Source organism: Erwinia plantamica, assembly GCF_043420595.1.
GTDB lineage: Bacteria > Pseudomonadota > Gammaproteobacteria > Enterobacterales > Enterobacteriaceae > Erwinia > Erwinia aeris.
In genome coordinates, this window is sequence record NZ_JBGCUC010000003.1 from 227,694 (window position 1) to 285,364 (window position 57,671).

Annotated in this window: 51 protein-coding genes and 1 tRNA gene (2 of these 52 cut by a window edge); 30 read left to right on the forward strand and 22 right to left on the reverse strand. The window is 53.9% G+C overall.

Features of this window, described 5'->3' with window-relative positions:
• From AB3U87_RS04450 to AB3U87_RS04460, 3 genes are all read left to right on the forward strand, one after another.
• Window positions 1-1,385, forward strand: partial view of an NAD-dependent malic enzyme gene (locus tag AB3U87_RS04450; protein ID WP_253459977.1) — the 3' portion only. It extends 313 nt beyond the left edge of the window; only the last 1,385 of its 1,698 coding nucleotides appear in the window; its start codon lies off the left edge, out of view; the stop codon is at window positions 1,383-1,385.
• Between the two features lie 164 nt (window positions 1,386-1,549).
• A complete protein-coding gene (sanA, locus tag AB3U87_RS04455; protein ID WP_253459974.1) occupies window positions 1,550-2,287 on the forward strand; it encodes an outer membrane permeability protein SanA in 738 nt (245 codons plus the stop codon).
• A gap of 96 nt (window positions 2,288-2,383) precedes the next feature.
• On the forward strand, window positions 2,384-3,136 hold the full coding sequence (locus AB3U87_RS04460; RefSeq protein ID WP_301251134.1) for an SDR family NAD(P)-dependent oxidoreductase: 753 nt from the start codon (window positions 2,384-2,386) through the stop codon (window positions 3,134-3,136).
• Window positions 3,137-3,182: 46 nt separating this feature from the next.
• On the opposite strand, the gene mglC is transcribed toward AB3U87_RS04460, so the two are convergent.
• The 7 genes from mglC to AB3U87_RS04495 all read right to left on the reverse strand — a co-directional run bounded on the left by mglC (window position 3,183) and on the right by AB3U87_RS04495 (window position 11,253).
• The gene (mglC, locus tag AB3U87_RS04465) at window positions 3,183-4,193 is read right to left on the reverse strand and encodes a galactose/methyl galactoside ABC transporter permease MglC (RefSeq protein ID WP_125288171.1); all 1,011 of its coding nucleotides are present in this window, start codon (window positions 4,191-4,193) and stop codon (window positions 3,183-3,185) included.
• A gap of 17 nt (window positions 4,194-4,210) precedes the next feature.
• Window positions 4,211-5,719, reverse strand: a complete 1,509-nt coding sequence (gene mglA / locus AB3U87_RS04470) for a galactose/methyl galactoside ABC transporter ATP-binding protein MglA (protein ID WP_125288172.1) — start codon at window positions 5,717-5,719, stop codon at window positions 4,211-4,213.
• 81 nt (window positions 5,720-5,800) lie between these two features.
• Window positions 5,801-6,793 (reverse strand): galactose/glucose ABC transporter substrate-binding protein MglB, encoded by a 993-nt coding sequence (gene mglB / locus AB3U87_RS04475; RefSeq protein ID WP_253459968.1) that lies wholly within the window; start codon window positions 6,791-6,793, stop codon window positions 5,801-5,803.
• A 135-nt stretch (window positions 6,794-6,928) separates the two neighbouring features.
• Complete coding sequence (gene galS, locus AB3U87_RS04480) at window positions 6,929-7,969, reverse strand: HTH-type transcriptional regulator GalS (protein ID WP_253459965.1); 1,041 nt, start codon at window positions 7,967-7,969, stop codon at window positions 6,929-6,931.
• 152 nt (window positions 7,970-8,121) lie between these two features.
• The gene (gene yeiB, locus AB3U87_RS04485) at window positions 8,122-9,273 is read right to left on the reverse strand and encodes a DUF418 domain-containing protein YeiB (RefSeq protein ID WP_394148517.1); all 1,152 of its coding nucleotides are present in this window, start codon (window positions 9,271-9,273) and stop codon (window positions 8,122-8,124) included.
• 52 nt (window positions 9,274-9,325) lie between these two features.
• The gene (folE, locus tag AB3U87_RS04490; protein WP_125288176.1) at window positions 9,326-9,991 is read right to left on the reverse strand and encodes a GTP cyclohydrolase I FolE; all 666 of its coding nucleotides are present in this window, start codon (window positions 9,989-9,991) and stop codon (window positions 9,326-9,328) included.
• A 125-nt stretch (window positions 9,992-10,116) separates the two neighbouring features.
• On the reverse strand, window positions 10,117-11,253 hold the full coding sequence (locus tag AB3U87_RS04495; protein WP_394148519.1) for a YbfB/YjiJ family MFS transporter: 1,137 nt from the start codon (window positions 11,251-11,253) through the stop codon (window positions 10,117-10,119).
• A gap of 116 nt (window positions 11,254-11,369) precedes the next feature.
• Here AB3U87_RS04495 and ptrR point away from each other — a divergent pair, with 116 nt between their 5' ends.
• The 5 genes from ptrR to AB3U87_RS04520 all read left to right on the forward strand — a co-directional run bounded on the left by ptrR (window position 11,370) and on the right by AB3U87_RS04520 (window position 15,181).
• Window positions 11,370-12,251 (forward strand): putrescine utilization regulator PtrR, encoded by an 882-nt coding sequence (ptrR, locus tag AB3U87_RS04500; protein ID WP_253459956.1) that lies wholly within the window; start codon window positions 11,370-11,372, stop codon window positions 12,249-12,251.
• A 75-nt stretch (window positions 12,252-12,326) separates the two neighbouring features.
• Window positions 12,327-13,451 carry an S-(hydroxymethyl)glutathione dehydrogenase/class III alcohol dehydrogenase gene (locus tag AB3U87_RS04505; protein WP_253459953.1) on the forward strand — a complete coding sequence of 375 codons (1,125 nt, stop codon included), beginning with the start codon at window positions 12,327-12,329 and terminating at the stop codon, window positions 13,449-13,451.
• Between the two features lie 10 nt (window positions 13,452-13,461).
• A complete protein-coding gene (gene fghA / locus AB3U87_RS04510; RefSeq protein ID WP_369895606.1) occupies window positions 13,462-14,304 on the forward strand; it encodes an S-formylglutathione hydrolase in 843 nt (280 codons plus the stop codon).
• 164 nt (window positions 14,305-14,468) lie between these two features.
• Window positions 14,469-14,846: a type II toxin-antitoxin system RelE/ParE family toxin gene (locus tag AB3U87_RS04515; RefSeq protein WP_394148522.1), complete on the forward strand. Its 378-nt coding sequence runs from the start codon at window positions 14,469-14,471 to the stop codon at window positions 14,844-14,846.
• Window positions 14,843-15,181 (forward strand): helix-turn-helix domain-containing protein, encoded by a 339-nt coding sequence (locus AB3U87_RS04520; RefSeq protein WP_253459939.1) that lies wholly within the window; start codon window positions 14,843-14,845, stop codon window positions 15,179-15,181. Before AB3U87_RS04515 ends, AB3U87_RS04520 begins: the two co-directional genes overlap by 4 nt.
• A gap of 106 nt (window positions 15,182-15,287) precedes the next feature.
• Here the strand turns inward: AB3U87_RS04520 and AB3U87_RS04525 are convergent, their stop codons facing one another.
• From AB3U87_RS04525 to AB3U87_RS04545, 5 genes are all read right to left on the reverse strand, one after another.
• Window positions 15,288-16,076, reverse strand: coding sequence for an ABC transporter ATP-binding protein (locus tag AB3U87_RS04525; RefSeq protein ID WP_253461271.1), 789 nt, complete (start codon window positions 16,074-16,076; stop codon window positions 15,288-15,290).
• Complete coding sequence (locus tag AB3U87_RS04530) at window positions 16,073-17,155, reverse strand: FecCD family ABC transporter permease (protein ID WP_253459936.1); 1,083 nt, start codon at window positions 17,153-17,155, stop codon at window positions 16,073-16,075. The genes AB3U87_RS04525 and AB3U87_RS04530 overlap by 4 nt, the downstream gene beginning before the upstream one ends.
• Window positions 17,156-17,319: 164 nt before the next feature.
• Window positions 17,320-18,786: an amino acid permease gene (locus tag AB3U87_RS04535; RefSeq protein ID WP_125288184.1), complete on the reverse strand. Its 1,467-nt coding sequence runs from the start codon at window positions 18,784-18,786 to the stop codon at window positions 17,320-17,322.
• A gap of 150 nt (window positions 18,787-18,936) precedes the next feature.
• Window positions 18,937-19,803, reverse strand: a complete 867-nt coding sequence (yieE, locus tag AB3U87_RS04540) for a DNA-binding transcriptional regulator YeiE (RefSeq protein WP_253459933.1) — start codon at window positions 19,801-19,803, stop codon at window positions 18,937-18,939.
• Between the two features lie 9 nt (window positions 19,804-19,812).
• The gene (locus tag AB3U87_RS04545; protein WP_253459930.1) at window positions 19,813-20,184 is read right to left on the reverse strand and encodes a YkvA family protein; all 372 of its coding nucleotides are present in this window, start codon (window positions 20,182-20,184) and stop codon (window positions 19,813-19,815) included.
• 105 nt (window positions 20,185-20,289) lie between these two features.
• Between AB3U87_RS04545 and AB3U87_RS04550 the strand changes: the two genes are divergently transcribed.
• On the forward strand, window positions 20,290-21,330 hold the full coding sequence (locus AB3U87_RS04550; protein WP_253459927.1) for a YeiH family protein: 1,041 nt from the start codon (window positions 20,290-20,292) through the stop codon (window positions 21,328-21,330).
• 60 nt (window positions 21,331-21,390) lie between these two features.
• A complete protein-coding gene (gene nfo / locus AB3U87_RS04555) occupies window positions 21,391-22,233 on the forward strand; it encodes a deoxyribonuclease IV (RefSeq protein WP_253459924.1) in 843 nt (280 codons plus the stop codon).
• A gap of 56 nt (window positions 22,234-22,289) precedes the next feature.
• On the opposite strand, the gene fruA is transcribed toward nfo, so the two are convergent.
• The 4 genes from fruA to AB3U87_RS04575 form a co-directional block, all read right to left on the reverse strand.
• Window positions 22,290-23,996: a PTS fructose transporter subunit IIBC gene (gene fruA, locus AB3U87_RS04560; RefSeq protein ID WP_253459921.1), complete on the reverse strand. Its 1,707-nt coding sequence runs from the start codon at window positions 23,994-23,996 to the stop codon at window positions 22,290-22,292.
• Between the two features lie 16 nt (window positions 23,997-24,012).
• Window positions 24,013-24,951 carry a 1-phosphofructokinase gene (gene fruK, locus AB3U87_RS04565; protein WP_253459920.1) on the reverse strand — a complete coding sequence of 313 codons (939 nt, stop codon included), beginning with the start codon at window positions 24,949-24,951 and terminating at the stop codon, window positions 24,013-24,015.
• Window positions 24,948-26,081 carry a fused PTS fructose transporter subunit IIA/HPr protein gene (gene fruB / locus AB3U87_RS04570; protein ID WP_394148526.1) on the reverse strand — a complete coding sequence of 378 codons (1,134 nt, stop codon included), beginning with the start codon at window positions 26,079-26,081 and terminating at the stop codon, window positions 24,948-24,950. The genes fruK and fruB overlap by 4 nt, the downstream gene beginning before the upstream one ends.
• Before the next feature lie 251 nt (window positions 26,082-26,332).
• Window positions 26,333-26,590 carry a YkgJ family cysteine cluster protein gene (locus AB3U87_RS04575; RefSeq protein ID WP_125288192.1) on the reverse strand — a complete coding sequence of 86 codons (258 nt, stop codon included), beginning with the start codon at window positions 26,588-26,590 and terminating at the stop codon, window positions 26,333-26,335.
• Between the two features lie 159 nt (window positions 26,591-26,749).
• Between AB3U87_RS04575 and yeiP the strand changes: the two genes are divergently transcribed.
• On the forward strand, window positions 26,750-27,325 hold the full coding sequence (gene yeiP, locus AB3U87_RS04580) for an elongation factor P-like protein YeiP (protein ID WP_370734304.1): 576 nt from the start codon (window positions 26,750-26,752) through the stop codon (window positions 27,323-27,325).
• A gap of 135 nt (window positions 27,326-27,460) precedes the next feature.
• Here yeiP and AB3U87_RS04585 read toward each other — a convergent pair whose 3' ends face one another.
• Complete coding sequence (locus tag AB3U87_RS04585) at window positions 27,461-27,760, reverse strand: type 1 fimbrial protein (RefSeq protein WP_253459911.1); 300 nt, start codon at window positions 27,758-27,760, stop codon at window positions 27,461-27,463.
• A 97-nt stretch (window positions 27,761-27,857) separates the two neighbouring features.
• On the opposite strand from AB3U87_RS04585, the gene AB3U87_RS04590 reads away from it, so the two are divergent.
• From AB3U87_RS04590 to mepS, 3 genes are all read left to right on the forward strand, one after another.
• Window positions 27,858-28,838: a CobW family GTP-binding protein gene (locus AB3U87_RS04590; RefSeq protein ID WP_394148529.1), complete on the forward strand. Its 981-nt coding sequence runs from the start codon at window positions 27,858-27,860 to the stop codon at window positions 28,836-28,838.
• Between the two features lie 38 nt (window positions 28,839-28,876).
• Window positions 28,877-29,584 (forward strand): phosphatase PAP2 family protein, encoded by a 708-nt coding sequence (locus tag AB3U87_RS04595; RefSeq protein WP_253459905.1) that lies wholly within the window; start codon window positions 28,877-28,879, stop codon window positions 29,582-29,584.
• Window positions 29,585-30,102: 518 nt separating this feature from the next.
• Window positions 30,103-30,678, forward strand: a complete 576-nt coding sequence (gene mepS / locus AB3U87_RS04600) for a bifunctional murein DD-endopeptidase/murein LD-carboxypeptidase (protein WP_125288197.1) — start codon at window positions 30,103-30,105, stop codon at window positions 30,676-30,678.
• Between the two features lie 53 nt (window positions 30,679-30,731).
• Here mepS and AB3U87_RS04605 read toward each other — a convergent pair whose 3' ends face one another.
• The gene (locus AB3U87_RS04605; protein WP_253459902.1) at window positions 30,732-31,097 is read right to left on the reverse strand and encodes a hypothetical protein; all 366 of its coding nucleotides are present in this window, start codon (window positions 31,095-31,097) and stop codon (window positions 30,732-30,734) included.
• A 33-nt stretch (window positions 31,098-31,130) separates the two neighbouring features.
• Between AB3U87_RS04605 and AB3U87_RS04610 the strand changes: the two genes are divergently transcribed.
• The 5 genes from AB3U87_RS04610 (at window position 31,131) to yejF (ending at window position 38,323) form a co-directional block, all read left to right on the forward strand.
• Window positions 31,131-32,705, forward strand: a complete 1,575-nt coding sequence (locus AB3U87_RS04610; protein ID WP_253459899.1) for a cyclic di-GMP phosphodiesterase — start codon at window positions 31,131-31,133, stop codon at window positions 32,703-32,705.
• A 102-nt stretch (window positions 32,706-32,807) separates the two neighbouring features.
• Entirely contained in the window at window positions 32,808-34,613 is a 1,806-nt protein-coding gene (locus AB3U87_RS04615) for an extracellular solute-binding protein (RefSeq protein WP_253459896.1), read from the forward strand.
• A 10-nt stretch (window positions 34,614-34,623) separates the two neighbouring features.
• The gene (locus AB3U87_RS04620; RefSeq protein WP_253459893.1) at window positions 34,624-35,715 is read left to right on the forward strand and encodes a microcin C ABC transporter permease YejB; all 1,092 of its coding nucleotides are present in this window, start codon (window positions 34,624-34,626) and stop codon (window positions 35,713-35,715) included.
• Window positions 35,715-36,740 (forward strand): microcin C ABC transporter permease, encoded by a 1,026-nt coding sequence (locus tag AB3U87_RS04625; RefSeq protein WP_253459891.1) that lies wholly within the window; start codon window positions 35,715-35,717, stop codon window positions 36,738-36,740. Before AB3U87_RS04620 ends, AB3U87_RS04625 begins: the two co-directional genes overlap by 1 nt.
• Complete coding sequence (yejF, locus tag AB3U87_RS04630; RefSeq protein WP_394148532.1) at window positions 36,740-38,323, forward strand: microcin C ABC transporter ATP-binding protein YejF; 1,584 nt, start codon at window positions 36,740-36,742, stop codon at window positions 38,321-38,323. The genes AB3U87_RS04625 and yejF overlap by 1 nt, the downstream gene beginning before the upstream one ends.
• An 8-nt stretch (window positions 38,324-38,331) precedes the next feature.
• On the opposite strand, the gene AB3U87_RS04635 is transcribed toward yejF, so the two are convergent.
• The 3 genes from AB3U87_RS04635 to rsuA form a co-directional block, all read right to left on the reverse strand.
• Window positions 38,332-38,664, reverse strand: a complete 333-nt coding sequence (locus AB3U87_RS04635) for a YejG family protein (RefSeq protein ID WP_253459886.1) — start codon at window positions 38,662-38,664, stop codon at window positions 38,332-38,334.
• Window positions 38,665-38,997: 333 nt separating this feature from the next.
• Window positions 38,998-40,206, reverse strand: coding sequence for a Bcr/CflA family multidrug efflux MFS transporter (locus AB3U87_RS04640; protein WP_253459882.1), 1,209 nt, complete (start codon window positions 40,204-40,206; stop codon window positions 38,998-39,000).
• Between the two features lie 10 nt (window positions 40,207-40,216).
• A complete protein-coding gene (rsuA, locus tag AB3U87_RS04645; RefSeq protein WP_253459880.1) occupies window positions 40,217-40,930 on the reverse strand; it encodes a 16S rRNA pseudouridine(516) synthase RsuA in 714 nt (237 codons plus the stop codon).
• Window positions 40,931-41,095: 165 nt separating this feature from the next.
• On the opposite strand from rsuA, the gene radD reads away from it, so the two are divergent.
• Together radD and rplY are read left to right on the forward strand one after the other, a co-directional pair.
• Complete coding sequence (gene radD, locus AB3U87_RS04650) at window positions 41,096-42,850, forward strand: DNA repair helicase RadD (protein WP_394148534.1); 1,755 nt, start codon at window positions 41,096-41,098, stop codon at window positions 42,848-42,850.
• Window positions 42,851-42,991: 141 nt separating this feature from the next.
• Window positions 42,992-43,276, forward strand: coding sequence for a 50S ribosomal protein L25 (gene rplY, locus AB3U87_RS04655; RefSeq protein ID WP_125288207.1), 285 nt, complete (start codon window positions 42,992-42,994; stop codon window positions 43,274-43,276).
• A 91-nt stretch (window positions 43,277-43,367) separates the two neighbouring features.
• Here rplY and yejK read toward each other — a convergent pair whose 3' ends face one another.
• A complete protein-coding gene (gene yejK, locus AB3U87_RS04660; RefSeq protein ID WP_370734307.1) occupies window positions 43,368-44,372 on the reverse strand; it encodes a nucleoid-associated protein YejK in 1,005 nt (334 codons plus the stop codon).
• Window positions 44,373-44,528: 156 nt separating this feature from the next.
• Between yejK and AB3U87_RS04665 the strand changes: the two genes are divergently transcribed.
• From AB3U87_RS04665 to AB3U87_RS04705, 9 genes are all read left to right on the forward strand, one after another.
• Window positions 44,529-44,756, forward strand: coding sequence for a YejL family protein (locus AB3U87_RS04665; RefSeq protein WP_125288209.1), 228 nt, complete (start codon window positions 44,529-44,531; stop codon window positions 44,754-44,756).
• Window positions 44,757-44,768: 12 nt separating this feature from the next.
• Window positions 44,769-46,517 carry an LPS biosynthesis-modulating metalloenzyme YejM gene (yejM, locus tag AB3U87_RS04670; protein ID WP_394148536.1) on the forward strand — a complete coding sequence of 583 codons (1,749 nt, stop codon included), beginning with the start codon at window positions 44,769-44,771 and terminating at the stop codon, window positions 46,515-46,517.
• 133 nt (window positions 46,518-46,650) lie between these two features.
• A tRNA-Pro gene (locus AB3U87_RS04675) sits at window positions 46,651-46,727 on the forward strand.
• A gap of 214 nt (window positions 46,728-46,941) precedes the next feature.
• Complete coding sequence (locus AB3U87_RS04680; RefSeq protein WP_394148538.1) at window positions 46,942-48,171, forward strand: integrase domain-containing protein; 1,230 nt, start codon at window positions 46,942-46,944, stop codon at window positions 48,169-48,171.
• A 1,000-nt stretch (window positions 48,172-49,171) separates the two neighbouring features.
• On the forward strand, window positions 49,172-54,685 hold the full coding sequence (locus tag AB3U87_RS04685) for a DUF3320 domain-containing protein (protein WP_394148539.1): 5,514 nt from the start codon (window positions 49,172-49,174) through the stop codon (window positions 54,683-54,685).
• A gap of 133 nt (window positions 54,686-54,818) precedes the next feature.
• The gene (locus AB3U87_RS04690) at window positions 54,819-55,985 is read left to right on the forward strand and encodes a restriction endonuclease (protein ID WP_394148541.1); all 1,167 of its coding nucleotides are present in this window, start codon (window positions 54,819-54,821) and stop codon (window positions 55,983-55,985) included.
• A gap of 50 nt (window positions 55,986-56,035) precedes the next feature.
• A complete protein-coding gene (locus AB3U87_RS04695) occupies window positions 56,036-56,539 on the forward strand; it encodes a hypothetical protein (RefSeq protein ID WP_394148542.1) in 504 nt (167 codons plus the stop codon).
• A 441-nt stretch (window positions 56,540-56,980) separates the two neighbouring features.
• Complete coding sequence (locus tag AB3U87_RS04700; protein WP_394148543.1) at window positions 56,981-57,367, forward strand: hypothetical protein; 387 nt, start codon at window positions 56,981-56,983, stop codon at window positions 57,365-57,367.
• A protein-coding gene (locus AB3U87_RS04705; RefSeq protein WP_477181474.1) for a relaxase/mobilization nuclease domain-containing protein crosses the window boundary here: on the forward strand, window positions 57,336-57,671 show its 5' end (the start). 900 nt of this gene lie beyond the right edge of the window; the window shows 336 of its 1,236 coding nt (coding positions 1-336); its start codon is at window positions 57,336-57,338; the stop codon falls past the right edge of the window. Before AB3U87_RS04700 ends, AB3U87_RS04705 begins: the two co-directional genes overlap by 32 nt.

The following is a 57,671-nucleotide window of genomic DNA, read 5'->3' on the forward strand; positions in this document are numbered from 1 at the left end:
CCCCGACCGTCGGCGCGGCCTGTGAACACTTTTCTGAAATCTATCGTCGCGCGCGCGGGCTGTTTATCTCCTATCCGAACCGCGCCAGCATTGAAGATATGCTGCAAAACGCCACCAAGCAGAACGTGAAGGTCATCGTAGTCACCGACGGCGAGCGTATTCTTGGCCTGGGCGATCAGGGCATCGGCGGCATGGGCATTCCTATCGGCAAGCTGTCGCTGTATACCGCCTGCGGCGGCATCAGCCCGGCCTATACGCTGCCGGTGGTGCTGGACGTCGGCACCAACAACCAGCAGCTGCTGAACGATCCGCTCTATATGGGCTGGCGTCATCCGCGTATCACCGGCGAAGAGTACGATAACTTCGTTAATGAATTTATCCAGGCGGTAAAAAGCCGCTGGCCAAACGTGCTGCTGCAGTTTGAGGATTTCGCGCAGAAAAACGCCATGCCGCTGCTGGAGCGCTATCGCGATGAAGTCTGCTGCTTTAATGACGATATCCAGGGCACCGCCGCCGTCACGCTGGGCACGCTGATCGCCGCCAGCCGCGCAGCAGGCAGCAAAATGAGCGAGCAGAAAGTCGTGTTCCTGGGCGCTGGGTCTGCCGGCTGCGGCATCGCCGAGCAGATTATCGCGCAGATGAAATCAGAAGGTCTGAGCGACGAAGAAGCCCGCGCGCGCGTCTTTATGGTGGATCGCTTCGGCCTGCTCACCGACAAGCAGCCAAACCTGCTCAGCTTCCAGAGCAAGCTGGTGCAGAAGAGCGAGGATCTGGCCGACTGGGATTCCAGTTCCGATTCCCTGTCGCTGCTGGACGTGGTGCGTAACGCGCGCCCGGATATTCTGATCGGCGTTTCCGGCCAGCCCGGCCTGTTCAGCGAAGAGATTATCCGCGAGATGCACAAGCACTGCGCGCGCCCAATCGTCATGCCGCTCTCCAACCCGACCTCCCGCGTGGAAGCAACGCCGCAGGATATTATGGCGTGGACCGACGGTGCCGCGCTGGTCGCGACCGGCAGCCCGTTCGCGCCGGTCACCTGGAAAGAGCAAACGTTCCCGATCGCGCAGTGCAACAACTCCTATATCTTCCCCGGCATCGGCCTGGGCGTGATCGCTTCGGGCGCCACCCGCGTGACCGACAGTATGCTGATGGCCGCCAGCCGCGCGCTGGCCGACTGTTCGCCGCTGGTCAACGACGGCGCTGGCCCGGTGCTGCCGGAAGTGAAAGATATTCAGGGCGTGTCGAAAATAATTGCGATGGCCGTAGGCAAAGCGGCGCAGCTGGCCGGCGTGGCGGTGGTCACCTCGGAAGATGTGCTGTCCAAAGCGATTGCCGCCAATTTCTGGCTGCCGCAGTACCGTAACTATCGCCGTACTTCTATTTAATACCGCTGACCGGGCGCGCCGTGCGCCCGGTTTTTATCCCCTTTCCACAGCGTTTGACGATTTTGTGCAAAAAGCCGCCAGCCGGTGCGCTACCGCTTGCTTCACCTCGTCGGGTACAGTAGCCTTGAGCCACCTTTTCGGCTTCAGTCTGAGTACCGTACGGCATGATAAAACGCTTGATCTACGGCCTGATTATCATCGTTACCCTGATGGTAATAACCGCGCTCGGCCTGGATCGCTGGATAAGCGTCAAAACCGCGCCTTACGTCTACGATAATCTCAAATCGCTGCCCCATCGTCAGGTCGGCGTCGTATTAGGCACGGCGAAGTATTATCGTACCGGCGTCATCAATCAGTATTACCTTTATCGGATGCAGGGCGCGCTCAACGCTTATAACAGCGGCAAGGTTAACTATCTGCTGCTGAGCGGCGATAATGCGCAGCAAAGCTACAACGAGCCGATGACCATGCGGCGGGATCTGATTGCCGCCGGCGTGGCGCCTGCCGATATCGTGCTGGATTACGCCGGCTTCCGTACGCTGGATTCTATCGTGCGCACGCGCAAGGTCTTCGACACCAACGACTTCATCATCATCACCCAGCGTTTCCACTGCGAGCGCGCGCTGTTTATTGCGCTGCATATGGGCATTCAGGCGCAGTGTTACGCGGTGCCCTCGCCGAAAAACATGCTGAATATCCGCACCAGGGAAGTGGCGGCTCGCCTGGGCGCGCTGGCCGATCTGTATCTGATGAAGCGCGAACCGCGCTTTTTGGGGCCGCTGGTGCCGATCCCGGCGCGGCACGAAGTCCCGGAAGATGCGCAGAGCTATCCGGCGGTCACGCCTGAACAGCTGCTGGAGCTGGAACAAAAAATGAAGGCGGATGCCCGTCCGCCAGCGTGACATGCCGCCGTTAACGCACTGATTGTTATGAACCTGCCCGCTTCTTCTGTCAGTCTGTCTGCCGAATAGATCACTAAACGTTAACAGGAGAGACAAATGGATCTGAACTTGAAGGATCGTCGCGTACTGGTCAGCGGCGGCTCGCGCGGCATTGGACGAGCAATTGTGGAATGCTTTCTTGCCGAAGGCGCACGAGTGGAGTTTTGCGCGCGCAGCCCTGAAGGCGTGCAGGAAGCGCAACAGGCGCTGGGTTCACGCGCAAACGGCACGGCGGTCGATGTCACCTCCCCAGAGCAGATGCAAACATGGATTCAGGAAGCGGCAAACCGCCTTGGCGGGCTGGATATTATCGTGCCTAACGTCAGTGCGCTGGCGGCAGGCAGCGATCCGGACGTGTGGCGTAAAGCGTTCGACACCGACCTGATGGGCACCGTAACGATGGTGCAGGCCGCCCTTCCTTACCTGAAAAAATCCTCTGCGGCATCCATAGTGCTGATCTCCAGCGTGGCGGGACGCGAGGTCGATATGTTTGCCGAGCCGTACGGCATCATGAAAGCGGCGCTGATCCATTACGGCAAAACCTTATCGGAACGCCACGCGGCAGACGGCATTCGCGTGAATACCGTTTCGCCGGGCAACGTTTATTTCAGTGAAGGCGTGTGGGGCGATATTGAACGCAACCAGCCGGAAACCTTTGCCAAATGCCTGGCGGCGAATCCGCTGGGAAGAATGGCGACGCCGCAGGAAGTAGCGAAAGCCACGGTGTTTCTTGCCAGCGAGGCGGCCAGTTTCACCACCGGCACTAATCTCCTGGTGGACGGCGGGCTGACCAAAGGCGTGCAGTTCTGACAGGAAAAAGAGAAAGGCCGGGCTGGCCTTTCTCTATAGAAGCACACTATTTCTTGCGGGCGTATTTCAGGGAGTCGAGCGCCACGGCGAAAATAATGATGCCGCCTTTGATAATGTACTGCCAGTAAGGGTTAACGCCGATATAGGTCAGGCCGTAGTTGATAACGGTGAAAATCAGCACGCCCGTTACCACACCGGCCACGGTGCCCACGCCGCCGGCGAAGGAGACGCCGCCTACTACGCAGGCCGCAATCGCATCCAGCTCGTACATAAAGCCCAGGTTATTGGTTGCCGAGCCGATACGTCCCGCTTCCAGCATCCCGCCGAAGGCGTAGAACACGCCGGAAAGCGCATAAATCAGGATCAGGTTGAAGTTAACGTTCACGCCCGACACTTTTGCCGCTTCCGGGTTGCCGCCGATAGCAAAGATGTTTTTGCCAAAGCGGGTCTTGTTCCACAAAATCCAGACAAAGAAGATAGCAATAGCCGCATAGAACGTAATGTAGGAGAGCTTGAAGTCGCCCAGGCGAATAAAGCCCTGCGCAAAGGTCGAGAATTTCTCATCGAACCCGGCGATCGGCGAAGCGCCTACATAGTCGTAATAAAGCGAGTTAATGCCGTAAACGATAATCATCGTGCCCAGCGTGGTGATAAAAGGCGTCACCTTCAGATAGGCGATGATCACGCCGTTGATCAGGCCAATCAGGCCGCCGACAACGCAGACAATCAGGATAACCAGCGGGATCGGCACGGTATCCATATGTGGAAACACCTTGTTGGCGTTATCCATCGCCTGGAGCAGCGTCGCCGCCACTACCGCGGCCAGACCAACCTGACGACCGGCGGAAAGGTCGGTGCCCTGCGTCACAATCAGCCCGGCCACGCCAAGCGCAATAATAATGCGCACGGAGGACTGGGTCAGAATATTACTCAGGTTCATCAGGCTTAAAAATGTCGGATCCTGGAAAATAATAATCGCCAGCAGAACCAGCAACACAACATAGATGCCACCCTCTTTCAGCCAGGTGAGCGCATTCTTCTTATTCACAGCATTCATGGACAGCCCTTACCTCATTAAAGGTGCTTGGATGCTAAACGTAATATTTCGTTTTGCGTGGTAGTTTTGGTTTCGACAATGCCTGCAACCATGCCGTTGCTCATGACCAGGATCCTGTCGGTAATGCCCAGCAGCTCCGGCATTTCGGAAGAGATAATAATGATGCCCTTCTCTTTTTTCGCCAGATCGGAAATCAGCTGATAAATTTCAAACTTTGCGCCGACGTCAATGCCGCGCGTCGGTTCGTCCAGCATTAATATTTCCGGCTGGGTTAACAGCCAGCGGCCAATAATGACTTTCTGCTGGTTGCCGCCCGAAAGCGAGCCGATAGAGGTCGCGTGTCCCGGTGTTTTTACCCGCATGGCATCGATAACCCATTGGGTATCGCTTTTCATCCGGTTATTATCCAGCAGGCCAATCGAGTTTTTATATTTGCGAATATTTGAAATCAGCGAGTTAAAACCGATATCCAGAAACGCATAAATCCCCGTGGCGCGACGCTCCTCCGTCACCAGCGCAAAGCCGTGATTAATCGCTTCGTTAGCCGAGTTATTGTTGATTTTTTTGCCGTGCAGCTTAATGGTGCCGCCGGACTTTTCGCGGATGCCGAACAGCGTTTCCACGATATCGGTACGTTTAGCCCCCACCAGCCCGGCCACGCCAAGGATTTCGCCCTTGCGCAGATCGAACGAAATATCGCGAATAGACGGCTGACGCAGTGAGGTAAGGTTACGCACCTCCAGGATAGTTTCGCCCGGCACGTTGGACTTATCCGGGAAGCGCTGGTTCAGCGAGCGCCCTACCATCATGGCGATGATCTTATCCATATCCAGCCCTTCCAGCGGCTGGGTAGCGATCCACTGGCCGTCGCGCAAAATAGTAATTTCGTCGCACAGCTGGAAAATCTCTTCCATCTTGTGGGAGATATAAACTATGCCGCAGCCGCGATCTTTTAATTTACGGATAATAGTGAACAGGTGGTTCACTTCTTTTTCCGTTAATGAAGAGGTCGGCTCGTCCATAATGACAATTTTGGCATCATAAGAGAACGCTTTAGCTATCTCTATCATCTGCATCTGCGAAACGGAAAGGTTAATCACTTTGTCGCGCGGATCGATATCAATATCCAGCTCTTCAAAAATGGCTTTGGTATCGCGATACATTTTATCCTGGTCGACGAAAAAGCCTTTTCGCGGATAGCGGCCCAGCCACATGTTATCCATGACCGTGCGCTGTAAAACCAGGTTTAATTCCTGATGCACCATAGATACGCCGTTTTCCAGCGCCTCTTTGGAACTTTTAAAGTCGATCTCTTTGCCCTGAAAAAGAATGCTTCCCGTGTCTTTGCTATAAATACCAAACAGGCATTTTAATAAAGTCGATTTGCCCGCGCCGTTTTCCCCCATCAGCGCGTGAACCGAATGGGGACGAATTTTTAAATTAACGTTATCTAACGCCTTTACGCCCGGAAAGGACTTGCTGACGTTAGTCATTTCCAGCAGATACTGCCCCTGATCGCTGCTCATAATTCTACCTGGCGGATCGTTTTACGATCGGGCCCGTTCTGCGACGGGCCCGGTAACGGACGCGAGTGCGCCCGGAAAGACTTATTTACTGAACTGAGCGAGGTTCTCTTTATCAACCGGCACATAGGCCACGCGCACCACTTTACCTTCCAGCTTGTAGTTGGTGCCTTCGGTCGCCGGTTTGCCCGCCGCCAGGTTTTTCGCCATTTCAAAAGTGGCTCTGGCCTGGTTTTCCGCATCGTTCAGCACGGTGCCTTCCATCGCGCCGGATTTCACCATCGCCATCGCTTCCGGCAACGCATCCACGCCGAAGACCGGTACGGACGTTTTGTTATGCGCCTTCAGCGCTTCTACCGCGCCCATCGCCATCGCATCGTTATTGGCGATCACCACTTCGATTTTGTTGCCGTTCGGGCCGGAGAGCCACGCGTCCATCTTGTCTTTTGCCTGAGCGGTATCCCACATGGCGGTATCCAGATGCAGCTGCTGCGTTTTCAGGCCGTCTTTATTCAGGGTTTCGATCACGTATTTGGTACGCGCTTCGGCATCCGGGTGGCCCGGCTCGCCTTTCAGCAGCACAAACTGCACCACGCCGTCTTTGTTCAGATCCCAGTTGGCATTGGCTTTCCAGTGTTTCTCAATCAGCTCGCCCTGCTTGACGCCGGACTCTTTAGAATCGGTACCGACATAGTAAGCCTTGTCGTAGCTGGCCAGCGCTTTAGCAGAAGGCTCTTTGTTGAAGAAAACAATCGGAATATCGTTGGCTTTGGCTTTACTGATAACCACCGCCGCCGCCGCCGGATCGACAAGGTTAATCGCCAGCGCCTTCACGCCTTTCGCCACCATCACGTCAATCTGATCGTTTTGCGTTGACTGGCTGTTCTGCGAATCGTTCATCAGCAGCTGAATGCCGCTGCTGTTTTTCGCTTCCTTCTCGATATCCTTGCGCACCACGGACATAAAGTTGTCATCATATTTATAAATGGTTACGCCAATGCGGGTATCGGCCGCCTGCGCCGTTGCGCCAAACATCATGCTGGCAACCAGGGCTGTGAGGGTGAATGCCTTCTTCATTGTTCTCTCCGGTTCTTTGTAGGGTCGGTATGCGTGTGCAGCCGGACCGTGTTGTTATTCTGTCCCGGCCAGGCACGGCCATCTTAGTGAAGCAGATGTTAATTAACTGTGAACTTACTCACGGATTGAAAACGGTTACATGGCGGTATCGTTGCGTATAGTGATCGCCGCCACACTTTGGCAGGGCGCGACGGAATGACGGCGCACCAGCGTTGGCATAAAGCAGTGACCGGCCGACTCGTCCAGCAGGCCCGCCGCGCCTTTCAACGCCAGTTCGGTAGCCAGTTTAGCCATGGAAACAATAGGATAGCGGACGGTCGTCAGCTGCGGGTCGGTATAGCGGGAAATGGGGATATCGTCGAAGCCAATCACCGACAGCTGCTGCGGCACCGCAATGCCGTTATCTTTCAGCGCGGTCAGCGCCCCGGCGGCCATGCTGTCGTTATAGGCGAACACGGCGCTGAGGTGGAGATTACGCCCCAGCAGCTCCACCATCGCCGCCTCTCCGCCCTGCATATCCGGCTCGGCGCTGGCGATCCAGCTTTCGGCAGGCTGGGTAGCCTGCTCGGCCAGCGCCTGCCGCCAGCCCGCGCGTCGCTGGTCTGTATCTTCGATAGTATGGCTCGACCCCAGATAACCGATGCGCCGGTGGCCCTGCTGTTGCAACATGCGCATCGCCATCAGCGCGCCGCTGACGTTGTCCAGGCAGACGCAGCGGTGCGCGTAGCCCGGCACTACGCGGTTGATCAGCACCATGCCGGGCACCTGATCCATCAGCGAGGCCAGCTCGTCGTCTGCCAGGGCTTTGGCATGAACGATCAGCGCGCCGCAACGCTGACGGATCAGCACCTCGATAGCGTGCCGCTCTTTGTCCGCCTGATGATAGGAGTTGTTGATAAGTACGTGTTTTTGCATACGCTGCGCGACGGTATCCACCGCTTTGACCAGCGCGCCGAAGAAGGGATCGGAGACGTCCATCACCACCACGCCGATGGTATCGCTGACCTGGGAAGCCAGCGCCTGCGCGTTGGCGTTGGGTCGGTAGCCCAGCTGGCCGACGATGCCCAGCACTTTTTCCCGCGTTTCCTGTGTGACCGCCGCGCTGTGGTTAAGCACGCGTGAAACCGTCGCCACCGACACGCCAGCCTCACGGGCTACATCGCGAATGGTGATCATGGCTGACTGCCTGTGGAAGATAAGGTTTGCATAGCCCTCCCGGATGCGTTGTTTGCGGGGGCTATTCTGACAAAGGGCAAGGCAAGACTGCGTGAATCAGGTCACACTGATGAAAACGGTTACATCCCTTTCCGTCACATTTGTGACGCTTATCATTTTTGTAACATTACGTCGCGGCTGCTCAGACGGGTGAGCTGACGCCAGCACCATTCGACCGGCCCCTGGCGGAAATAGCGCAGCCAGCACAGCGAAAAGAGGAGATTTACCAGCCAGACCAGCAGCACTACCGCCAGCAGCTGCGGCCGATCGAGCCGGTTGAACCAGCCGAAATGGTTAAAAAGCGTGGTGCAAAGCAGCGTTTGCAGTAAATAGTTGCTCAGCGCCATCCGCCCTACGCTGCTGATGGCGCGCGTGAGGGTAAAACGGGCCAGCGTAGGCCAGAAACCAAAGCAAAGCGCGGCATAGCCGATAGCCTGAAGCGGCGCGCTCAGCTCGCGCGGCAGCTGTAAATAGAACGCTGACGGATAAAATGCCCAGCCGCAAGCCCACTGCAGATAAATGCCCGGTATTTCGATGATGGCCGCCAGCAGCAGCAGGATCAGCGCAGTGCGCCGGTAGTGGGCCAGGCTCCAGCGCCCCTGTAGCCAGCCGCTGCGCATCAAGGCGCCGCCAATCAGCATCAGGCCGGCCAGCTGCCAGCCGTACTGCGCCGCCAGCGACAGCAGGCCTGACGAGAGCAGATCGAGACGGTTGCGCACCGCTTCCCAACCGCCGTGGGTTTTCCAGAAGGTTTCATACTGAATATCCGCCGCCCCCGCCAGCCAGGAATTGTTAGGCTGATGGCCCGACAGCAGGCCGAACACCAGCAGCACGCCGCAGCCCACGATATAAAGCATCACGCCGGTATTAAACAGCTGCCGCGTCGAGGAGACGTCGCGGATCATCCGCCAGGCTACCAGCCCAATCAGCCCGTAATCCAGCAGGATATCCCCTTCCCAGAACAGCAGACAGTGCAGAAAACCGAGCAGCACCAGCCAGCTCAGGCGCGCCTGTAGCCAGCGTTTGCCGCGCGAAAGCAGCAGCTGCAAGCCGCCGCCAAACAGCAGCGCAAACAGCGCGAGGAATTTCAGCTGGGCAAAGAAATCGATCAGCGCCCACGTCCAGGCATCGCCCGGCGTAACGCTGCCCTGCCACGCCGGGTTCAGATAGGCGGCGCCCGGCAGACCGAAGGCGTTAATGTTGAGCAGCAGGATCCCCAGAATGGCGATGCCCCGAATAAAATCCAGCGTCTGAATACGAGGCATCGGCAGGCCCTGACTGTGGTGAAGGGTAACGACTACGACGGCGCGCCGTAGCTTAGCTGTGGCGAACGGCGCGCAGAAACTCCTGACGGGTGTTCTGGCTGGATTTGAACAGGCCGCCCAGTGAAGTGGTGGTGGTGGCGCTGGTCGCATCACGAATGCCGCGCGCTTTTACACAGTAGTGCACCGCGTCGATGGAAACCGCGACGTTATTGGTGCCAAGCAGCGTTTGCAGCGCAACCAGGATCTGCTGGGTCAGCCTTTCCTGTACCTGTGGACGGGAAGAGAAAAACTGCACGATGCGGTTAATCTTCGACAGGCCAATCACTTTATCTTTCGGGATATAGGCTACCGTCGCTTTGCCGTCGATGATCACAAAGTGGTGCTCGCAGGTGCTGGTCAGCGTGATATCCCGCACCGTCACCATTTCGTCCACCTTCATTTTGTTTTCAATCAGGGTGATTTTCGGGAAGTTGGCGTAGTCCAGGCCGGAGAACACCTCATTCACATACATCTTAGCGATGCGGTGCGGCGTTTCCATCAGGCTGTCATCTTCTAAATCAAGATTAAGCAGCTGCATGACTTCGGTCATGTGCCCGGCGATCAGCCGCCTGCGGGTTTCGTCATCCATATCACGCGCAGGCGAGCGTAGGGGTGTTTCCAGTCCACGCGCAAGCAGCGCTTCGTGAACAAGTGTGGCTTCCTGACTTAACGTAGCCATGGCGATCTATTCTCCAGCAGGTGTAACGCCGGTCCCGACGGGACCGGTACAATTTCAGAGGGCGTATTTTGGTACACAACGCGTCGTTAATCCAGCGAATCAAGCTAAACCACCCTGAAACTGTTTCATGCAGCACCGGGATCGCGCCGCCAGACCAGCAGCCCGGCCACCAGCAGTCCCGCGCCCGCGACGTAAAGCGCTGGCTCAAGGCGATGGGTAAAAGTGGTGGAAAGTGCGGAAACCAGCGGCCCGGCCAGCTGGCCGATAGCGTAACCGGTGGTCAGCAGGCCTGCCATATACCGGCTATGGCGCGGCGCCATCTCGCGGGCATATTGCAGCGAAAGCGACACCAGGTTAAGAAAGCCAATGCCCATCAGTATTGAACCGACCACCAGCCCGCTCAAACCCGGCACCACGGCGGCGCACAGCACGCCCAGCGCCTGCGCCCACAGGTTAAACGCCAGCCGCGTATTGGATGAACCAATATGCCGCATAACAATGCCCAGCCCGACGCCTAACACCGCCGTGCCGCCAAAAATGGGCCAGACAAACTGCGCAAAAACGCTGGCAGGAAAACGGGCCGCCGCCATCTGCGACAGAAACGTGGCGGGAATGATGTAGCCAAAGCCGGCCAGGCTGTAGCTCCAGACCAGCTTTTTCAGCCCGCTGGTCAGCACCAGCGGTTCCGGCGTGGTTTCGGGCCGGTGCAGCTCGCCTTTACGCGGCAGGAAACGAAAAATAAGAGAAGCCAGCACCAGCGCCAGCACGCCATAGGCGCACCAGGCCTGCGCGGCGCTGACCTGGCGTGCGTGAAGAAACACGGCCAGCAGCCCGCTCAGAAAGATGCCCATGCCCGGCCCGGCGAAGACGGCGGCGCTTAAGCCGGGACGGCCATATTTATGCAGCTGCTCGTTGCTCCATGCCGCTACCAGCACCATCGCCCAGCCGCTGGCCCAGCCGATCGCAAAGCGCACCACGCCGTGCAGCCAGGCGTCGGACACGCAGGCGGAAAGCAGCGTCAGGATCACCGCGCCGCCGATGCCTGCTTTAAGCCTGGCCTCCACGTGAGTGGTCGTCCGCATCGCGTTCCAGGAGCCGCAGAGGTAGCCCAGGTAGTTGAAGGCCGCGACTACCGCCGCGCTGGTCAGCGTCAGCTGATGCTCCGTAATCATCAGCGGCACCTGCGGCGTAAAGGTAAACCGCCCAATGCCCATCGCGACAATCAGCGCAATAAAAGCGCTTAGCGCTACCCGTATTGCCATTTGTTCTCCCTTCCGGCTTTATCCGGCTTGATGAAAGTGTTGCAGTCAGTCTGCATCATGGATAGACTTACAAAAAGTGAATAATACAAACCAACTTGTTTACGAAAAGAGAATAAATGGATCTGACCCAGCTTAAAATGTTCTGCGCGGTAGCGGAGACCGGTTCGCTGGCGCGCGCCGCCGAACAGCTGCATCGCGTGCCGTCCAACCTGACGACCAGGCTGCGCCAGCTGGAGCAGGAAACGGGCATCGATCTTTTTATCCGCGAAAAGCAGCGCCTGCGGCTGTCGCCGATGGGCCATAATTTTTTGTGCTATGCGCAGCGGATCCTGGCGCTCAGCGAGGAAGCGCTGGCAATGACGCACAACGGCGAGCCTGGCGGCATATTTGCGCTGGGATCGATGGAGAGCACCGCCGCTGTCCACCTGCCCTCTTTATTGTCAACCTACCATCAGCGCTATCCTGAGGTCACGCTGTCGCTGGTCACCGGCACCTCGGGTGAAATCATTGAGCAGGTGCGGAAAGGCACGCTGGCCGCCGCGCTGGCCGAAGGCCCGGTCGTGGCCGACGAGCTGAACAGCTGCAAAACCTTTAGCGAGCGCATGGTGCTGATCAGCAACCTGCACCATGCGCCCATTCAGCGCCCTGAAGATGCCGCAGGCGATACGCTGTTCGCCTTCCGTCCCGGCTGCTCTTACCGTCTTCGTTTAGAAAACTGGTTTCGTCAGGCGGGGATTTCACCCGGCCCGTTTATGGAGATCCAGTCCTATCACGCCATGCTGGCCTGCGTAGCCAGCGGCGCCGGGCTGGCGATACTGCCGGAATCGGTGCTGGAAAGGATCGCCGCGCCGGGCCAGGTGCAAAAACATGCGCTGCCTGCGGATATCAGCGAGACCACGACTTACCTGGTGTGGCGTCGGGATGCGTTTACCCCCAACGTCAAGGCGCTGAAGTACCTGATTATAGAGCAATCCCCGGACGATGAAATTCAGCCATAATTAAATGGTTTGAGCGGCGTCAGGCCGCTCGCCAGATCCCTGCCAAATGGCAACCTCTACAAGGAATAAACTGATATGCAGATGATTAAAACTCGCGCCGCTGTTGCCTGGGCCGCCGGCGAGCCGCTGTCGATTGAAGAAGTCGACCTGATGCCGCCGCAGAAAGGCGAAGTGCTGGTACGCATCGTCGCGACCGGCGTCTGCCACACCGATGCCTATACCCTTTCAGGAAAAGATCCTGAGGGCGTGTTCCCGGCTATTCTGGGCCACGAAGGCGGCGGTATTGTCGAAGCGGTTGGCGAAGGCGTTACCAGCGTGGCGGTCGGCGATCACGTCATTCCGCTGTACACGCCGGAATGCGGCAAATGTAAGTTCTGCCTCTCCGGCAAAACCAACCTGTGCCAGGCTATCCGCGCCACCCAGGGCAAAGGGCTAATGCCGGACGGCACCACCCGTTTCTTTAAGGACGGCAAGCCGATTTTCCACTATATGGGCACCTCGACCTTCTCTGAGTACACCGTTATCCCGGAAATTTCACTGGCGAAAATCAGTAAAGAAGCGCCGCTGGAAGAAGTTTGCCTGCTGGGCTGCGGCGTCACCACCGGTATGGGCGCGGTGATGAACACGGCCAAGGTAAAAGAAGGCGATACCGTGGCGATCTTCGGTCTGGGCGGCATCGGCCTTTCGGCGATTATCGGCGCGAAGATGGCGAAAGCGGGCCGGATTATCGGTATCGATCTCAATACCAGCAAGTTCGATCTCGCCAGAAAGCTGGGCGCCACCGACCTGGTTAATCCAAAAGATTACGATAAGCCCATTCAGGATGTAATTGTTGAAATGACCGATGGCGGCGTCGATTTCTCCTTTGAGTGCATCGGCAACGTTAACGTGATGCGTTCCGCGCTGGAGTGCTGCCACAAAGGCTGGGGCGAGTCCGTGATTATCGGCGTGGCTGGTGCAGGCGAAGAGATTTCTACCCGCCCGTTCCAGCTGGTGACCGGACGCGTCTGGCGCGGCTCCGCGTTTGGCGGCGTGAAAGGCCGCTCGGAGCTGCCGGGGATCGTCCAGCGCTACCTGGATGGTGAATTCCAGCTGAATGATTTCATCACCCACAATATGCCGCTGGAAGAGATCAACGACGCGTTCGATCTGATGCACGAAGGGAAATCTATCCGTTCCGTGGTGCATTTTTCTAAATAAGGAGACAAGGATGGTATCCACCCTGGAGTTACTGGAAGAACACCGCATGTTTGGCGGCTGGCAGCAGCGCTATCGCCACCAGTCGGCCACGCTGAACTGCTCTATGACCTTCAGCATTTTTTTGCCGGGTCCGAAAGGCGATACCGCCCCGCCGGTGCTCTGGTTTCTGGCCGGGCTGACCTGTAGCGACGAGAATTTCTCGACCAAAGCGGGCGCGCAGCGCGCGGCGGCAGAGCTGGGTCTGGTGCTGGTGATGCCGGATACCAGCCCGCGCGGCGAAGTGGTGCCCAATGACGAAGCCTACGATCTGGGCCAGGGTGCCGGATTCTATCTGAACGCGACCCAGGCGCCGTGGGATGCGCATTTTCGGATGTACGACTACCTGACGGAAGAGCTGCCCGTGCTGATTGCCGGCAACTTTAACGTCAGCGATAAGCAGGCGATTATGGGTCATTCTATGGGCGGTCACGGCGCGCTGATGCTGGCGCTGCGTAATCCGCAGCGCTATGTTTCGGCCTCCGCCTTTGCGCCGATCGTTAATCCAACGCAGGTGCCGTGGGGCGAAAAAGCCTTTACGGCCTATCTGGGCGAGGATCGCGCGCTGTGGGAAGCCTGGGACAGCTGTCTGCTGATGCAGCAGGCGACGCATCCGCTGCCGATGCTGCTGGATCAGGGCGACAGCGATCAGTTCCTCGCCGATCAGCTGCGCCCGGAACGGCTGGAAGCGGTGGCCAGCGAGAAAAACTATCCGCTGACCGTGCGCATTCAGCCCGGTTACGATCACAGCTACTACTTTATCGCCAGCTTCGTGGAAGATCATCTGCGCTTCCATGCCCGCTATTTGCTGGCGTAACCCTTCAGGGCCGGGATCTTCCCGGCCTTTTTTTTCTTGCGCTCCCCTCAGGATCCGCCCTGCAATAGCAATACATCCTCCTGTCGGCATGGCCATAACCACTTGTAGTGAAGCCGTAATGGTTATTATAATAATGGTTACTATATGGAGCGGAGGCCAGGGAAATGGCGATTTATATCCATAAGCGCCTGGACAAGATGTTTGCAAAAGCTGGCATTGCAGATGCCGACCTTTGTCTGGCCGCAAGGGAGGTTGAGTGCGGCAACTATGAGGCAGATTTGGGCGGGGGCGTTAAAAAAAAGCGGATTGCTTTGAATGCAGGCAAACGCGGCGGCGCCCGCACAGTGGTATTTTTTAAAAAAGATAGCAATCTGTTTTTTTATGATGGCTGGCTGAAAGACGGTTCGAAAAAAGCGGCAAAAGAGATTGGCGAGGATGAGCTGGAGATTTATAAGAAGCTCGCCAGAGCCTATTTTAAAGCGGATAAAAACATGCTGGATCGACTGAAAGCAAGCGGGACGTTCAGAGAGGTAAAACAATGAAAACGAAACCGGCCGAGTTACATGAGATGCTTGACGATGCTAAAGAGCTACAGGCGCTGGGGCTAATGAGCAATAACGATGTGCAGGAAATCGCTGCCCGCGTCAGCCTGCGTGAGTTTCGTCAACGTATTGCCGCAGTCCGCACCATGTCCGCCAGCGAAATCAAAGCCGTTCGCGCCCGCTGGGGACTGACCCAGGCCACGCTGGCCTATACGTTGGGCATGACGGTAGACAGCGTTTCCAAATGGGAGCGTGGCGAGATTACCCCAAGCGGCCCGGTTCTGCGCATACTGAACACGCTGGCGGTAAAAGGCCCCGATGTTTTCGCTATCTGAGCACAAACGCAGGGTAAAAATCTGAGCGTCAGGGAATTAACAATGATGCGCCAGACAGAGAGGGAAGCAATGCACAAGAGAGCCGGCAAGAAACCGACTCGTCCATTCAGGAAACCGGCTCGCTGACCAGGCCATCAATCAGCACCTGCGGCGTCCCCTGCGAGCAGCGCTCAATACGGCCCCGCACGCCGTATACCTTCGCCAGGCTTTCCGGTGTAATCACCTCTTCCGGCAGACCGTCAGCAATCAGGCCGCCGTTTTGCAGCATCAGCACGTGCTGACCGTGACGCAGAGCGATATTGATATCGTGCACCACGACTACGGTAACGATATTCCGCTTGCTGGTTTCCCGGCGCACTAAATCCATGACGTGGAACTGATAGTTAAGATCCAGCGCGCTTAGCGGCTCGTCCAGCAGCAGCAGCTCCGGGCGACGGATCAGCGACTGCGCCAGGCCAACCAGCTGCTTCTGGCCGCCGGAAAGCTGATCGAGGTAGCTCAGCGCCAGATGCGCGATGCCCAGCCTTTCCAGCAGCGCCATCACTTCCGCCTCGCTCGTCGCGCTACCGCGTGCGCCGGAAGCGCGCTGGGCGACAATAATGGATTCAAGCACGTGCAGATGCACGCCAGCGGGCAGCGACTGCGGCAGGTACACCACTTTTTCCGCCCGGCGGGCAAACGGCTGGCTCAGCAGCTCCGTGCCGTTCAGCCACAGCTCGCCCTGCGCCTGATTCAGTCCGGCAATCGAGCGCAGCAGCGTGGATTTTCCGCAGCCGTTCGGCCCCAGCAGCACGGTGATTTTGCCTCGCGGCAGCAGCGGCACGTTCAGGTTGCTGATAATCTTGCGTTTAGGATAACCGGCGTGAAAGCCTTTAATAGCTAAACCGTCCATCAGACGCTCCCCCGATGACGCAGAATAATGCTCAGGAAGAACGGCACGCCGACCAGAGAAGTGACGATGCCGACCGGGATAATCACGCCGGGCACCAGGTTTTTCGACACCACCGACGCCATTGACAGCACCAGCGCGCCGGTCAGCGCGCTGGCTGGCAGGTAAAAACGGTGATCCTCGCCAAAGATCAGGCGAGCGATATGCGGCGCCACCAGGCCGATAAACCCGATTGGGCCGACAAAAGCCACCGCCAGCGCGGAAAGCACGCTGATGCGCAGCAGCGTGCCCAGCCGCAGGCGGCGCACGTCAATACCAAAACTGACGGCGCGATCTTCGCCCAGGCGCAGCGCGGTGAGCTTCCAGGCGCTCATCATGGAGAACGGCAGAACCAGCAGCAGCGCCAGCGTCAGCACGCCCAGTTTCTCCCAGGAGGCGCGCGCCAGGCTGCCCATCGTCCAGAACACCAGGCCCTGCAACGTATCTTCGCTGGCGATAAACTGCATCATGGATACCAGCGCGTTAAAGGTAAACACCAGCGCGATGCCGAACAGCACCACGCCGGAAGTCGCCACGCGCGTCCAGCGGGTAACGCCGTCCAGCATCAGCGCGGCCAGCAGCGCAAAAATAAAGGCGTTAGCTGAGATAAACCACTGATCCGGGATACCGGGCAAACCGATGCCCAGCACGATAGCCAGCGCGGCGCCAAAGGCGGCGGCGGAAGAGACGCCCAGCGTAAACGGACTGGCCAGCGGGTTATTCAGGATAGTCTGCATTTCCGCCCCGGCCAGCCCCAGCGCCAGCCCGACCACCACTGCCATCAGCGCGTAAGGTAAACGAATATCCCAGACGATAACGCGCGAACCGGCATCCACGCTCTGCGGCGACAGCAGCGTTTGCCACAGCGTTTCCAGCGACAGGCCCGACGGGCCTAAAGTAAAGTCGAACAGCAGCGAAGCGAGGATAGCCAACACCAGCACGCCCATAAAAAACAGGCGGCGGCGCAGCAGATGATGATAACGATCCATCGCGCCTTCGTGCTGTTGGACGCTGGCGTAGCGGTCGGTGTTGTGGGTCACGCTCATGGTTTCTACCTGTCATGGAGTTCGCACCAGGCCGGCTGCAAACCCTGAAAATTAGCAAAGCGGAAAACGTACGGCGCTAACAATAAAGGAAATGATAATAGTTATCAATCCTATATGTAACAGAGTATGTCAAAGAAAAAGGCGCGGAAACCGCGCCTTCACCCTTATTTAAATTTGGGGAACTGCATTTCGCTGTATTTCACAAAGCGCGTGCGCTTCGTCAGCTTGTAGCCGAACCAGATAATCAGGAACAGCGGGATGCCGATATAGGTTGCCGCCGCGCCGTACCAGTCGATGCGATCCGCCAGGAACGCCTGGTAGTTTTGCCCCAGGGTGATGATCAGGCAGAGCACGAAAGCGAAGATCGGCCCCAGCGGGAAGAACTTAGAGCGGTACGGCAGATCGTTGATATCGTAGCCCTGCGAGACAAAGCCGCGACGGAAACGGTAATGGCTGATGGCTATCCCCAGCCAGGCGATAAAACCGGTCATGCCGGAAGTATTCAGCAGCCAGAGATAGACCGTCTGGTTGCCGAACATTGAGGTCAGGAAACAGAGCGCGGCAACCACGGTGGTGGCATACAGCGCATTGCGCGGCACGCCGCCTTTTGACAGCTTGCCAAACATACGCGGCGCTTTGCCTTCGCGCGCCAGCGTAAACAGCATACGGGTCGACGCATACATGCCGGAGTTGCCCGCTGACAGAATAGCGGTGAGGATCACGGCATTCATGATCGCCGCCGCTGAAAGCAGCCCGGCATGTTTAAACACCAGCGTGAACGGGCTGACGCTGATGTCTTTCACATCGTTACGCAGCAGGCTTGGGTCGGTGTAAGGGATAATCAGGCTGATCACCAGGATCGCCAGGATATAAAACAGCAGGATGCGCCAGAAGACCTGACGAACCGAGCGCGGAATATTTTTGGCCGGATCTTCCGATTCGCCTGCGGCGATACCAATCAGTTCCGTTCCCTGGAAGGAGAAGCCGGCAATCATCGCCACGCCGATCATGGCGGAAAAGCCGCCGGAGAAAGGCGCATCGCCGATCTGCCAGTTACCCCAGCCCGCGACCGGCTGGTCGCCGCGCAGAATGCCGAGGATCATCATCACGCCCACTACGATAAAAATCACTACCGTGACCACTTTGATCAGGGAGAACCAGTATTCTGCCTCACCAAAGCCCTTTACCGAGATGTAGTTGAGCAGGAAGATAACGCTCAGAAAGAGTACGCTCCAGATCCAGCCGGGCGTATCGGGGAACCAGTAGGTCATCACCAGCTGCGCGGCAACCAGTTCAATCGCCACGGTCACGGCCCAGTTGTACCAGTAGTTCCAGCCCAGCGCAAAGCCGAAGCCTTCTTCAACGAAGTTGGAGCCGTAGGTAGAAAAGGAGCCGGATACCGGCATAAAGGCGGCCAGTTCGCCGAGGCTGGTCATCAGGAAATAGACCATCAGGCCGATCAGGGCATAGGAAAGCAGCGCGCCGCCGGGGCCAGCCTGGGAGATAGTCGCGCCGGAAGCGACAAACAGGCCGGTGCCTATGGAACCGCCGATGGCGATCATCGTCAAATGACGCGCCTTTAGTTTGCGCTGTAATTCAGGCTGTTGTGTTGTTTTTGTGTCATGATCCATTGGTAAATGCTGTGCTCTGGCTAAAATGAGGCGCGATTGTAACAAACTCCTTCGTCAGAAGAAGTCATTCCGCGACGTTATAAGATAGCTTCATGATCTGCGGCGAATTATTAGCGCCTGATTAAGCCCCGTTTTTCTGACTGCTCCGCTTTATTCCGCGCAGTAGCTTAGAAAACGCAGCAGCGCCTTCGAGAGATGCTTCTGCCGATGATGAATACGGTACAGCGTGCGTTTGAGTTTGGGCAGCGGGATCGGCACTTCTTTTAACGTGCCTGCCGCCAGCTGTTCCGCAATAACCCGCCGCGACAGACAGCTGATGCCCATTCCGTGGCGCACGGCATGCTTGATTGCCTCTGAGTTGCCCAGCTCCAGCGCCAGGCTAAACTGCGGCAGATGCGAAAGCAGCAGATAATCGACGATTTCGCGCGTGCCGGAGCCGTGTTCGCGCAGGATCCACGACGCGGCCGCCAGGCTTTCCAGCGTCACCGGCTGACGCAGAATAGCCGCGTCGGCGGCGGCAAAAACCACCAGCTCATCTTCCAGCCAGGGTTCGCCAACCAGCTCGCTGACGTGGCACGGCCCTTCGATAAAACCCACATCGACGCGAAAATCAGCCACGGCGTTAATCACATCCTGGCTGTTGCCCACGCTCAGCTCCAGCGGCAGCTCGGGAAAGTCGCGCCGCCAGCCGGCAATCATGCCCGGCAACAGATAGTTACCAATGGTGCTGCTGGCGTAAACCCGCAGCGCGCCGTTATCTTCGCGAAACAGCTGTTCGATTTCAGTGGTTTGCTCCAGCAGCGCCACCGCCCGTGGATAAAGCAGGCGGCCGTGCTCGTTAACCACCAGCCGTTTTCCGACCCTGTCGAACAGCTGAACGCCCAGCTGATTTTCCAGATCCGCCAGCGCCGCGCTGACCGCCGACTGCGACAGCGACAGCACCTGCGAGGCCTGAGTTGTCGAGCCGCTTTTCAGCACCTCAGCAAAGACCTCAAGCTGCCTTAATGTGATATGCATTGTTCTTCCTTACTGACTCCATGTCTTCACCAGCCAGATAATCATCGCCAGCCATACCAGCAGCACTATCGCCAGCCAGCCGCCAAGCTTCTTTTTCCTGTGGGCCTGCCGGGCGGTTCGCTGTTGGCTGGCGGCCCTGACCTCCGCCGGCAGCAGGCGCAGCAGCAGCATCATGCCCGACGGCACGATAATAGCGTCGTCCAGTAGCCCAACAAAGGGAATAACGTCGGGAATAAAATCAACGGGGCTTAGCGCATAAACCGCCAGCAGCACGGCCATGCCCTTTTGCCACAGTGGCGTACGCGGATCGCGGCAGGCATACCACAGCGTGACGCCATCTTTTCTGATTACGCTTACCCATCTTGTTAATCGCCTGAACATCCCCGCCCTCTCATATCACTTATTCTGGTTAATTATAAATATATAATCAATTTTTCTTTTAAGCCAGCCTGCGCCATGCTGCGTCTGTCTACTAAGGAGGCTGATATGGCTGAACTGGCATTTCCTTCTTCTCGTCCGCTGCGCTATGGCGCAGGCCTCGGGCTGGCAATGCTGCTGGCCGCTGCTGCCCTTCAGGCTGGCAACCTGCCCGTGCTGAAAACGGCCGGGCTGGGCACCTTAACGCTGGCGATGCTGTTGGGGATCGTAGCAGGCAATACGGTTTATGGCCGCCTGGCTGCGCGCTGCGGCACAGGCGTACACTTTGCCAAACAGCAGCTGCTGCGGCTTGGCATCATGCTGTACGGTTTTCGGCTGACCTTTCAGCAACTTGCCGATATCGGCTTAAGCGGCGTGCTGACCGATCTGCTGCTGCTGACCTCCACTTTTCTGCTGGCCTGCTGGCTGGGCCGTCGCGTGTTGCATCTGGATCGCGATACCGCCTGGCTGATTGGCGCGGGCAGCAGCATTTGCGGCGCGGCGGCGATTATGGCGACGGAGCCGGTAATTAAAGCGGAGCCGCAAAAAGTGGCGGTAGCGGTGGCTACCGTGGTGCTGTTCGGCACGCTCGGCATCTTTCTTTATCCACTGCTATGGCATGAGCTGGCCGCTCTGCTGCCGGGCCTGACGCCGACGCAATGGGGGATCTTTACCGGCTCTACGCTGCATGAAGTGGCACAGGTAGTGGCGGCCGGGCACGCCGTGAGCGCGGAAACGGAGAACGCGGCGGTCATTACTAAAATGCTGCGCGTGATGATGCTGGCGCCCTTCCTGCTGCTGCTCAGCCGTTTCGTGCGTGCCGACGACAGCGGCGGCGGCGAAGTAAGCTTTCCCTGGTTCGCGCTGGGTTTTATCGGCGTGGCGCTGTTTAACTCGCTGCATCTGCTGCCGCCGTCGCTGGTTAGCGGCCTGAACGAGCTGGACAATTTTTTACTGGCCGTGGCGATGGCGGCGCTGGGATTAACCACGCAGTTCAGCCTGTTGAAAAAGGCGGGACTAAGGCCTTTACTGCTGGGCCTGCTGTTATTCGTCTGGCTGCTGCTGGGCGGCGGCGCGATAAACCTGGCTATCCAGCATTTGCTGGCATAAATCCGCGCCGTTTCCGGTTATCATGGCCCGCTTTACAGTAAAACCAACAGGAGAGCAGGCATGAAATATATCGGCGCCCACGTCAGCGCATCCGGCGGCGTGGATCAGGCGGTGCTTCGCGCCCATGAAATCGAGGCGACGGCCTTTGCGCTTTTCACTAAAAATCAGCGTCAGTGGCGCGCGGCCCCGCTGAGCAAAGAGGTGATTGCCGCTTTCCGCAACGCCTGCGAAAAATATCACTACAGCGCCGCCCAGATCCTGCCGCACGACAGCTTTTTAATTAACCTGGGCCATCCACAGGAAGAGGCGCTGGAGAAGTCCCGCCTCGCCTTTATCGACGAACTACAGCGCTGCGAGCAGCTGGGCCTGACGCTGTTGAACTTCCATCCCGGCAGCCATTTGCAGCAGATTGACGAGGACGCCTGCCTGAAGCGCATCGCCGAATCGGTTAACGTCGCGCTGGATAAAACCCAGGGCGTCACCGCCGTGATTGAAAATACCGCCGGTCAGGGCAGCAATCTGGGCTTCCGCTTTGAGCACCTGGCAGCCATTATCGACGGCGTAGAGGATAAGTCGCGCATCGGCGTCTGTATTGACACCTGCCACGCCTTTGCGGGCGGTTACGATCTGCGTACTGAAGAAGATTGCGTGAAAACCTTTGAGGAGTTTGGTCGCGTGGTGGGCTTTGAGTATCTGCGCGGGATGCATCTTAACGATGCCAAAAGCGCGTTTGCCAGCCGCGTTGACCGTCATCACAGCCTGGGCGAAGGTAATATCGGCAATACGGTGTTCAGCTGGCTGATGAAGGATGCTCGCTTCGACGGTATTCCGCTGATCCTGGAAACCGTCAATCCTGATATCTGGAAAGATGAAATCGCCTGGCTCAAGTCGCAGCAGGTCTGATCTATAGACGAAAAAAAAGCGCGGTCGCCCGCGCTTTTTTATTATGCCCGCCTGGATCAGGCTTTAGCCATTTCCGCTTCCGGGCGCTTCAGCACCGCGTAAGAGAGTCCGGCAACCAGCGTGCCGACGATAATCGCTATCAGATAGCCCAGCACCGGCGTAATAGCGCCAGGGATCAGCAGCACAAACAGCCCGCCGTGCGGCGCCATCAGCTTCGCGCCTACCCACATAGAGATAGCGCCGGTCAGCGCGCCGCCAACGATACAGCATGGCAGAACGCGCATCGGGTCACGCGCCGCAAACGGAATAGCGCCTTCGGAAATAAAGCACAGGCCCAGCACCAGCGCCGCTTTGCCGCCTTCCTGCTGGCCTTTGTTGAATTTCCGGCGCGCCACCAGCGTAGCGACGCCCATCGCCAACGGAGGCACCATGCCGCCCGCCATAATGGCCGCCATCGGCGCATAGGTTTGCGAACTGAGCAGGCCGACGCCAAACGCATAGGCCACTTTGTTCACCGGGCCGCCCATATCGGTACACATCATGCCGCCCAGTACCGCACCCAGCAGAACCGCGTTACCCGTGCCCATATTGCTCAGCCAGTGGGTCAGCCCCGCCATAATCTGGGCAACCGGGCCGCCAACCACATAAATCATCAGCAGGCCGGTGATCAGACTGGCGACCAGCGGAATAATCAGGATCGGTTTTAACGCCTCCATACTCTGCGGAAGCTTAAGCTTAGCGCTGATAAACTTCGCGGCGTAACCGGCAATAAAACCGGCAATAATGCCGCCAAGGAAACCGGCGTTGATGGTGCTGGCCAGCCAGCCGCCAATCAGGCCAGGCGTCAGACCAGGACGATCGGCAATTGAGAAGGCGATAAAGCCCGCCAGCACCGGCACCATCAGTTTGAAGGCGCTGCCGCCGCCGATTTCCATCAGCGCCGCCGCCAGCGTGCCCTGCTCTTTAAACGCGGTAATGCCGAAGGCGAAAGAGAGCGCGATGCTCAGGCCGCCTGCCACCACCATCGGCAGCATATAGGAAACGCCGGTCAGCAGATGACGATAGGCGCCTGCGCCCTCTTTTTTCTCGCCCTGCGCCGCTGGCTGGCCGCCGCCCTGCGGCTGATAAGGTTTGGCCTGCGCCAGCGCCTTATCAAACTCCTGTGCGGTTTTCTTCAGCGCCAGGCCGGTCGAGGTGCGATACATCGGCTTACCGGCAAACTTAGCCAGATCGACTTCAATATCCGCCGCCACGATAACCAGGTCAGCCTGCGCCACTTCTTCCGGCGTAATGGCATTGCCCGCGCCTACGGAGCCGCGCGTTTCGACTTTCACCCACCAGCCGCGTTTTTTCGCTTCGGCGTCAATGGCTTCGGCCGCCATAAAGGTGTGCGCCACGCCGGTTGGACAGGCGGTAATGGCGACGATGCGTTTTGGCCCGCTGGCAACCGCGTCGGCCGTGTTCACCGCGGCAGGTTTAGCTACGGCGGCAGGCGCCTGCCAGGCTTTCGCCTCGGTTTGCGCGCGGGCCAGCTCTGCTTCCGGCTGGCGCAGCAGCTGCTCCGCCGTGGTCTGATAAACGGTTTTACCCGTCAGGTCGATGTTGGCGGGCAGCGTGTCGCCCACCAGGATCACCTGGTCCGCTTCGGCCAGATTTTCCGTTAGCGTCAGTCCTTTTGCGGCCGCGCTCGCTCTGGTGATATTTTTTGCCAGATGACCGGTAGCCAGTCCCAGCGAAGGATCAAGTATCAGCAGCGTTTTCATTATGCCTCTCCTGCTGTCAGTTAAAAGGTTTCAGGTCGACGCGCGCCATCATCGCGGCCAACTGGGTACGATCGCTTACGCCCACGTTGCTCTGGCTTACGGCCAGGGCTGCTACGGCGGTAGCCAGGCGTAGGGTATGCTCGCTGGATTCGCGCATCAGCAGGCCGTAAATCAGCCCGCCCACCATTGAATCCCCGGCCCCCACGGTACTCACCACCTCACAGGCCGGCGGTTTGGCGATCCATTCGCCTGAAGCGTTAACCCACAGCGCGCCTTCTGCGCCCAGCGAAATCACTACGTGCGCGATCCCCTGTTCACGCAGCGCATGCGCCGCCTCAATCACATCCTGCAGGGTCGGCAGCTTGCGCCCGGCCCAGATTTCCAGCTCGCGACGGTTTGGCTTAACCAGCCAGGGCGCGGCTTTCAGGCCCGCCACCAGCGCTTCGCGGCTGCTGTCGAAAATAATGCACGGGCAGTGCGTGCGCAGCGCGATCATCCACTCCGTAAAGGCATCGGGATTGACGCCTGCGGGCAGACTGCCGCTGACGCAGACCATATCGAACTGGCCCAGCCACGTCAGAGAATCCGTGGTGAAGCGCTCCCAGTCCTGCGGGGTGACGTCAAAACCGGAAAAGTTAAGATCGGTGACCTCGCCATCTTTTTCAGTCAGCTTAACGTTGATGCGGGTCCGGCCTTCGACCACCTGAAAACGGTTAGCAATGCCCAGATCGCTGAACAAATGCTGAAAGCCATCCTGATTCTCTTTGCCCAGGAAGCCGCCAACGGTGACATCGATGCCCAAATCTTTCAGCACTTTGGCAACGTTGATGCCTTTCCCGGCGGCGTGCAGGCCGGTGGTTTTCACCAGGTTGACTTCGCCGCGCTCGATTTCCGGCGTATAGCCCACCAGATCGTAAGCGGGATTCAGCGTGATGGTTGCTACGCGTCTGCTCATGCCGCCCCCTCGCCTAAACCAGCGCTGATAGCCTCGCCGATCGCATCCAGCGCCGCGCGGGCATCTTCGCCGCTGGCGGTGAAGCGCAGGCGGTGACCTTTTTTCACGCCCAGCGCCACTACTTTCATCAGGCTGCGGCCGTTAGCCGGCTTGCCGCTGCCGTCAAGGTTGGTCACCGTGACGTCGCAGTTGAATTTTTTAATGACGCTGACCAGCGCCGTGCCCGGACGGGCATGCAGGCCGTGCTCGTTGCGGATAGTAAACTCTTCCGTCAGCGTATCGGCCTGTTCGGAGACTTCGCTGGTCAGCAGCGCCAGGATCCCTGCGGCATCGGCGCTCAGCAGGCGATCCGCTTTTTGCTTAATCAGCAGATCGCTTAGATAGTTCAGCACGTTCAGCGGCTGCTCGTCGGTTACGGCAACCGTCACCAGCAGCGCGGCTTTTTCGCCGTCTACTTCAAAGGGTGTCGCACTGCGGCTTACGGCGACGGCGCTGCCCAGGTTGCCTTCGGTGCTGTCGCTCAGCCAGACGCCCTGCCCTAAATTCAGCGGACGCGAAGCGATAACGCGGCTGACAAAGCTGGCATCAACCGCGCCGGCCTGCTGTAGGCGACCGGCGTTCAGCGCCTGGAGCGTCATCAGATCGGTGGCCGCCACGTCAACTGTGATCAGCGAGGTGTCGAATTTAAATTCCGTTCCCTGCTTTTCCCCCATCAGCAAACCGCGCAGTGTTTCTGCGGAATCCGTGGTTTTCAGCTGTTCCGCCACGCTGTCATCGCTCAGCACGTGCGTCAGCTGACGCAGCAGCGCCAGATGCTCGTCCGATTTAGCGGCGATGCCGATCACCACATAGGCGGTCTGGTCTTCGCCCCAGGCGATGCCCTGCGGAAACTGATAAACCTGCACGCCGGTTTTCAACACCAGATCGCGCGTGTCGGTCGTGCCATGGGGAATAGCGATGCCGTTACCCAGATAGGTCGAGGTTTGCTGCTCGCGGGCCAGCATACCGTTAACATATCCTTCACCCACGTTGCCGGCTGAGGTTAAAGCGGCTGCCACCTGTCGGATGGCCTCTTCTTTATCTCCGGCCCTGGCGCCGGGATGGATTGCATTCAGTTCAAGCTGGAACATAGTTCTCCTCACTGCTTCATTGAATCGTTTCAGCTGGCGGACGGAAAAATAAGCTTTCAGGCCGCTAACTGCCTGTGCAGACGACGCTGAAACGTTTCAATGATTTTGGCCCCGTTCCTGCGTTTATGGCAAGTTTTACTGCCAACGGCATAGCAGATTTTTGAAGCGACGCACACTTCGACTTTTCTTTTTGGGAAAAAGGTCTCATCGGCTGATGGATGGCTGATGCCTTACTTTTAGCCAACAGGCAATTAACACCAGGCGGTCTGTTTTTCCAGATCCAGTAGCCAGACCATCGCCTCTTCCCGACTGTTACGGCACATTTCAGCATCGGGTTTCAGGCTGCCGCAGACCGACGGCCGCAGCGGCGAGGTAAAGATTTTGCAGCGCTGCTGTTCATCCAGCTGAACGCAGGGCGTGTTGGCCGGTTTGCCGTCGGGCATTCCGGGGATCGGTGTGGAAATAGACGGCGCGGTACAGCAGGCGCCGCAGGAAGCTCGACATTGCATTGGTTATCCCCTTTAAGAGACGCGACAATAGCAGGCGCGCAGTGGGAATACTATGGCCGCCATCCCCGCTTTTCCTCCTCGTTCAGCACTTGCCTGAAGCCGTCAGCAAGAGTAATTTGTCGCGAACATTTTCATTGCCCCTTTCATCGAGATAACACAATGCCAAGAGCAAACGAAATCAAAAAAGGCATGGCCGTCAGCCATAACGGTAAGCTGCTGTTAGTCAAAGATATTGATGTCCAAAGCCCCAGCGCGCGCGGGGCTTCTACCCTTTATAAAATGCGTTTTACCGATATTCGCACCGGCATGAAAGTCGAGGAGCGCTTCAAGGGTGACGACATCCTGGAAGCGATCTCGCTGAGCCGTCGTCAGGTTACCTTCTCTTACGTAGACGGTGACGAATACGTCTTTATGGATGACGAGGACTACACGCCTTACGTCTTCAAAAAAGATCAGATCGAAGAAGAGCTGCTGTTTATCCCGGAAGGCGGCATTCCGGGCATTCAGGTGCTGACGATGGACGGGCAAATTCTGGCGCTTGAGCTGCCGCAAACGCTGGATATGGAAATTATCGAAACCACGCCAGGCATTAAAGGCGCTTCCGCCAGCGCGCGTACCAAGCCTGCCACCATGAGCACCGGCCTGGTGATCCAGGTGCCGGAATACCTCAGCAGCGGCGAGCGCATCCGCATCCATATTGCCGAACGCCGCTATATGGGCCGCGCAGACTCATAAAAAGGTATTCGCGCCTGCCCTTATGGGCCACGCAGAATAACAATAACGGCAAGCGCGCCAGTTCTCATAGGCCGCGCAGACTAATAAAACGGCGAGCGCGCCACGCCTCGCCGTTATTGTTATATTATTACACTACTAGCGATAGCTAACGGTCAGTATGCCCTGTCGTCGCGCCTGGTCCAGCCATTCAACGTCGATACGGGCGATGCCGGATGGCAGCGTACCGTTGGCCTGTAGCGAGATCGGCGATACTTTTAGCTGGCCGTCGCGATAACAGGTAGCGCTGATTTGATTCTGTTCCTGTTGCACAGCGCAACCCGGCTCCGTGATCGCTCCGGAAAAAGTGATAACGCCGGTGCCTGCGGCTACCGTCGCCAGCGCGCTACCTGCCGGAACCATCAAAAAAAGGGCCAGCGAAAAGTTAAGTTTGCTCATACTTACCTCATTTATTAGCGTCTCTTAATTAACATAGTCGGCAATACGCTTTCCGAAAGCCGATAAGCACAACCGGCCACAACTCAAGGAGAAAATAATGACTCGCGTAAACCTGATTACCGGTTTTCTGGGCAGCGGCAAAACCACTACGCTGCTGCATCTGCTGGCGCAGAAACCACAGGGAGAAAAGTGGGCGGTGCTGGTTAATGAGTTCGGCGAGGTAGGTATAGACGGCGCGCTGCTGGCGGAAAGCGGCGCGGTGCTAAAAGAGATCCCCGGCGGCTGCATGTGCTGCGTTAACGGCCTGCCGATGCAGGTGGGCCTGAATATGCTGCTGAAGCAAACCAGGCCCGACCGTCTGCTGATTGAGCCGACCGGCCTTGGTCACCCTAAACAGATCCTCGACCTGCTGTCTGCGGAGGTTTATCAGCCCTGGCTGACGCTGGATGCCACGCTCTGCCTGCTCGATCCACGTCAGCTAGGCGATGCCCGCATTACGACTAATGAAAACTTCCGCGATCAGCTCGCCGCCGCCGATATTATCGTGGCCAATAAAGAGGATCGCTGGGATGAGGCCACGCTGGCAGCGCTGCAAGACTGGCGCGCGCAGGACGCTTTACAGCGCCCCATTATTCCCGCGCGTTTCGGCCAGATCGCTGGCGAACTGCTGACGCGTCCACGGTTGAATCAGCAGCCGCTGCCGCAGGCGGCACACCATCATGCCAGGCCCGCTTCGCGACTGGCGGCGCTGGCGCCCGTGCAGAATACGCGCTGGCGGCGTTCGCTGAATCAGGGCCAGGGCTACTATTCCTGCGGCTGGGTGTTTGATGCAGAAACCGTGTTCGATACGGTTGGCCTGTTGGAGTGGGCGCGGCTCGCTCCGGTTAGCCGGGTAAAAGGCGTGGTGCGCATTCAGGAAGGCCTGCTGAGCGTGAATCGTCAGGGCGAGGATCTTAATATCGAAACGCGTCAGGCTGCGCCGCCAGACAGCCGGATCGAAATTATTCATGAAGAAGAAGCCGACTGGAACAGCCTCCAGGCATCTTTGTTGAAACTTCGTTTAACTGCTGTTGTATAATGTACGCCGTCACTTCTTCTTAACTTAATCTTAATAAAATGCGTGCTAATCAACTGATCACTATCCTGGTGCTTAACGCGCTGGGACTGGCGCTCTTTTTTTCCTGGTATTTGCCGGAGAATCACGGCGCCTGGTTTACGCTCGATAAAAACCTTTTTTATTGGTTTAACGAGCGGCTGGCAACCAATAAAGCGCTGTTATGGCTGGTTGCTATTACCAACTTTCGCCCTTTTGACGCGGTGTCGCTGCTGGCGATGGGCGCGCTTTATTACAGTTTCTGGCGGCGTGAAACGCCCCAGGGGCGCAGGCGGCTGCTGGCTATCGGCATCGCTATGCTGCTGACGGCGGTGGTGCTGAACCAGCTTGGTCATCTGATCCCGGTTTCGCATCCCAGCCCGACCAAATATTTCCCGGACGTTCATCACGTGACGACATTAACCGGCATTCCAACTAAAGATGCCTCTTCCGATAGTTTTCCTGGCGATCACGGCATGATGCTGATGATTTTTGCCAGCTTTATGCTGCGCTACTTTGGCGTTCGTGCTTTTTTAATTGCCGTGGGGATCGTGCTGATATTCGCTACGCCGCGCATTATGATTGGCGCGCACTGGTTTACCGATGTTGCGGTAGGCTCGCTTTCCGTGGTGCTGGTAGGGACGAGCTGGTGGTTAATTACGCCGGGCAGCGACTGGCTGGTGAATATTTTATATCGTGCTTTACCAGGTAAATATAAGCCGGCTAATTAATTAAGCCGCTTTTTTTACCGTTTTCAGGAAGCAACGAAAAGCGATTTACGCCACTTTCGTTGCTTTTTTATGCGATGCAGCTCTCAAAATCCCACTTTATGCTACAGCTGCCGTGATGTTTGCTCCCCAGCGGAATCTTCTGCCTTTAAGAAACGTACAGCAGGATTAAACTGAATTGTGGCTAACACACATTTTTTAACGCTCTTTTAGCCTTTCACGCCTCAGGTTTTCAGCGTTTGTGCCGATAAAGTGGCCAGACTACGACATCTCTGTTTCTTATGATAAAAATCAATAAAAAAGTCGTTAAAACCCCTCGCCAGCACGCAGTTAATCGGGTAATCTCATTTCCGATTAGGACAAAGCTGTAAGATATTTCCATTATTTACATTTTAAACTGTGCGCTTTCGCACAATTTGAATTTTGTGGAATTGTTTTGCCCGTGTGCGCTAATTAATCTCGTTCCGTTTCGCATAGCTAGCGACTTCTGTCGTTAAGGACTTCAAGGGATCACAAACATAATGGTCAAGTCTCAACCGATTCTGAGATATATATGGCGGGTATTGCCCGCAGTGGCTTTAGCCACGCTGCTTTCAGCCTGTAGCTCGACGAATACCAACAGCAATGCACAAACTGATACGCATGCAGTTAATGGCCATAACGGCTTTTTACTTCAGGCGTCTCAGGATGAATTCGAACAGATGGTTCAGAATGTGGATATTAAATCCCGCCTGATGGATCAATATTCGGACTGGAAGGGCGTTCGTTACCGTCTTGGCGGTACCAGTAAACGCGGCATTGACTGTTCTGCCTTTGTGCAGACCACCTTTCGTGAACAGTTTGGCCTGGATCTGCCCCGCTCAACCTATGAACAGGAAGACACCGGCAAAAGCATCCAGCGCGGCAAACTGCGCCCGGGCGATTTAGTGCTGTTCCGCGCCGGCTCTACCGGCCGCCATGTCGGCATCTACCTGGGCAACGATAATTTCGTGCATGCCTCTACCAGCAGCGGCGTGATGATTTCCAATCTCAACGACGCCTACTGGAAAAATCGCTATCGCGAAGGCCGCCGGGTACTAAGCCGAACGCAAAGCTGATCCCCCTGAAGTCTGTGCAAAACGGTTCCGAGCCCCGCTATAAGCGGGGTTTTTTATGGGTAAAGGCTGGCTGCTTCCTGGCTCTTCCCCTTTTTCACTAAAGCCCCGTTGGAAAACGACAAAGAGAGGCCAGCACAAAGAAACCTGTTTTCCGCTGAGCCTGACACTCTTGCTTCAATATTAACTGGCACTAATTTGTTATTAATAACAGACGCACAAATATTTATATTCAAAAGCTTTTTGGCTACATCGGCCGTTCTGATGGTTTGTTTTATTGCGCCCTGCCTGCGCGCACGAGCGAAATAACTGACATAATGCGTTAAAAAACCGAAGCTAATCATAATAATAAGAAGACAAACGGCACTTTCCCGGTATATCCTGCCGGATTGAAACGGCGTCTGTTGTGCAGGACAGCGCAATGACTTAACCGGCACTTTCGGGAGATAAACCCCATGCCACTCTCATCAAGCCTTACGCGGCCACTTCTCAATCCTCGCAAGATTGCCTGCTTCAGCGCGACCCTCGGCTTACTTCTTTTTCTGGCATTTATCATCATCGCGCTGGCCGTTATGCTTCATCGCCGGGCCGACAATCACGATGAAATGGCCAGAAACACCCAGGCCTATGTGCTGACGATGCTCGATGAACTAAAGCGGAAACTGTTGCCGCTACAAACGTCGCCTCGCCCTGCCTGCTCCGCCATAAAAAATGACCTGATTGAGCGCGCCGCCCTGGATGATAATATTCAGGCTATCCTGATGGTTAATCACAATCGGGCATGGTGCTCTTCGCTGGCCGGAGAAACCCAAATCGCTATGCGCCAGTTTTCCCCTACGACGGACACCCGCAAGCCGCTTGATATTCAGCTTGCCGCCGCGCCGCTGACGCCTGATAAACCGGTTCTTCACCTCTGGTTGCAGAATGGCGAGGCAGGCAACGGCCTGCTGGTCACGCTAAAGATTAATCTGACGCCCTGGCTGCTGTATACCGAACGGCAGCATGAGATGTCAGGTATAGCTATCGTGACCGGCAAGCGGGCGTTAACCAGCTGGGAACAGCGCGTAACGGCAACCAGCTCGTTGCCCGACGATCCGTCAAAAACCATGACGCTACCCGGCTATCCTTTACAGTTAAAGCTTTATGGCGGCAGGCTGAATAGTGACGATATTACGCTGGTGCTGCTGGCCGGTTTGTTGCTGAGCCTGACCGGCGGCTTTGCCTGCTATGCCCTGCTCACGCTCTTTATCCGACCGGGCAAGGAAATCCTGCAGGGCATTCGGCGCGGGGAATTCCACGTAGAGTACCAGCCGGTTATTGCCGCGGCGACCGGCCAGGCCTGCGGTCTGGAAGCGCTACTGCGCTGGACGCATCCCGAAGCTGGCGCCATTCCGCCCGACGTTTTTATCCGCTACGCCGAAAACAAAAATTTGATTGTGCCCTTAACCCGGCACCTGTTTGAACTGGTGGCGCGCGATTGCCATACGCTGCAACATGCCGTGCCGGCCGGCATCAATCTCAACCTGAACCTTTCGCCTGCTCACCTGGGCGATAAAACCTTTTTCCAGGACGTTTTAGCATGGCTGGAAGCGATGCCTAAGGATCACTTCAGCTACGTTTTTGAAATTACCGAACGGACTATGGTAGAAACCCGCAACGCCCAGTCGGTGTTCGACTGGCTGCGCGGCCAAAATATTCGTATCGCGCTGGATGATTTCGGCACCGGACACAGTGCCTTAATTTATCTGGAAAAATTCCGTTTTGACTACCTGAAAATAGATCGGGGATTTGTAAAAAACATCGCCCGCGAGTCGTTTTCTTCGCCGGTGCTGGATGCGGTGCTGGCGCTGGCGAAAAAACTCAATCTGCTGACGGTAGCTGAAGGCGTAGAAACCGGTGAGCAGGCGCGCTGGCTGCGCCACCGTGGCGTCTGTCATTTTCAGGGCTATTTATTCAGCCGCCCGCGTACGGTGACGCAGCTGATTGATTATTTTCAGCATGAGCCCCGCAGCGAACCGGCTGCCGGATGAGTTATTGCGCTACGCTTTTTAAACGTGCTTCGCTGGCGCATTGCGCAATGCTCTGGCAGGCTGGGGGCCGCGCTGCGTTTTTTATCAGGATCGGATAATAAGATGATTTTTCGCTGGTTAGCTTTGCTGCTGTTCTGCTGCGCCGCGACGACGGCACGGGCTGAAGAAATTCATGAGAGCTACGCCTTTGCCCAGCTGGGCGAGCCTAAATATGCCGTGAACTTCACGCATTTTGACTACGCCAATCCGGCTGCGCCCAAGGGCGGTAGCGCGACGCTTGCCGCTATCGGCACTTACGATAACTTTAACCGTTTTGCCTCGCGCGGCAATCCGGCGCAGGGCACGGATACGCTTTACGATACGCTGTTCGTGAACTCAGAAGACGAAGTGGGCAGCTACTATCCGCTGATTGCCGAATTCGCTCGCTACCCGGATAGCTATCGCTGGGTGGAAGTCACGCTGAATCCCCAGGCGCGTTACCAGGACGGTTCATCCATCACCGCAGAAGATGTTGCTTTTACCTTTAATAAATTTATGCAGCAGGGCGTACCGCAGTTTCGGGTGTTTTACAAAGGCGTCACGGTCAAAGCCATTGCGCAGCTGACGGTGCGCTTTGAGCTGCCGGTCGGCAACAAAGATATGATGCTTTCGCTGCTTACGCTGCCCGTTTTCCCGCAGAGCTTCTGGAAGGATCATAATCTCAGCGAGCCGTTACCTGCGCCGCCACCCGGCAGCGGGCCGTATCGCGTGTCGGCCTATAAAGTCGGTCAGTCCGTGACCTGGTCACGGGTCAAAGATTATTGGGCCGCTAATTTGCCTGTCAATAAAGGCCGTTTTAATTTCGATACGCTGCGCTACGACTACTATCTGGATGACAATGTGGCTTTCGAGGCGTTTAAAGCGGGCGCGTTTGACTTTCGTGCCGAAGGCTCCGCCAAAAAGTGGGCCACCCAGTATCGCGGCCGGAATTTCGACAGCCATTACATCGTGAAAGACGCAAAGCCGAATACCGTGGCTACCTCCTCAAACTGGCTGGCGTTTAACGTACAGAAACCCCTGTTTGCCGATCGCCGCGTGCGCGAAGCAGTTTCGCTGGCGTTCGATTTTGAGTGGATGAATAAGGCGTTATTTTACGGCGCTTATAAGCGCACCCGCAGCTATTTTCAGAACACGGACTATGCCGCTACCGACTATCCCGACGCTAAAGAACTGGAAATTCTGGCGCCCTTTAAGGGCAAAATTCCTGATGAGGTTTTCTCGCAGATTTATCAGCCGCCTCACACCGACGGCAGCGGGTACGATCGCGCCAATCTGCTGAAGGCCACGGCGCTGCTGGAGCAGGCCGGCTGGACGTTGAAAAATCAGCGCCTGGTCAACGCCAGCGGCCAGCCTTTCACCTTTGAACTGCTGCTGCGCAGCGGCGGCAACGATCAGTGGGTGCTGCCTTTTCAGCACAATCTGGCGCGCCTGGGCATCAACCTGGTCATCCGGCAGGTAGACAGCTCGCAATATCTGGCCCGCATGCGCAAAAGCGACTTTGATATGCTGGTTTCGCCCTACCCGGCTATCCCCTACCCCGACAGCAACCTGCAAATTTACTGGTCAAGCGCCTATGTAAATTCCACCTACAACCGGCCGCATGTCGCCAGCCCGGTAATCGACCAGCTGATTGAAAAGATAAATCAGCATCAGAGCGATGAAGCCGCGCTGCTGCCGCTGGGTCGCGCGCTGGATCGGGTGCTGCTGTGGAACTATTACATGATACCGATGTGGTATGGTGCCAGCGATCGCTATGCCTGGTGGGATAAATTTTCGATGCCCGCCACGCGGCCGACTTATTCTTTAGGCTTCGACAGCTGGTGGTATGACGTTAATAAAGCCGCGCAGCTGCCGGCCCAGCGTCGTTAAGGAGAGCAGTTTGGGCGCCTATTTGCTACGCAGACTTCTATTAATCATTCCCACGCTGTGGGCGATTATTACGATTAACTTTTTTATCGTGCAGATTGCGCCGGGCGGCCCGGTCGATCAGGCGCTGGCCAATATCGAATTCGGCCAGACTACCGGAATGCCGGGCGCCGGCAATACGCCGCAGGCGCAGGGACGCAGCGCGCTGCATGCTCAGCCCGGTGACAGCCAATATCGCGGGTCGCGCGGGCTGGATCCGGAAGTGGTGGCGGAAATCACCAAACGTTACGGTTTCGACAAGCCGATGTATCAGCGCTACCTGGATATGCTGTGGAACTATGTGCGCTTCGATTTTGGCGACAGCCTGTTCCGCAGCAGCTCGGTTGTGCAGCTGATTAAAGAGAGCCTGCCGGTTTCCGTCTCGCTGGGGCTGTGGAGCACGCTGATTATCTATCTGGTCTCTATCCCGCTTGGCATCCGCAAAGCCGTGCATAACGGCAGCGCCTTCGATATCTGGAGCAGCTCGCTGATTATCATCGGCTACGCCATTCCCTCGTTCCTGTTCGCCACGCTGCTGATCGTGCTGTTTGCAGGCGGCAGCTATCTGGACTGGTTTCCGCTGCGCGGGCTGGTGTCGGCGCAGTTCGACTCGCTGCCCTGGTACGGCAAAATCACGGACTATCTCTGGCATATTACCCTGCCGGTGCTGGCGACGGTGATCGGCGGCTTCGCCACGCTGACTATGCTGACCAAAAACTCGTTTCTTGATGAAATCCGCAAGCAGTACGTGGTCACGGCGCGGGCCAAAGGGCTGGACGAGAGCAAAATTCTCTACCGTCACGTTTTCCGCAACGCCATGCTGCTGGTGATCGCCGGTTTCCCGGCCACCTTTATCAGCATGTTCTTTACCGGATCGCTGCTGATTGAGGTGATGTTCTCTCTGAACGGGCTGGGCCTGCTGGGCTACGACGCCACCATTCAGCGTGACTATCCGGTTATGTTCGGCACGCTTTACATTTTCACCCTGATCGGCCTGCTGCTGAATATCCTCAGCGATATCACCTATACGCTGGTCGATCCGCGCATTGATTTTGAAGGTCGCTGATGAGCCGATTAAGCCCCGTTAATCACGCACGCTGGCAGCGTTTTCGACATAACCGTCGTGGCTACTGGTCGCTGTGGATTTTTGCCGTTCTGTTTGTGCTCTGCCTTGGCTCCGAGCTGCTGGCTAACGATAAGCCGCTGCTGGTGCGCTACGATCATCGCTTCTATTTTCCGCTGCTGGTGGACTACAGCGAAACCGATTTTGGCGGCCAGCTGGCGACCAAAGCCGACTATCAGGATCCGTGGCTGAAATCCCGCCTGGATAAGGAAGGCTGGGCCATCTGGGCGCCGATCAAATTTGGCGATGGCACCATCAATTTCGCCTCCAGCGTCCCCTTCCCTTCGCCACCCTCGCTGCAAAACTGGCTGGGCACCGATGCTAACGGCGGCGACGTGCTGGCAAGGATCCTCTACGGCACGCGTATTTCGCTGCTGTTTGGCCTGATGCTGACGCTGATGTCCAGCGTAGTCGGCATCATCGTCGGCGCCTGTCAGGGTTATTATGGCGGGCGGGTAGATTTGTGGGGCCAGCGCTTTATCGAAGTCTGGTCGGGGATGCCCACGCTGTTTCTGATTATTTTGTTGTCGAGCGTGGTGCAGCCCGGCTTCTGGTGGCTGCTGGCCATTAACGTGCTGTTTGGCTGGATGCAGCTGGTCGGCGTGGTGCGCGCTGAATTCTTACGCGCGCGCAACTTTGACTATATTCGCGCCGCGCAAGCGCTGGGCGTCGGCGACCGGACTATTATGCTGCGCCATATGCTGCCGAATGCGATGGTGGCGACGCTGACCTATTTGCCCTTTATTCTGTGCGGCTCTATTACCACGCTGACCTCGCTGGATTTCCTCGGCTTCGGGCTGCCGATGGGGTCGCCTTCGCTGGGCGAGCTGCTGCTACAGGGCAAAAATAACCTTCAGGCGCCCTGGCTCGGCATGGCGGCCTTTTTCTCGCTGGCGATCCTGCTGTCGCTGTTGATCTTTATCGGTGAGGCGGTTCGTGACGCCTTCGATCCCAGTAAGGTGCACTGATGTCGTTGCTGACCGTCAAAAACTTAAGCATTGCCTTTCGCCAGGCCGGCGTTGAGCGTCAGGTTGTCGATAATTTGTCGCTGAGCGTCGCAGCGGGCGAGACGCTGGCGCTGGTGGGCGAATCCGGCTCGGGCAAAAGCGTGACCGCCCTGTCGATGATGCGCCTGCTGCCCACGCCGCCGGTGGTCTATCCGCAGGGCGAAATCCTGTTCGCCGGTCAGGACGTGCTGAAGGCCGACGAGCGCACGCTGCGCGGCCTGCGCGGCAACCGTATGGCGATGATTTTTCAGGAGCCGATGGTGTCGCTGAATCCGCTGCACAGCATTGAAAAACAGCTGTATGAGGTGTTATCGCTGCACCGTGGCATGCGCGCGGCGGCGGCGAAGGCCGAGATCCTTAGCTGTCTGGATCGCGTGGGCATTCGGCAGCCCGCCAGGCGAATGGGCGATTTTCCGCATCAGCTTTCCGGCGGCGAACGGCAGCGGGTAATGATTGCGATGGCGCTGCTGACGCGGCCTCAGCTGCTGATTGCCGATGAGCCGACCACCGCGCTGGACGTTACCGTGCAGGCGCAGATCCTGGTTCTGCTGAAGGAGCTGAAGCAGGAGATGAATATGGGCCTGCTGTTTATCACCCACAACCTGAATATTGTGCGGCAGCTGGCCGACAACGTGCTGGTGATGCGTAACGGCCAGGGCGTGGAGCGCAATACCAGTCGCCAGCTGTTCAGCGCGCCCGAACATCCCTATACCCGCACGCTGCTGGATGCGGAGCCGGAAGGCAGCCCCGATCCTGTTGACAGCGCGGCGCCACCGCTGCTGAAGGTCAGCAACCTCAGCGTCGCTTTTTCCCTGAAAAAGGGTCTGATGCGCCGCGTAGTGGGTGCGCATCAGGCGCTGAAGTCGCTGAGTTTTGAGCTACGTCCGGGCGAAAGCCTGGGGCTGGTCGGGGAATCCGGCTCGGGCAAAAGCACCACCGGCCTGGCGCTGCTGCGGCTAATCGAGGCCAAAGGCGAAATCTGGCTGGGCGACAGACCGCTGCACCAGTGGGATCGCAGGCAAATGCTGCCGGTACGTCGGGAAATGCAGGTGGTTTTTCAGGATCCGAATTCTGCGCTCAATCCCCGGCTGAACGTGCAGCAGATCATTGCGGAAGGCTTGCAGGTGCACCAGCCTGAACTGAGCGCGGAACAGCGCGAGGCGCTGGTGATCCAGGCAATGCAGGAAGTGGGACTGGATGCCGAAACCCGTCATCGTTATCCATCGGAGTTTTCCGGCGGACAGCGGCAGCGCATCGCCATCGCGCGCGCGCTGATCCTTCAGCCGCGGCTGATCGTGCTGGATGAACCAACCTCTTCACTGGATCGTTCCGTACAAAAACAGATCCTGGCGCTGCTGAAAAAGCTCCAGCGGGATCGTCAGCTGGCCTATATTTTTATCAGCCACGATCTGCGCGTAGTCAGATCGCTGTGCCACCAGGTGGTGGTGCTGCGCCAGGGAGAAGTCGTGGAGCAAGGCGATTGCGAAACTATTTTTACCGCGCCGAAAGCGCGCTATACGCAGGAGCTAATTGCGCTTGCCTGAGGCCTGGCTCAGGCAGGTATATTTTTAAAGGCTTCAGCAATGCCGACGCCAAAGTTTTTCAGGCGGCAGGTAGTGGCGCATTCATCATTACGCGCCACGAACAGGCACGGCTCGCCTTCCCACTCGACCACGGCGCAGTCGAGCTGAATTTCCGCCAGCGCCTCTTTCAGCATCTGCATGATATCCCAGGCCTGTACGCCCTGATGACTGAGCAGGCTCAGGCCTACCAGGTCATCCTCCGCCTCTGTACCACTGAGCGCACGCGGCTCCAGCCGCTTTCCGGCTCCCCAGCGATAGCTTTGCGGCAGGCGATGCACCACCGAATGTTGTAATCTGTTCACCCCTACTCCCCAGCCCGTAGCCATCATCATTTCTGCCTGTTTCTGGTCGTGGACATACCCCATCTGCGAGGGCTTAGTACCGCCAGTTCGTGATTTTGTTCTCATTTTTACCGCGTCGGCGCCGTAATAACAATCAATTTTGTTGCACAAAAGTAATTTAAGCTTAGTTATTTTTACAATAAGGCAACATTATAGCGTGTATCAGCAGAAAAGCCGGGAAGCAAGGCTTCAGAAAAGCCGGGAAGCAAAGCTTCAGAAAAGCCGGGAAGCAAGGCTTCCCGTTTTGGCGAGGATTAAGCGGGTCAGGCTGTTACGCGGATGCGGGCGTCGATGTTATGGCAAGCTGCGCTGACGGCTTTTACGCGGGCGCGTGGCGTAGATAAACAGCAGCACGGAAAACGCGGCGCAGATAAAAATGGAGCCAACCATCGGCCAGGCGCTGGTAAAGGTCATGGTGGAGAGCAGCGCGCCGACCAGCGCGCCCACGCCAAAGCGCAGCGTGCCCGCCAGCGAGGAAGCGGTGCCCGCCATATGCGGAAACTCTTCCAGGATCACCGCCATGGCGTTAGAAGAAACCATCGCCACGCAGCCGATAAACATTGCCACGCCAAACACCAGCGGCAGGAAACCGAGGTTCAGTGCGCTGACCACCACCAGCCAGATGCCCATCGTAAACTGGATCAGCAGCCCCAGACGGAACATCGCCAGCGGGCCGAAGCGGCGCACGCAGCGGCTGTTCAGCAGCGTCATCAGGAACAGGAAAACCACGTTCAGCGCAAAGTAGTAACCAAAATCCTGCGGCGAAATATGGTTCAGCTCGATATAGACAAAGGGGCCGGCGTTAAGGAAAGAGAACATCCCGGCAAAGGAAAAGCCGCTGGCCATCATATAGCTGAACACGCGCTTGTGGCGAAACAGCGACAGAAAGTTGCGCAGCGTGGTGCGCATATTGAATTTTTGCCGCTTATCGTGCGGCAGCGTCTCTTTGATCTGCGTGACCACCAGCAGCGTGGTGACCACGGCGGCCAGCGAGATAGCCCAGAAGATGGCGTGCCAGTTCCACAGCAGCAGCATCCAACCGCCCAGGATAGGCGCCAGCAGCGGCGCGATGGTGGTGACCAGCATGACAAAGGACATCATGCGCGAGAACTCCTCTTTCGAGTAGCTGTCGCGCATCAGGGCGCTGATCACCACGCTGCCCGCCGCCGCCGACAGGCCGTGCAGCAAACGCATAAAGATCAGCTGATCGATGGTTTGCGCCAGCGCGCAGGCCGCCGCCGCGACGGCGAAAATCAGCGTGCCCACGGCTATCACCGGCTTGCGGCCAAAGCTGTCGGCCAGCGGGCCGTAGATTAACTGCCCCAGCGCAAAGCCCAGGATATAGAGGTTCAGCGTCATCTGCACGCTGCCGGCCGACACGCCAAATTCGCGGGCGATTTGCGGAAGCGCAGGCAAATACATGTCGATCGACAACGGCATTAGCATAGCCAGCAGGCCAAGAATAACGACCAGTCCCGCCGACGAGTTCTTTTCCTTACGCATCCCTGTTTCCTTATTTTAATTCTGCGGGCAGTCTCACGCTGGCGATCTCTTCCGCCGTCAGGGCGCGATACTCGCCCGGCTCCAGTTCCTCATCGAGCACGATATCGCCAATACGCTCGCGATGCAGCGCCACCACGTGGTTACCCACCGCAGCGAACATCCGTTTTACCTGGTGATAGCGCCCTTCGCTGATGGTCAGCCGCACCTGATTTTCACTGATGACTTCCAGGCTGGCTGGCTTAGTGAGGTCTTTTTCGTTATGCAGCTGCACGCCTGCGGCGAACTGCTCCGCCGTATCCTCGGCCAGCGCGTTTTCCAGCGTCACCAGGTAGGTTTTTTCACAGTGATGGCGCGGCGAGGTGATGCGGTGCGACCACTGGCCATCATCGGTCATCAGCACCAGGCCGGTGGTGTCGATATCAAGCCGCCCTGCCGCGTGCAGTTTATACGCGGTGGGCTCTTCCAGAAAATAGAGCACCGTTGGGTGATCCGGATCGTCGGTGGAGCAGACGTAGCCCTGCGGCTTGTTCAGCATAAAATAGCGCGGGCCGATCTGCAGCCGTAACGGATTGCCGTCATATTCCACTTCGCTTTCCGGGCTGAGCTTAAAAGACCCTTCGCGCACCACTTCCCCATCAACCGTCACCTTACGCGCGCGCAGCTCGCGAGCGGCAATCGCCCGGCTGACTTCCAGTTGCTGAGATAAAAATTTATCAAGTCGCATTAAATCTGCACTGCCTGTTTCAATGAATGAATTCACCGTTCCTGTAGGGAACGTCAGAAGAGAGTAACAGCAGAAGTATATCGGGAGTTGCGGCTCAGGCACAGAGGCGCGCGCGCACGGAGCGGACTTTCGTGGCATAATGCGGCTTTGCTCGCGGATTTAATCATGTCCTTTACCCTGCGCCCCTACCAACAGGAAGCCGTTGACGCCACGCTCAGCTACTTCCGTCGCTCTCACCAGCCCGCCGTGATTGTCCTGCCGACCGGCGCGGGCAAAAGCCTGGTGATCGCCGAACTGGCGCGGCTGGCGCGCGGACGCGTGCTGGTGCTGGCGCACGTCAAAGAGCTGGTGGCGCAGAACCACAGCAAATATCAGGCTTACGGCCTGCAGGCCGATATCTTTGCCGCCGGTCTGCAAAAGAAAGAGAGCCGCAGCAAGGTGGTGTTCGGCAGCGTACAGTCGGTGGCCCGCAATCTGGCGCAGTTCGACAGCGAGTTTTCGCTGCTGATTGTGGATGAGTGTCACCGCATTGGCGACGCCGAAGACAGCCAGTACCAGCAGATCCTCAACCATCTGCGCCAGCGCAATCCGCAGCTGCGCCTGCTGGGCCTGACCGCCACGCCCTATCGCCAGGGCAAGGGCTGGATCTATCAGTTCCACTATCACGGCATGGTGCGCGGCGACGAGCGGGCGCTGTTTCGCGACTGCATCTACGAGCTGCCGCTGCGCTATATGATCAAACACGGCTTTCTGGTGCCGCCGGAAAGGCTGGATATGCCGGTGGTGCAGTACGATTTCAGCCGCCTGACCGCCAGGGAAAACGGCCTGTTCAGCGAGGCGGATCTCAACCTGGAGCTGAAGCAGCAGCAGCGCATTACGCCGCATATTATTCAGCAGATCGTTGAGTTTGCGCAGGATCGCCAGGGCGTGATGATTTTTGCCGCCACGGTCGAGCATGCCAAAGAGGTGCTGGGCCTGCTGCCCGACAGCAAGGCGCTGATCAGCGCCACCACGCCCGCCGCCGAGCGCGATGCCCTTATTACCGCCTTTAAAGCGCGCGAGCTGCGCTACATGGTTAACGTGGCGGTCTTGACTACCGGCTTTGACGCGCCGCACGTCGATCTTATCGCCATCCTTCGCCCTACGGAATCGGTCAGCCTGTATCAGCAGATTGTCGGACGCGGGCTGCGGCTGTGCCCTGGCAAAACCGACTGCCTGATCCTGGACTACGCGGGTAATCCGCACGATATCTTTACGCCGGAAGTGGGCGCGCCCAAGGGCAAAAGCGACAATAAACCGGTGCAGGTTTTCTGCCCGGCCTGCGGCTTTGCCAATACGTTCTGGGGCAAAACCACCGCCGACGGCACCATCATTGAGCACTTTGGCCGCCGTTGTCAGGGCGTGATGGAAGACGACGACGGCGAGCGCGAGCAGTGCGACTTCCGCTTCCGCTTTAAAAGCTGCCCGCACTGCAACGCCGAGAACGATATCGCCGCCCGCCGCTGCCATCAGTGCGACGCGGTGCTGGTCGATCCCGACGATATGCTGAAAGCGGCGCTAAAGCTGAAGGATGCGCTGGTGCTGCGCTGCGCTGCGATGGTGCTGGAAAACGGTCGCGATGAGAAAGGCGAGTGGCTGAAGGCGCGCTATTTCGATGAGGAAGCAACCGAAGTGAGCGAGCGCTTCCGCCTGAGCACGCCCGCGCAGCGCAAAGCCTTCGAGCAGCTGTTTATGCGGCCGCATCAGCGAGCGCCCGGCGTGCCGCTCGGCTGGGAAAACGCGGCGGATATCGTAGCGATGCAGCCGCTGCTACGCCATCCCGATTTTGTGGTGGCCCGCAAACAGCGCAATTTCTGGCAGATCCGTGAAAAAGTGTTCGATTATCAGGGCCGTTTTCGACGCGCTAATGAGATCCGTTAGGGCACACGGTGTTTAATGCGTTGCCCGCACCGGCCTTGCCTGCTACAATGCGCCCCGCTTTTGCCGCTGGCGAAAGCTGAACAATCCAACCTGTTGCTGGGTCGCCTGTAGCAGGATAATTACTTAGAAAGAGACTGAACAATGTTCACTATCAATGCAGAAGAACGTAAAGAGCAGGGTAAGGGTGCGAGCCGCCGCCTGCGTACAGCTAACAAATTCCCGGCCATCATCTATGGCGGTAACGAAGCAGCTGTAGCTATCGAACTGGATCACGACTACGTGATGAACATGCAGGTTAAGCCTGAGTTCTACACCGACGTGCTGACTCTGGTTGTTGACGGTAAAGAAACTAAAGTAAAAGTGCAGGCTGTACAGCGTCACCCGTTCAAGCCAAAACTGCACCACATCGACTTCGTTCGCGCTTAATCGCCGACCGATCTCTGTGTGAAGAAAACGCCGCTTAATGCGGCGTTTTTTTATGGGCGTTTGTCAGCAGCGGGCATCCCTGCCGCTGCGCTTATTTGCCGCCGCTGCGACGCTGTAGCTGGTCGCGCAGATTAGGCGGCGTGCCTTTGATGGTCAGCGTATCGGTAGCCGGATCCCAGAAAATGCGCTCGCCCAGCAGCATGGCGTCAAAGTTAATGGTCAGCCCGCCGCCGCTGCCGGCGAACTTCGTCAGCTGGCGCAGCGTGCTGCGATCCGCCGGGAAGCTCTCTTCCAGCTCGTAGCCCTGCTCCTGGGTGAAATCCTGAAAGGTTTTTTCGCCCAGCGGCGCCAGCTCTTTCGACAGGCCTTCCAGCTCAATCTCTTCGCCCGACTGCAGCTGTTCGTTACAGTAGCTGTAAACCTGCTGGCGATAGTTCTGACGCTCGTTTTTATCCAGCGCCGCCTCGGCACAGTAGTCGTCCACCGCCTGGAGCAGACCACGGTTTTGCGCTTTGGTATCCAGGCCCACGCTGGCACCAAGGAAATCCATAAAGAAGTCGGCGACCTTGCGCCCTACTCTGCCACGCAGGAAGGTCAGGTAGCGAGTTGATTCCGTATTGGTTTCCCATTCGGTCAGATCGATACGCGCCACGATATCCGCATGGTTGATATCCAGATAGTGCGTGGTGCTGATATCCAGCTCTTCGTTAACGCGCATGCTGTTCTGGCTGTTCAGCACCGCAACCAGCAAATACTCCACCGCCAGATAGCGATAGTGGGCAAACAGCACGACGCCGCCGTCCGCAAAGGGATACTTAGCGAGTTCGTCGCGTAAACGTCCGGTCGCCGCGCGGCTGAAGGCCAGAAAATCATCCTGGCCCTTCCGGCAGTTGCGCAGCGCGTCGGCCAGCTCGCTCTCTTCATTAAACAGGCCGTAAGCCTTGCTTTTGGCGCTGTAGACGCGATGCAGCTCCTCCATCATCGCCGTAACCGGGCCAGTGGCCGGCAGCAGCGACTCCCGCAGCACCAGCTCCAGCGTCTGCTCGTCACGCTTAATCATCTGATGAAGGGCAATCTGCTCGATATCCAGACTCATGTAAACTCTCCTTTAAACTTAAGCGCGTATTCAATCACCGAGCGTGGTCGGGATCAACAGGCAACAACATTAACCTTTTCCACATGATAAAATTGCAGAAAGAATCGCGCTTTTACGGTAAGATGCCGCCTTTTAATACTCGATAAATTTGACGCTATGCCACAATCATCCCGTTACAGCGACGACCGCGTGGAAAAACTCCTCGCCGAAATGGTCAACGTGCTTGAAAAAGACAAGGCGCCCACCGATCTCTCTTTGATGGTGCTGGGCAATATGGTGACTAACCTGCTGAACACCAGCGTTGCTCCGGAGCAACGCCGCGCGCTTGCGCGTTCATTTGCCGAGGCGCTTCAGGCTTCGGTACGTGAAGATAAAGCACACTGATGTGATCCCGCTATGGTAACAAGTCAGCCGCGCTACCGTGATAAAGTCTCCCAGATGATTGGCTGGGGGCACTGGTTCGCCCTGTTTAACATTATCTTTGCCCTTATCCTGGGTAGTCGCTATCTGATTGTTGCCGACTGGCCTGCCTCGCTGGTCGGGCGTATCTATGCGTTTACCAGCTGGACAGGCCATTTTAGCTTTATTGTTTTCGCCGCCTATCTGCTGATTGTTTTTCCCCTGACGTTTGTGGTGATGTCGCAAAGACTGCTGCGCTTTCTTTCCGCCATCATCGCTACCACCGGGTTGACGCTGCTGCTTATTGACAGCGCGGTGTTCGCCCGCTTCCACCTGCACCTCAACCCGGTCGTCTGGGAGCTGGTGGTCAATCCCGATCAAAGCGAAATGGCGCGTGACTGGCAGCTGATGTTTATCAGCGTACCGGCTATTTTCCTGGTCGAGATGCTGTTCGCTACCTGGAGCTGGCAAAAGCTGCGCAGCCTGAATCGCCGCAGCTTTGGCAAGCCGCTGGCCGTGCTGTTTATCGTCACGTTCTTTGCCAGCCATTTGATGTATATCTGGGCCGATGCGAATTTCTATCGGCCTGTCACCATGCAGCGTTCCAACCTGCCGCTCTCTTATCCGATGACGGCCCGCCGCTTTCTGGAACGCCATGGCCTGCTGGATGCGCAGGAGTATCAGCGCAGGCTGGTGCAGCAGGGTAATCCGGAGGCGCTTTCGGTCGCCTATCCGCTGAACGATATTACTTTCCGCGATGGCGGCGCCCGCAGCAATCTGCTGATCGTCACCGTGGATGGCCTGAACGAGGCCACGATGCCGAAACAGCTGCCGCATCTGGCCCGGTTCGCTCAGGACAACGTGCGTTTTACGCAGCATTTCAGCGCGGGCAGCCAGGCCGACAGCGGTCTGTTCGGCCTCTTTTACGGTATTTCGGCAGGCTATATGGACGGCGTGCTCTCTTCGCGCGTGCCTTCGGCGCTGACGGAGGCGCTGGCGAAACAGGGTTACCAGTTTGGCCTGTTTGCCAGCGACGGCTTTGCCTCGCCGCTCTATCGTCAGGCGCTGCTGGCGGACTATTCGCTGCCCACTTCAGAAAGCCAGTCCGATGCACAAACCGTTGCGCAGTGGCAACGCTGGCTGGAGACGCAGAAAGCGAAAAGCGCCCCCTGGTTCTCCTATCTTTCTCTGTCCGGCGGCAAAAACGCTGGCGTGGCGAAAGAAGCGGCACGGCGCTACGCGCGCAGTGCGGCAGAGGTGGATGTGCAAATCCAGAACGTGCTCGCCACGTTACAGGAGAAAGGCCTGCTGGATAATACGGTGGTGGTGATCACGGCGCAGCACGGCGTGGCGTTGAACGACGATGACGATATGGGCAACCGTGCAAACCTACAGGTGCCGCTGGTGATCCACTGGCCGAATACGCCATCGCAGCAGATTGATAAGCTGACCAGCCATCAGGATATTATGACTACGCTGATGCAGCGGCTGCTGCACGTGCGTACGCCAGCTTCTGATTATTCGCAGGGCGAAGATCTGTTTGCCGTGCGCCGCAGCCATAACTGGATAACCAGTATGCATGACGGCCAGCTGGTGGTGACTACGCCGAACCTGATGCTGGAGCTGAACAGCAACGGCAGCTATACCGCCTGGGATGCTCAGGGCCAGCGGTTGAAAGATCACAAGCCGCAGCTGACGCTGCTGTTGCAGGTGCTGACGGAAGAGAAACGCTTTATCGCTAACTGAGGCGTGGGTTTTAAAGATTATTTCCCGCGCCCTGCTCTGCGTAAACCAGACGGCAACGTTGGCTATTTTCATAGCAGTCAACGTGTTAGCCGCTTGCAATCGTAGCGAATTTGCGTACTATTAGCTCACGCGTCGGCACGTAGCGCAGCCTGGTAGCGCACCGTCATGGGGTGTCGGGGGTCGGAGGTTCAAATCCTCTCGTGCCGACCAAATTCTCCCAACGTTTTGTCTGGTGAAGTCCAGAGAGAACCATAAAAAACAGTTTAAACAGTAGGTTGTTGAAACCTGCTGTTTTTCTGTTGTCTAGTGAAATCCTGATTGATACAGTGGAATCCACCTGATTTAGGCATACTCATGGGCATACGTTTCTAAGACTGCCTTTTGATATGCCTAAGCCTTCCGAGGAACAGAATGGAGACTGCTCATGGCAAGACAGACCAAGCCCTTAAACAATACCGAAGTGAAGAACGCCAAAGCTGCTGGACGAGCATTGGTTCTTTATGACGGGGATGGTCTGGAACTGCAGGTAACTCCCGGAGGCTCAAAACTCTGGCGGTTTCGTTATTACAAACCCTTCACTCGTAAACGGGCTATGATCAGCTTTGGTTCATACCCTTCCGTTTCGCTTTCCGAAGCCCGCCAAAATCGTGAATCAGCCCGCGCTCTTCTTAGGAAAGAAGTTGACCCTCAAGAGCACAAAAAGGCAGAGCAACTTCGTCAGAAGAGTGTGAGTGAAAGTACGTTTGAAAAAGTTGCTGCTGAGTGGTTTAAAACCAAAGAGGCAGCAGGATTAACAACTCACACTCTTAACGATATCTGGCGTTCAATGAGTAAATATGTGTTTCCACATATTGGCTCTATGCCTATTTCCAGCATTACAGCCCAACAGTTCATTGGATCCCTTAGCCCAACTCATGCGGCAGGCAGACTCGAAACTGTTAAAAGGTTGAGTCAGCGTATTAATGAGGTTATGGATTACGCTTTGAACTCTGGCTTAGTGACTTCAAACCCAGCGGCAAAAATCGGTAAGACGTTCCATAAACCAAAAGTAAAACACCGCCCCGCCCTCTTACCTGAACAGCTACCTCTGCTTATGAAGAAGCTCGCATTTGCGAGTATTGGCAGACAGACGCGCTGTCTTATCGAATGGCAGCTCCTTACAATGACACGACCGGCAGAAGCGGCGATGACACGCTGGGATGAGATCAACTTCGAGACAAAGGAATGGTGCATCCCTGCCGGTCGCATGAAAATGAAACGCATGCATATTGTTCCGCTATCTGAGCAAGCTCTTGCTGTGCTAGAAGTTATGAAGCCAATCAGCCAGCACAGACCACACGTTTTTCCCGGATACCGCAATCCGCTGGAACCAATGAACAGCCAGACGGCAAACATGGCGCTTAAACGCATGGGGTTCAAGGACATCCTTGTTGCGCATGGTATGAGATCGATTGCTTCAACTGTTCTCAATGAGAAGGGGTTTCAACCTGATGTAATCGAAGCAGCACTGGCTCACATTGATACTAATGAGGTCAGGAGAGCTTACAACCGTTCTCAATATCTTGATCGACGAAGAGAAATGATGGCTTGGTGGGGCGGACATGTTGAACTGTCAGCAAGCGGTAATTATAGCATTCACTCTGGCTTAGATTAGTATTGATGATTTTTTTATTGGTTTTTTATGGAAATAAAAAAAGCCCCGAAAGGCTTTTTTATTATGTACTACTTAAAAATGTAACTATGGTTTGGAATTTTTACTAGGCTTTACCTTTGGGTTATTTCCCGGAGTTTTCTTGTTATCACGCTGACGCTGGTCAGGTTGACCTGTTGAGTCAGCAATACGTTTCGGACCAGGCTTAAGTGCCATAGAAATTCTCCTGTGAACGTTTAAGAGGGAACCCTTCCGTTCAAAATATGAGCAATAGTTGGCTATATCAAGAGATCTTTTGACAAACTGGTGGGTATTTGATCAAGGTCTAATTTTTAAGACTTCATAGCAAGATGAACATAGATACAATTAATACTAAATCTCGTTTTGACCGAAATACTATCTGAGTATCGTATTGCTTGGCTGGAGGGTTACACTCGAATCCAGCCGGGTTTTAGACACATAATCTGAGTAGTGAACAAACATAACCGGAGTCATACATAACTCGCTTCAAGCACTATTACCAATATTCGAAAGTCGCTATTAAAAAATAAACAATAAAATCAAATACTTGCGTAAATTAACATTAGTTATATTTGGAAACAAGTTCCTCATTGCCACCTAAAGCACCCAATAGACTACCTAATAATGCACCTGTACCTACATTAGGCATAAAATTTTCTAAGCCCAACCAAATCTTTTTCACAACGTTATGCTGGGTGGATATAAGTTACCTACAACTTGGCTACCTATTTTTTGACCTTTAAAGTACCAAAGCATCAATCTTACTTATGTCAAACTCCTTTAACCTTAGCTACAAATTATACGGCCTTACTTAAACACATGATTTTTAAGAAGTAAAAAATACTAACCAATATTAATTAGAAAACTCTTAATTTTCATATCAAAACACTCTAATATGTATAGAAAAATTTTAGTTACTTAGCTATAAAGTGGTAATGCATTGATAAGCAAGGTAAAATTCTCAATTCAAAGGTTATGCGTAATGGACGAAATTGAAGGCTCACTTTACAAAAACTCCAATCTGTCACTCAGCCAGAAACTTGAAAAGTCGCGAGCAGAGTTACTCGATCTGACAGCTAGAAATCGTTTACTTAACATACCAAAATCAAAGACTACAAAATTTTTGGAAGTAGTTAATGAAAGGTCTGACATTCTGTTCAAGATGCTTTTTGAAGAAGGCAAGTCCTTCACTTTTCTTCATGGTCGAGAAGATAAAAAGACAGATGAAAACAATGATAACAGTGAGATAGACTCAGAGTCCGAAGATATTATTTTCTTAAATGATTCTGAAACCAACCATAATGATACTAAACTCCAGACCAAGCTCACGCCAAAGACATTACAAAAAAAGTTATTAGATTTATATTATGACTCTAAAACCCTTGAAGAAGAGCAAGGCGTAAACATCCTTTTTCTGTCTCTAGGATCGCTTAAATGGATAGATCCTAATAACAAAACAAACATACGCCACGCCCCTATTTTATTGTTGCCAGTTGAATTAATGCGAGCTAAAGCAGGAGAGCGCTTTAAAATTAAAGTCAGGGATGAGGACATCATTAGCAACCTGTCGCTTGAGACATTCCTCAACCGCGTTCACCAAATAACTTTACCCTCACTAAATATCGATGATGAGTTTTCTTTAACGGACTACTTTGCTAAAATCAAGCAAACTATTTCATTGAATAAAGGCTGGGAAGTATTAGAAAATGAAGTCAATCTAGGTCTGTTTTCCTATGCTAAATTTATGATGTATACAGATTTAGATCCTGATAACTGGCCTTCGGATTCAAAAATCACAGATCAGGAATCAATAAAATGTCTTTTAGAAACAGGCTTCTCTGGTGGAGAGTTAATCTCTGACGACATTGTAATTGACTCAGTCATTCCCCCCCGAGAAATGCTTCATATTTTGGACAGTGATAGCTCACAAACTCTTGCCATTCACGAAGTACGTAATGGTAAAAGCTTGGTTATTCAGGGTCCTCCTGGAACTGGTAAATCTCAGACAATCGCAAACATCATAGCTTCAGCTGTAGCAGACGGTAAAAAAGTATTGTTTGTAGCTGAAAAGATGGCGGCCCTTGAAGTAGTTAAGCGCAGACTTGATCAGGCGGGTGTTGGAGATGCTTGTTTAGAGCTACATAGCAATAAAACCAGCAAAAGAGCATTTCTTGAAGAACTGAAGCGAGTCTGGGAACTCGGTTCACCTCGAGGAGAATTTCCAGATACATTAGTCAATAATCTCACAGAAAGCCGAGATATCCTAAACAATCACCCCGCAAGAATTCATAAAACGTACATGCCATCTGGCTTAACGCCATATAAGGTTATGGCGCAACTGGTACGTCTCAGAAAATCAGGTTTTGATCCTAACGATTATAAGCTTAGCGAGTATGAATCATGGAGTAATGACGATTTCTCCAAAAGACATGCACTTATCGATGAATTAATTGAGAGGATAAGTGATATTGGCATTCCTGATTCGCACCCATGGAATGGTATCGATAGAACTGAGATACTTCCTAGTGAAGTTGAAAGACTCACTGCTTCATTAATGAACCTGAAGTCTGAACTTTCAGATTCTATTGAAGAGTCTATCAATCTTTCTAAACTTACCAATGAAGCCTATCATATAGGCTCATTAAAAGAGTTACAGGAATTCATTCTAATAGCTGAATTAATTAACTCAGCGCCTAATTTATCACCTGAATCATTAAGTTCGCCATTATGGGCCACTTCTAAAGATGAGACAAAGACGTTAATTGAAACTGGATTCTCATTTAAAGAGCTCTACAGCAAGCTTGAAAAAGAATTACATGCAGATAAATTCAACACCGAGGTCGCCAGCCTTTCAGAAGACTATCGTAAATTACCTGTAGATATTAATATTAATGCTTTTACTACTGCCTATAAACTGAAGACACTTACACCTAAAATCTTAAAAGAGTCTTCAAGATTGCAGCAGGAGTTGGGTTCTAAAAACGGATTCTCGAGTTTAAGTGAGATTGAAAGTCTTATTGAGTTGGGTGAAAGTATTACTCAGGCTCCAAATGTGAGTCCAGAAGCATTCATTGCCACTGTCTGGGAAGGTGGTATTGAAAAAGCGGCAAGTCTGGTTGCAGATATTAAACAACTTAGTATTTATAAAGAAAAAATCAATCTCATCTTTGTTGAAAAGGCGTGGGAAACAGATGTAGAAAGCACACGAAACAGCCTTGAAAACAACACTGGCGCTTTTAAATTCCTTAATAGCGAATGGCGAAAGTCGAAAAAGCTTACCCTTTCATTGATAAATGATAAAGGTTTGACGATCCCTCAGCAGGTTGAGTACCTCGATCTGTTGATAAAAGCACAGAAATTGAGAAAATCCATCATTGATTTGAATGAATTTGGACAGTCTGCATTTGGTTCAGACTGGCGAGGTGAGAATAGCGATAGTGAATTGCTGAAATCACTTGTCGAATGGATGCGTACCTTACGTGGTATCAACTCTGAAGCCCGAATAATTGCAAGTCGCCTCTCCAACAAAGACGCCTTAGCATATCAAGTGAGTCAGCTTAAAAAACTCACCCATGAAGTTTTAGATGAAAGCCGTATTCTTTGGGATTCATTGGGAGCCACGCCAGAAGAGTATTTTGATAACTATTACTCCGTTAAAAGCATTCCACTGGAATCACTCCTTGTAAAGTCTGATGTGCTAAGCACTATGGACTCCGCGTATAAAGATGTTTTCGTCAAAAATGAATCCTCTGTTTCTGATCGTATTGAATTGTTGAGTTTGTTATCAAGCGCCCAGCAAAAAATGAATATCATTAATACTTTTGATAATTTAGCTCAGTCAACCATGTATCCATTATGGTTGAAAGAAAACAGTGACTGGGATCTGTTACTTCAATCTCATTCCTGGATTGAATCAAATAATGACTTAAGAATCTTAGCATCTAAAATAGATGACAGACAGGGTTTAGTTCATAAATCAAGAAGTTTGAGTGAGTCTATTCAAGAGCAGTTTGCCAAACTCACATCAGTTATTATTTCTCTTAAATCTTCCTATGGATCAATTTTCAAAAATGAAAATGTTCATGAAATACCATTTAATTTAGTCTATGACAAGATTACTCTTTGGATAGATAATTCTGAACAACTTTCAAAATGGGTTGCCTGGCAAAACCGTGTAGAGCTGGCGAAAAAATTTGGTATTTATCCATTAATCTCCGATTTGAGTAGTGGAGTTATTTCCTCCGAACGTTTACTAGGTACTTTTGACAGAACTTATTTCGACTCAATTCTGTCTTTAATGGTCGAAGATGAGCCAGAACTGGCTCGTTTTGATGGTGATTTGCATTCAAGAAGAGTAGCAAGCTTCGCTGAGATGGATCTGCGAAGAATTAAAGCTTCGAGTTTTGAAGTCGTAAGAGCTCACCACAGAGCAATTCCCTCTAAAGTTGGCGTAGGGCCTGTAGGTGTACTGCGGGGTGAGATGGCACGCAAACGCGGTCATATGGCGATTCGACAGCTCATGACAAAAGCTGGAGCAGCTATTCAGGCATTAAAGCCAGTTATGATGATGAGTCCTCTGTCAGTTGCCCAGTTTTTAGTGCCAGGTAAGCAGTCGTTTGATTTACTGGTAATGGATGAAGCCAGTCAGATCCAACCTGTAGATGCATTAGGAGCTATTGCACGAAGTAAGCAGATAGTTGTTGTCGGAGACGAACGTCAGTTACCTCCAACTTCTTTCTTCGCCAAAATGACAGGTTCCGCAGATGAGCAGGATGATGAAGACTCAGCACAAGTCGCAGACATTGAGAGCATACTGGGACTTTTTGTTGCCAGAGGGTTGCCTCAAAAAATGCTTCGCTGGCATTACAGAAGTCGTCACCAGTCATTGATTGCTGTGTCGAATAGCCAGTTTTATGAAAACAAGCTTTTTATAGTTCCCAGCCCCTATACACAAGAAGCAGGTATGGGCCTACGTTTCCATAAAGTTGAAGATGGCGTATTCGAATCTGGAAGCAATGCAAACGAAGCAAAACGCGTAGCAACAGCAATTCTTGAACATGCAAGAAGCCACCCTCATCTATCTTTAGGTGTTGCTACCTTTTCTGTTACCCAGAGAAAGCGTATTCAGGACGAGCTTGAACTGCTTCGCAGGCTGAACCCTGAGTTCGAGAATTTTTTCTATGCGCACCCAAGCGAACCGTTTTTTGTTAAAAACCTTGAAAACATTCAGGGTGACGAACGCGACGTCATTATCATTTCTGTTGGATATGCCCGAAATCCACAAAACTACATGGCAATGAGATTTGGTCCCCTTGGAGCTGAGGGCGGTGAGAGACGTTTGAACGTTCTAATCAGTCGCGCTAAAAGGCGTTGCGAAGTCTATGCCTCTATTGATGACGATGATATCGATCTTGAAAGAGCTAAAGGCAGAGGTGTATTCGCTTTTAAACTTTTCCTGCAATATGCAAGAACAGGTCGCTTGTCAGTAGCAGAGCAGAGTGGCCGTTCAATGGACAGTGTGTTTGAAGAACAGGTTGCAAATGCTCTGCAAAAAGAAGGCTTCCAGGTTCACCCTCAAGTCGGTATTGCAGGTTTCTTTATTGATTTAGCCATTGCCGACCCTGATATGCCGGGCCGCTACCTTATCGGGATTGAATGCGATGGTATGACTTACCACTCTTCCCGTTCTTCGAGAGAAAGAGACCGCTTACGCCAGGCAGTGCTTGAGGATCATGGTTGGATCATTCACAGGATTTGGAGCACGGATTGGTTCCAGCGCCCCGAAGAGCAACTACAGAAAACTCTATCTGCTATTCAGGCGGCTAAGAAAGAGCTCGAAAATCGTTCTGAAACTTCTCTATCTCGGTCAAGAGCTGTACCTGTCGAGATAGTGACAGTTGAAAGAGAGACTGTCACAGAGATTGGTCTTGAGAAAATTGAAGGCAGTTTCAATGAAGCTGTGGCATATGTTGAGGCCGTTCCTGACGTTGATACAAGATTCCAGATTCATGAGACCCCAGTTGGCGTGCTCGCTAAGATAGTTGAGCAAATTGTTCTTGTTGAAGCCCCAATACATGTGAATGAAGTGATCACACGTATCAGGTCAGCATGGGGTCTACAACGTGCAGGGGCTCGTATTGAGGCCATTGTTAAAGATGCAATAAAAATCACAACTTCAAATTCTTCATTTTGCCTAGAAGATGACTTTTTATACAACGATAGTCTTTCCATAACATTGAGAGACAGAACGAATGTTAAATCAGCAGGATTAAGAAAGTCGGAAAACATATCTAATAAGGAAATGGAGGCAGGAATTATCGATATTATCAATAAAAGCTTCGGAGCTACCCAAGACGAGCTAATCAATTCTGTATCAAGGGCTATGGGCTTCAAGTCTACAAGCAGTACTTTGAAAAACCTTATCTCTTCCATAATTTTAAAAATGGAAAGCGAGAAAAAGATTATTTATAAAGAACCAATGTACTATATCATATGATACTAATTTAGTGGTTTGCACTCTAAGGCCGCTAAATGCACAGAAATTTGAGACACAAGAATACCACTCTCGTGTCTCACTTAATAAATAGCTGTCGTTGACTTACTTTTTTAAAAGAAATGGACAACACTTTATGATTTATCAATGTTATTCATGTAGTAAGACATCTTTTGAAATTATTTGCCCATGGTGCTCTGGCGGAGTTCCAACGGCAACGAAATCATGGGGTACAAAAACACACATCCCCATAACATCAGAAGAAATGATACCTCTTAACCCTTCTTTTTATCCAGAATTTCAATATCAGTCAAAAGGAGTTATAAAAGACCTGTTCGGGAAAAAGAAAGAGCAATCCCAACTCAATAGTCTCCTTCAAAATGTTCTAGATAAATATGCAACGTTTAAGGATCCTTACTTCACAAATTTCATTTACACGACAAAATTTTCACATGATAAGAGTTCAGAGAATAATCTGACTGAAGACAAAAGTAACTACTCTGATTTTGTTTTGTTCCGCGAAGTACTTGTTCGGAAGGGCTTTGATGAGTTAGAAGAGATGCCAATGCTTTTGGACAAGCTTTTACTTACCACATCATTCAACGCTTTATATAGTGGATTTGCGAATGAGATCAAAAGGCATATCAAACCTACACTCACAGAATCTTTAAAATCATGGATTGAAGAAGCAGGAACAACCTTTAGAGCGGATCTATCTTTATTTCTATTTTTTGTCTGGAACAATAAAATAACTTTCCCTGCATTAGATTTCAATGAGAATGCTCAAAACACTCCAGGCACACCATTAATATCGATTGATAATGTTAGAAAATATATATCAATCTGTGAAACTATATACTTTGACATTTTAGTCGAAAGGTTGGCTACGCGCCTTGAGCACTTCAATCCCGATAAATATGTTAATATGTACTCAGTAGATTCGATGAATGGATTTGAATTTGAAGACTTTTTAGTCAAAATATTCCAGATTCTTGGATATGATGTTAAAGAAACTAAGAGAACCCAAGATCAAGGTGCAGATTTATTCGTCACTCGCTTCGATAAAAAAATTGTTATCCAAGCAAAAAATTATTCTGGTTCGGTTGGCAACTCAGCAGTACAACAAGCTATTTCTGCAAAAACTTTTTACTCTTGTGACGAAGCAATGGTGGTTACTAATTCATACTTTACGAAATCTGCAAAAGAACTTGCAGAATCTGCGGGGGTTCGCTTAGTTGATAGAAACGAACTGCAAAATTATTTAGACGATTACAATCAGAAAATAATTGAAGATTTTATTTAGTAATAATTAATTCAAACAATTTGATTATTGAACTGTTAATGGAGAAAATTATGAACAATGTAGCTAAAAAACTTACAAATACCGATAACGATGTGGAGAAGAAAATCTTCATAGGCCGCATATTCATCGATTTATTAGTTTTTGTTGGAATATTTACAGTCACACCAATTATAATTTTACTTATTGCTAATAATAAAAAATTACAGCATATGTCTTTTGTTAAGTGGTTAGAAGAACTACCCTCCGATTGGTATTATATACTTTCATTCATTGGTGCATTAATTATCATATATTGGCATATTAAAACGAACTCCATAAAAAACTTTAACGATTCAATATTGACCATCATCACTTCTATAGCAGCATTAAAAATTTTCAGTACTGATGGTTCTTTTTTATCTGCTTTATTTCTTGAATTAAACTCCGATCCTATAACCTTACTCTTATTTAAACAAATCACTGTAACATGTGGATTTGCTAAGTTTGGGATTTCGCTTTATGAATTTTCTAAAGATAGAATAAAATACCTCAAAGGGAAATACCAAAATGACTAGTATGACTTTTTATAACGTAAATTGATGAAAATGATTACTAATGGGATGTATGCAATACTTGTAAAAATGGATAATAGCACCGCAACTTTATTAAATCCGTTTAAATTCGACCCATTGAATAAAGCATCCCATCCCCAGTAAGAATAAAGAGGAAGTGCAAAAATAAACAATGGGATCATTAAATAATATATGAAGATATAAAAGTTTTTCATGGAAACCTCCTTTTTATATTATTTATACATCACATTAAAACTTTGTCAATACAATCTGAGGTAAGTAAGTATTAAGCAAGGGCTAACTCAGCGAAGCTGAGTTGCCTTGCTTTTTCTGCCCTTCGGTTGAAAAAGATAAGTCAAAACCTACATCGTTGACATAATTTAGCTATCGGTTATAAATATGTTATGCATAAGGAATATGCTCATATTTTGAAAAGGAGTCCCTATGAATAATTTATACCGCCCTCCCCTTGCAGAAAATCTTCGTATTCATTGCGTCAGCGTCAGGCTAAATAACTCAGAGCTAAATACTTTAGATCAAGAGCGTAAGCAATACGCAAAGGGCGAATGGCTTCGTATGTGCCTGTTAAAGAACCAACCTGCTGTCGTTCCTGAGATCAACAGAGCGGCATGGAAAATGTTTGGTGAGATTAATCAGAGGCTTAGTGAGATTGTTAGTCACCTGAATGCGAAGCAGTCATGTAACCCACTTACTAAGACTGAACTGTTCGCCGTAAAGCGGCAAATCAGTGAGCTTCGTTCTCGCCTCCTTACCGCTGATCTATGGAGTATCCCCTCTAATGAAGGGCATGCAGAAGATCAAACGAGGTAAGAGCTTCGCAGGTGTTGTCCTATACGTATTGAAACCCGGACCACATCATAAAACTGATCCGGTAGTTATCGGCGGGAACATGTTGGGCGCTTCAGCTGCTGAGTTGATCGCTGAGTTCGACGCGTCAGCTTCACTCCGCACGGACATACTGAAACCTGTATGGCACAACTCTCTGCGGCTGCCCTTTAGTGAAACTCTTTCCCATGAGCGATGGGCTACGTTTGCTGACGACTATATGAAACGTATGGGGTTCAGTGAAACGCACCTACGCTGCTATGTCATACATGACGACGAGGCCGGCCAG

Excerpts from the sequence above, each read along its gene's own strand:
- sanA (WP_253459974.1), top strand. The coding sequence starts at position 1,550 with ATGATAAAACGCTTGATCTACGGCCTGATTATCATCGTTACCCTGATG.
- AB3U87_RS04460 (WP_301251134.1), top strand. The coding sequence starts at position 2,384 with ATGGATCTGAACTTGAAGGATCGTCGCGTACTGGTCAGCGGCGGCTCG.
- mglC (WP_125288171.1), bottom strand. The coding sequence starts at position 4,193 with ATGAATGCTGTGAATAAGAAGAATGCGCTCACCTGGCTGAAAGAGGGT.
- mglA (WP_125288172.1), bottom strand. The coding sequence starts at position 5,719 with ATGAGCAGCGATCAGGGGCAGTATCTGCTGGAAATGACTAACGTCAGC.
- mglB (WP_253459968.1), bottom strand. The coding sequence starts at position 6,793 with ATGAAGAAGGCATTCACCCTCACAGCCCTGGTTGCCAGCATGATGTTT.
- galS (WP_253459965.1), bottom strand. The coding sequence starts at position 7,969 with ATGATCACCATTCGCGATGTAGCCCGTGAGGCTGGCGTGTCGGTGGCG.
- yeiB (WP_394148517.1), bottom strand. The coding sequence starts at position 9,273 with ATGCCTCGTATTCAGACGCTGGATTTTATTCGGGGCATCGCCATTCTG.
- folE (WP_125288176.1), bottom strand. The coding sequence starts at position 9,991 with ATGGCTACGTTAAGTCAGGAAGCCACACTTGTTCACGAAGCGCTGCTT.
- AB3U87_RS04495 (WP_394148519.1), bottom strand. The coding sequence starts at position 11,253 with ATGGCAATACGGGTAGCGCTAAGCGCTTTTATTGCGCTGATTGTCGCG.
- ptrR (WP_253459956.1), top strand. The coding sequence starts at position 11,370 with ATGGATCTGACCCAGCTTAAAATGTTCTGCGCGGTAGCGGAGACCGGT.
- AB3U87_RS04505 (WP_253459953.1), top strand. The coding sequence starts at position 12,327 with ATGCAGATGATTAAAACTCGCGCCGCTGTTGCCTGGGCCGCCGGCGAG.
- fghA (WP_369895606.1), top strand. The coding sequence starts at position 13,462 with ATGGTATCCACCCTGGAGTTACTGGAAGAACACCGCATGTTTGGCGGC.
- AB3U87_RS04515 (WP_394148522.1), top strand. The coding sequence starts at position 14,469 with ATGGCGATTTATATCCATAAGCGCCTGGACAAGATGTTTGCAAAAGCT.
- AB3U87_RS04520 (WP_253459939.1), top strand. The coding sequence starts at position 14,843 with ATGAAAACGAAACCGGCCGAGTTACATGAGATGCTTGACGATGCTAAA.
- AB3U87_RS04530 (WP_253459936.1), bottom strand. The coding sequence starts at position 17,155 with ATGAGCGTGACCCACAACACCGACCGCTACGCCAGCGTCCAACAGCAC.
- AB3U87_RS04535 (WP_125288184.1), bottom strand. The coding sequence starts at position 18,786 with ATGGATCATGACACAAAAACAACACAACAGCCTGAATTACAGCGCAAA.
- yieE (WP_253459933.1), bottom strand. The coding sequence starts at position 19,803 with ATGCATATCACATTAAGGCAGCTTGAGGTCTTTGCTGAGGTGCTGAAA.
- AB3U87_RS04545 (WP_253459930.1), bottom strand. The coding sequence starts at position 20,184 with ATGTTCAGGCGATTAACAAGATGGGTAAGCGTAATCAGAAAAGATGGC.
- AB3U87_RS04550 (WP_253459927.1), top strand. The coding sequence starts at position 20,290 with ATGGCTGAACTGGCATTTCCTTCTTCTCGTCCGCTGCGCTATGGCGCA.
- nfo (WP_253459924.1), top strand. The coding sequence starts at position 21,391 with ATGAAATATATCGGCGCCCACGTCAGCGCATCCGGCGGCGTGGATCAG.
- fruA (WP_253459921.1), bottom strand. The coding sequence starts at position 23,996 with ATGAAAACGCTGCTGATACTTGATCCTTCGCTGGGACTGGCTACCGGT.
- fruK (WP_253459920.1), bottom strand. The coding sequence starts at position 24,951 with ATGAGCAGACGCGTAGCAACCATCACGCTGAATCCCGCTTACGATCTG.
- fruB (WP_394148526.1), bottom strand. The coding sequence starts at position 26,081 with ATGTTCCAGCTTGAACTGAATGCAATCCATCCCGGCGCCAGGGCCGGA.
- AB3U87_RS04575 (WP_125288192.1), bottom strand. The coding sequence starts at position 26,590 with ATGCAATGTCGAGCTTCCTGCGGCGCCTGCTGTACCGCGCCGTCTATT.
- yeiP (WP_370734304.1), top strand. The coding sequence starts at position 26,750 with ATGCCAAGAGCAAACGAAATCAAAAAAGGCATGGCCGTCAGCCATAAC.
- AB3U87_RS04585 (WP_253459911.1), bottom strand. The coding sequence starts at position 27,760 with ATGAGCAAACTTAACTTTTCGCTGGCCCTTTTTTTGATGGTTCCGGCA.
- AB3U87_RS04590 (WP_394148529.1), top strand. The coding sequence starts at position 27,858 with ATGACTCGCGTAAACCTGATTACCGGTTTTCTGGGCAGCGGCAAAACC.
- AB3U87_RS04595 (WP_253459905.1), top strand. The coding sequence starts at position 28,877 with ATGCGTGCTAATCAACTGATCACTATCCTGGTGCTTAACGCGCTGGGA.
- mepS (WP_125288197.1), top strand. The coding sequence starts at position 30,103 with ATGGTCAAGTCTCAACCGATTCTGAGATATATATGGCGGGTATTGCCC.
- AB3U87_RS04610 (WP_253459899.1), top strand. The coding sequence starts at position 31,131 with ATGCCACTCTCATCAAGCCTTACGCGGCCACTTCTCAATCCTCGCAAG.
- AB3U87_RS04615 (WP_253459896.1), top strand. The coding sequence starts at position 32,808 with ATGATTTTTCGCTGGTTAGCTTTGCTGCTGTTCTGCTGCGCCGCGACG.
- AB3U87_RS04625 (WP_253459891.1), top strand. The coding sequence starts at position 35,715 with ATGAGCCGATTAAGCCCCGTTAATCACGCACGCTGGCAGCGTTTTCGA.
- yejF (WP_394148532.1), top strand. The coding sequence starts at position 36,740 with ATGTCGTTGCTGACCGTCAAAAACTTAAGCATTGCCTTTCGCCAGGCC.
- AB3U87_RS04640 (WP_253459882.1), bottom strand. The coding sequence starts at position 40,206 with ATGCGTAAGGAAAAGAACTCGTCGGCGGGACTGGTCGTTATTCTTGGC.
- rsuA (WP_253459880.1), bottom strand. The coding sequence starts at position 40,930 with ATGCGACTTGATAAATTTTTATCTCAGCAACTGGAAGTCAGCCGGGCG.
- radD (WP_394148534.1), top strand. The coding sequence starts at position 41,096 with ATGTCCTTTACCCTGCGCCCCTACCAACAGGAAGCCGTTGACGCCACG.
- rplY (WP_125288207.1), top strand. The coding sequence starts at position 42,992 with ATGTTCACTATCAATGCAGAAGAACGTAAAGAGCAGGGTAAGGGTGCG.
- yejK (WP_370734307.1), bottom strand. The coding sequence starts at position 44,372 with ATGAGTCTGGATATCGAGCAGATTGCCCTTCATCAGATGATTAAGCGT.
- AB3U87_RS04665 (WP_125288209.1), top strand. The coding sequence starts at position 44,529 with ATGCCACAATCATCCCGTTACAGCGACGACCGCGTGGAAAAACTCCTC.
- yejM (WP_394148536.1), top strand. The coding sequence starts at position 44,769 with ATGGTAACAAGTCAGCCGCGCTACCGTGATAAAGTCTCCCAGATGATT.
- AB3U87_RS04680 (WP_394148538.1), top strand. The coding sequence starts at position 46,942 with ATGGCAAGACAGACCAAGCCCTTAAACAATACCGAAGTGAAGAACGCC.
- AB3U87_RS04685 (WP_394148539.1), top strand. The coding sequence starts at position 49,172 with ATGGACGAAATTGAAGGCTCACTTTACAAAAACTCCAATCTGTCACTC.
- AB3U87_RS04690 (WP_394148541.1), top strand. The coding sequence starts at position 54,819 with ATGATTTATCAATGTTATTCATGTAGTAAGACATCTTTTGAAATTATT.
- AB3U87_RS04695 (WP_394148542.1), top strand. The coding sequence starts at position 56,036 with ATGAACAATGTAGCTAAAAAACTTACAAATACCGATAACGATGTGGAG.
- AB3U87_RS04700 (WP_394148543.1), top strand. The coding sequence starts at position 56,981 with ATGAATAATTTATACCGCCCTCCCCTTGCAGAAAATCTTCGTATTCAT.